At 71.7% G+C, this 54,493-nt stretch carries 44 protein-coding genes; 21 read left to right on the plus strand and 23 right to left on the minus strand.

Annotated elements, in window-relative coordinates; genetic code table 11:
* Positions 1–386 precede the first annotated feature (386 nt).
* Together ABD844_RS32155 and ABD844_RS32160 are read right to left on the minus strand one after the other, a co-directional pair.
* Positions 387–1,169: a transposase family protein gene (locus tag ABD844_RS32155; RefSeq protein WP_344886472.1), complete on the minus strand. Its 783-nt coding sequence runs from the start codon at positions 1,167–1,169 to the stop codon at positions 387–389.
* A gap of 562 nt (positions 1,170–1,731) precedes the next feature.
* Positions 1,732–3,201 carry a phosphodiester glycosidase family protein gene (locus ABD844_RS32160; RefSeq protein WP_344886473.1) on the minus strand — a complete coding sequence of 490 codons (1,470 nt, stop codon included), beginning with the start codon at positions 3,199–3,201 and terminating at the stop codon, positions 1,732–1,734.
* A gap of 253 nt (positions 3,202–3,454) precedes the next feature.
* Between ABD844_RS32160 and trpS the strand changes: the two genes are divergently transcribed.
* Entirely contained in the window at positions 3,455–4,417 is a 963-nt protein-coding gene (gene trpS / locus ABD844_RS32165; protein ID WP_344886474.1) for a tryptophan--tRNA ligase, read from the plus strand.
* A gap of 253 nt (positions 4,418–4,670) precedes the next feature.
* Here the strand turns inward: trpS and ABD844_RS32170 are convergent, their stop codons facing one another.
* The 5 genes from ABD844_RS32170 to ABD844_RS32190 form a co-directional block, all read right to left on the minus strand.
* A complete protein-coding gene (locus tag ABD844_RS32170) occupies positions 4,671–5,717 on the minus strand; it encodes a methyltransferase (RefSeq protein ID WP_344886475.1) in 1,047 nt (348 codons plus the stop codon).
* 226 nt (positions 5,718–5,943) lie between these two features.
* Complete coding sequence (locus ABD844_RS32175) at positions 5,944–6,327, minus strand: cupin domain-containing protein (protein WP_344886476.1); 384 nt, start codon at positions 6,325–6,327, stop codon at positions 5,944–5,946.
* 18 nt (positions 6,328–6,345) lie between these two features.
* Positions 6,346–7,962, minus strand: coding sequence for a PucR family transcriptional regulator (locus ABD844_RS32180; RefSeq protein ID WP_344886477.1), 1,617 nt, complete (start codon positions 7,960–7,962; stop codon positions 6,346–6,348).
* 66 nt (positions 7,963–8,028) lie between these two features.
* The gene (locus ABD844_RS32185; RefSeq protein ID WP_344886478.1) at positions 8,029–9,657 is read right to left on the minus strand and encodes an AMP-binding protein; all 1,629 of its coding nucleotides are present in this window, start codon (positions 9,655–9,657) and stop codon (positions 8,029–8,031) included.
* A 93-nt stretch (positions 9,658–9,750) separates the two neighbouring features.
* On the minus strand, positions 9,751–10,452 hold the full coding sequence (locus tag ABD844_RS32190) for a TetR/AcrR family transcriptional regulator (RefSeq protein ID WP_344886479.1): 702 nt from the start codon (positions 10,450–10,452) through the stop codon (positions 9,751–9,753).
* Positions 10,453–10,507: 55 nt separating this feature from the next.
* On the opposite strand from ABD844_RS32190, the gene ABD844_RS32195 reads away from it, so the two are divergent.
* Positions 10,508–12,001, plus strand: a complete 1,494-nt coding sequence (locus ABD844_RS32195; protein ID WP_344886480.1) for an MFS transporter — start codon at positions 10,508–10,510, stop codon at positions 11,999–12,001.
* Here ABD844_RS32195 and ABD844_RS32200 read toward each other — a convergent pair.
* The gene (locus tag ABD844_RS32200; RefSeq protein ID WP_344886481.1) at positions 11,998–12,696 is read right to left on the minus strand and encodes an alternative oxidase; all 699 of its coding nucleotides are present in this window, start codon (positions 12,694–12,696) and stop codon (positions 11,998–12,000) included. The genes ABD844_RS32195 and ABD844_RS32200 overlap by 4 nt on opposite strands.
* Positions 12,697–12,930: 234 nt before the next feature.
* Here ABD844_RS32200 and ABD844_RS32205 point away from each other — a divergent pair, with 234 nt between their 5' ends.
* From ABD844_RS32205 to ABD844_RS32215, 3 genes are all read left to right on the plus strand, one after another.
* The gene (locus ABD844_RS32205; protein ID WP_344886482.1) at positions 12,931–14,211 is read left to right on the plus strand and encodes an aspartate aminotransferase family protein; all 1,281 of its coding nucleotides are present in this window, start codon (positions 12,931–12,933) and stop codon (positions 14,209–14,211) included.
* The gene (locus tag ABD844_RS32210) at positions 14,208–15,716 is read left to right on the plus strand and encodes a CoA-acylating methylmalonate-semialdehyde dehydrogenase (protein WP_344886483.1); all 1,509 of its coding nucleotides are present in this window, start codon (positions 14,208–14,210) and stop codon (positions 15,714–15,716) included. Before ABD844_RS32205 ends, ABD844_RS32210 begins: the two co-directional genes overlap by 4 nt.
* A gap of 82 nt (positions 15,717–15,798) precedes the next feature.
* Positions 15,799–16,944: an extracellular solute-binding protein gene (locus tag ABD844_RS32215; RefSeq protein ID WP_344886484.1), complete on the plus strand. Its 1,146-nt coding sequence runs from the start codon at positions 15,799–15,801 to the stop codon at positions 16,942–16,944.
* A gap of 181 nt (positions 16,945–17,125) precedes the next feature.
* Here the strand turns inward: ABD844_RS32215 and ABD844_RS32220 are convergent, their stop codons facing one another.
* Positions 17,126–17,359, minus strand: a complete 234-nt coding sequence (locus ABD844_RS32220; protein ID WP_344886514.1) for a hypothetical protein — start codon at positions 17,357–17,359, stop codon at positions 17,126–17,128.
* 176 nt (positions 17,360–17,535) lie between these two features.
* Positions 17,536–18,864 (minus strand): 4-aminobutyrate--2-oxoglutarate transaminase, encoded by a 1,329-nt coding sequence (gabT, locus tag ABD844_RS32225; RefSeq protein ID WP_344886485.1) that lies wholly within the window; start codon positions 18,862–18,864, stop codon positions 17,536–17,538.
* Positions 18,865–18,956: 92 nt separating this feature from the next.
* Here gabT and ABD844_RS32230 point away from each other — a divergent pair, with 92 nt between their 5' ends.
* On the plus strand, positions 18,957–20,663 hold the full coding sequence (locus tag ABD844_RS32230) for a PucR family transcriptional regulator (protein ID WP_344886486.1): 1,707 nt from the start codon (positions 18,957–18,959) through the stop codon (positions 20,661–20,663).
* Here ABD844_RS32230 and ABD844_RS32235 read toward each other — a convergent pair.
* Positions 20,629–21,255: a TetR/AcrR family transcriptional regulator gene (locus ABD844_RS32235; protein WP_344886487.1), complete on the minus strand. Its 627-nt coding sequence runs from the start codon at positions 21,253–21,255 to the stop codon at positions 20,629–20,631. The two genes, ABD844_RS32230 and ABD844_RS32235, sit on opposite strands and share 35 nt — an antisense overlap.
* Positions 21,256–21,546: 291 nt before the next feature.
* Here ABD844_RS32235 and ABD844_RS32240 point away from each other — a divergent pair, with 291 nt between their 5' ends.
* Positions 21,547–22,974 (plus strand): aldehyde dehydrogenase family protein, encoded by a 1,428-nt coding sequence (locus ABD844_RS32240; protein ID WP_344886488.1) that lies wholly within the window; start codon positions 21,547–21,549, stop codon positions 22,972–22,974.
* Between the two features lie 62 nt (positions 22,975–23,036).
* On the opposite strand, the gene ABD844_RS32245 is transcribed toward ABD844_RS32240, so the two are convergent.
* Complete coding sequence (locus ABD844_RS32245) at positions 23,037–24,140, minus strand: trypsin-like serine peptidase (RefSeq protein WP_344886489.1); 1,104 nt, start codon at positions 24,138–24,140, stop codon at positions 23,037–23,039.
* Positions 24,141–24,195: 55 nt separating this feature from the next.
* Positions 24,196–25,263: a trypsin-like serine peptidase gene (locus tag ABD844_RS32250; RefSeq protein WP_344886490.1), complete on the minus strand. Its 1,068-nt coding sequence runs from the start codon at positions 25,261–25,263 to the stop codon at positions 24,196–24,198.
* 197 nt (positions 25,264–25,460) lie between these two features.
* Between ABD844_RS32250 and dxr the strand changes: the two genes are divergently transcribed.
* From dxr to ABD844_RS32270, 4 genes are all read left to right on the plus strand, one after another.
* A complete protein-coding gene (dxr, locus tag ABD844_RS32255) occupies positions 25,461–26,651 on the plus strand; it encodes a 1-deoxy-D-xylulose-5-phosphate reductoisomerase (protein ID WP_344886491.1) in 1,191 nt (396 codons plus the stop codon).
* A 39-nt stretch (positions 26,652–26,690) separates the two neighbouring features.
* Positions 26,691–27,854 carry a flavodoxin-dependent (E)-4-hydroxy-3-methylbut-2-enyl-diphosphate synthase gene (gene ispG / locus ABD844_RS32260; RefSeq protein ID WP_344886492.1) on the plus strand — a complete coding sequence of 388 codons (1,164 nt, stop codon included), beginning with the start codon at positions 26,691–26,693 and terminating at the stop codon, positions 27,852–27,854.
* Between the two features lie 131 nt (positions 27,855–27,985).
* Positions 27,986–29,569, plus strand: a complete 1,584-nt coding sequence (locus ABD844_RS32265; RefSeq protein ID WP_344886493.1) for an alpha/beta hydrolase — start codon at positions 27,986–27,988, stop codon at positions 29,567–29,569.
* Positions 29,570–29,743: 174 nt separating this feature from the next.
* Complete coding sequence (locus ABD844_RS32270) at positions 29,744–30,586, plus strand: GNAT family N-acetyltransferase (protein WP_344886515.1); 843 nt, start codon at positions 29,744–29,746, stop codon at positions 30,584–30,586.
* Between the two features lie 50 nt (positions 30,587–30,636).
* Here the strand turns inward: ABD844_RS32270 and ABD844_RS32275 are convergent, their stop codons facing one another.
* The 4 genes from ABD844_RS32275 to ABD844_RS32290 form a co-directional block, all read right to left on the minus strand.
* On the minus strand, positions 30,637–31,014 hold the full coding sequence (locus ABD844_RS32275) for a DUF3037 domain-containing protein (RefSeq protein WP_344886494.1): 378 nt from the start codon (positions 31,012–31,014) through the stop codon (positions 30,637–30,639).
* Positions 31,011–31,847, minus strand: coding sequence for a HipA family kinase (locus ABD844_RS32280; protein WP_344886495.1), 837 nt, complete (start codon positions 31,845–31,847; stop codon positions 31,011–31,013). Before ABD844_RS32280 ends, ABD844_RS32275 begins: the two co-directional genes overlap by 4 nt.
* A 66-nt stretch (positions 31,848–31,913) precedes the next feature.
* Positions 31,914–32,786 (minus strand): TIGR03619 family F420-dependent LLM class oxidoreductase, encoded by an 873-nt coding sequence (locus ABD844_RS32285; RefSeq protein ID WP_344886496.1) that lies wholly within the window; start codon positions 32,784–32,786, stop codon positions 31,914–31,916.
* Positions 32,783–34,030: an LLM class flavin-dependent oxidoreductase gene (locus ABD844_RS32290; RefSeq protein ID WP_344886497.1), complete on the minus strand. Its 1,248-nt coding sequence runs from the start codon at positions 34,028–34,030 to the stop codon at positions 32,783–32,785. The genes ABD844_RS32285 and ABD844_RS32290 overlap by 4 nt, the downstream gene beginning before the upstream one ends.
* Positions 34,031–34,118: 88 nt before the next feature.
* On the opposite strand from ABD844_RS32290, the gene ABD844_RS32295 reads away from it, so the two are divergent.
* From ABD844_RS32295 to ABD844_RS32305, 3 genes are all read left to right on the plus strand, one after another.
* Positions 34,119–34,934, plus strand: a complete 816-nt coding sequence (locus ABD844_RS32295) for a TIGR03619 family F420-dependent LLM class oxidoreductase (protein ID WP_344886498.1) — start codon at positions 34,119–34,121, stop codon at positions 34,932–34,934.
* A 69-nt stretch (positions 34,935–35,003) separates the two neighbouring features.
* Complete coding sequence (locus ABD844_RS32300) at positions 35,004–36,584, plus strand: serine/threonine-protein kinase (protein WP_344886499.1); 1,581 nt, start codon at positions 35,004–35,006, stop codon at positions 36,582–36,584.
* 106 nt (positions 36,585–36,690) lie between these two features.
* Entirely contained in the window at positions 36,691–38,784 is a 2,094-nt protein-coding gene (locus ABD844_RS32305; protein ID WP_344886500.1) for a protein kinase domain-containing protein, read from the plus strand.
* A gap of 49 nt (positions 38,785–38,833) precedes the next feature.
* Here the strand turns inward: ABD844_RS32305 and ABD844_RS32310 are convergent, their stop codons facing one another.
* Positions 38,834–40,903, minus strand: a complete 2,070-nt coding sequence (locus tag ABD844_RS32310) for a hypothetical protein (RefSeq protein WP_344886501.1) — start codon at positions 40,901–40,903, stop codon at positions 38,834–38,836.
* A gap of 220 nt (positions 40,904–41,123) precedes the next feature.
* Here ABD844_RS32310 and ABD844_RS32315 point away from each other — a divergent pair, with 220 nt between their 5' ends.
* The 3 genes from ABD844_RS32315 to ABD844_RS32325 are packed head-to-tail and all read left to right on the plus strand — an operon-like array spanning position 41,124 to position 44,161.
* A complete protein-coding gene (locus tag ABD844_RS32315) occupies positions 41,124–42,266 on the plus strand; it encodes a DUF418 domain-containing protein (RefSeq protein ID WP_344886502.1) in 1,143 nt (380 codons plus the stop codon).
* A gap of 33 nt (positions 42,267–42,299) precedes the next feature.
* Positions 42,300–43,532 (plus strand): sensor histidine kinase, encoded by a 1,233-nt coding sequence (locus ABD844_RS32320; protein ID WP_344886503.1) that lies wholly within the window; start codon positions 42,300–42,302, stop codon positions 43,530–43,532.
* The gene (locus tag ABD844_RS32325; RefSeq protein ID WP_344886504.1) at positions 43,529–44,161 is read left to right on the plus strand and encodes a response regulator; all 633 of its coding nucleotides are present in this window, start codon (positions 43,529–43,531) and stop codon (positions 44,159–44,161) included. The genes ABD844_RS32320 and ABD844_RS32325 overlap by 4 nt, the downstream gene beginning before the upstream one ends.
* A 21-nt stretch (positions 44,162–44,182) precedes the next feature.
* Here ABD844_RS32325 and ABD844_RS32330 read toward each other — a convergent pair whose 3' ends face one another.
* Positions 44,183–44,707 (minus strand): TetR/AcrR family transcriptional regulator, encoded by a 525-nt coding sequence (locus tag ABD844_RS32330; RefSeq protein ID WP_344886505.1) that lies wholly within the window; start codon positions 44,705–44,707, stop codon positions 44,183–44,185.
* A gap of 99 nt (positions 44,708–44,806) precedes the next feature.
* On the opposite strand from ABD844_RS32330, the gene ABD844_RS32335 reads away from it, so the two are divergent.
* Complete coding sequence (locus tag ABD844_RS32335; RefSeq protein ID WP_344886506.1) at positions 44,807–47,023, plus strand: MMPL family transporter; 2,217 nt, start codon at positions 44,807–44,809, stop codon at positions 47,021–47,023.
* Between the two features lie 46 nt (positions 47,024–47,069).
* Here the strand turns inward: ABD844_RS32335 and ABD844_RS32340 are convergent, their stop codons facing one another.
* The 4 genes from ABD844_RS32340 to ABD844_RS32355 form a co-directional block, all read right to left on the minus strand.
* On the minus strand, positions 47,070–47,387 hold the full coding sequence (locus tag ABD844_RS32340) for a hypothetical protein (protein ID WP_344886507.1): 318 nt from the start codon (positions 47,385–47,387) through the stop codon (positions 47,070–47,072).
* A gap of 67 nt (positions 47,388–47,454) precedes the next feature.
* Positions 47,455–47,952 carry a cupin domain-containing protein gene (locus ABD844_RS32345; RefSeq protein ID WP_344886508.1) on the minus strand — a complete coding sequence of 166 codons (498 nt, stop codon included), beginning with the start codon at positions 47,950–47,952 and terminating at the stop codon, positions 47,455–47,457.
* A 39-nt stretch (positions 47,953–47,991) separates the two neighbouring features.
* Positions 47,992–48,891, minus strand: coding sequence for an LLM class flavin-dependent oxidoreductase (locus ABD844_RS32350; RefSeq protein WP_344886509.1), 900 nt, complete (start codon positions 48,889–48,891; stop codon positions 47,992–47,994).
* Between the two features lie 75 nt (positions 48,892–48,966).
* Positions 48,967–50,055 (minus strand): alcohol dehydrogenase catalytic domain-containing protein, encoded by a 1,089-nt coding sequence (locus ABD844_RS32355; protein WP_344886510.1) that lies wholly within the window; start codon positions 50,053–50,055, stop codon positions 48,967–48,969.
* Positions 50,056–50,236: 181 nt separating this feature from the next.
* On the opposite strand from ABD844_RS32355, the gene ABD844_RS32360 reads away from it, so the two are divergent.
* From ABD844_RS32360 to ABD844_RS32370, 3 genes are all read left to right on the plus strand, one after another.
* Complete coding sequence (locus tag ABD844_RS32360) at positions 50,237–51,475, plus strand: ABC transporter substrate-binding protein (protein ID WP_344886511.1); 1,239 nt, start codon at positions 50,237–50,239, stop codon at positions 51,473–51,475.
* Entirely contained in the window at positions 51,472–54,090 is a 2,619-nt protein-coding gene (locus tag ABD844_RS32365) for an ABC transporter permease subunit (protein ID WP_344886512.1), read from the plus strand. Before ABD844_RS32360 ends, ABD844_RS32365 begins: the two co-directional genes overlap by 4 nt.
* Before the next feature lie 5 nt (positions 54,091–54,095).
* Positions 54,096–54,493 (plus strand): ATP-binding cassette domain-containing protein (locus tag ABD844_RS32370; RefSeq protein WP_344886513.1); only part of this gene is annotated, 398 nt, incomplete at its 3' end.

Raw genomic sequence — 54,493 nt, forward strand, 5'->3', positions numbered from 1 at the left:
TCTGCGCCGATGGTACTGCACTCGGGAGGGTGTGGGAGAGTAGGTCACCGCCGGACAATCATTCAGAAAGGGCCTGACACGAACTGTGTCGGGCCCTTCCTGCATTTCCGGGCATCTCTTCTTCTTTTCCTGGTGGGTTGTGGGGGAGGGGGGCGGTTGTTGTGGCTGTCGGGTGTTGGGGGTGTGTGTTTGGTGGGGCCTGGCCGGGGTGGCTGGGCCTTTTTCTGTTTTCTGGGGTTGCTGGTCGCTGTTGGCTTTGGGGTGGCGGTTCCGGCTGGCTGGTGGGTGACAGTGAGGTTCTGTGAAAGTGGATGTCGGGTTACTGGTGGCAGGTGGTTGAAGGCGCTCGCCCTGTCATCGCCGAATTGCCTCACAGTGAGCCCATTTCATCTTGGGTAACGGCCGTCCTCGACAAGCTGCAGCACGAGGATCGCCTGGACGAGCGCGGTCGCGCGATGCGGGCAACAGCGCAGCTTGGTCAGCACCTTCCAGGACTTCAGGGTCGCGACGGCACGTTCACCTATGGCGCGGATACGGGCGTGGGCGCGATTGACGTCCCGCTGTGCGCGCGACAACCAGGGCCGATGGCGATGCCGTTTGAACGGCGTGCGGATCGTGCCGCCCGCTCCTTGGTACCCCTTGTCGGCGAAGGTCTTTACGCCGGCGCTGGTCAAGGCGCCGACCAGGCCGACCGTCCGAGCGGCGGTCACGTCGTGGGTGGCGCCCGGCAGCGCAGGTGAGGCCCACACCAGTCGGCCCACTGGATCGGCCAGCAGTTGCACGTTCATGCCGTGCTGCTTGTGTTTGCCGCTGTAGTACGGCCGCTCATCGGCGAGGCGGTCGATGGGGATGAGGGTGCCGTCGAGGATGGTGTAGGCCAGCCGGGACGCTCGCTCGACGGCGGCGTGTACGTCGTCGGCCAGGACAGCCAGGAGATCGACGGCTTCACGGATGTAGCGCCAAGCGGTGGCGGTGCCGATGGCGAAGCCACCGGCCAGACGGGCGTAGGTGTCGCCATTGCGCAGGTGGGCCAGGACCAGCAGGGCTTGCCGGGCCGGGTCTAACTTCCGCCACCGGGAACGGCGTTCGGCACGCCGGGTACGGATGAGCTCAGCCAGACGGGCCAGAGTGTGGTTGGACAGCGGAATCGAGGCACGGTAAGACAGCAACGAGGCTCCCGGTCGGGGCATCGGATCTTGGTCGACTGCTGTCTTATCGGGAGCCTCCTGTCATCCGCCACCGCTCTTCACGAAGCCATGCTGACCAGGGCCGTCAGGTTGAAAAGAGCTCAGTGTCACTGCGTCATTGTGGCGCTGCTTCAGCGTGTTGGTGAACTGCGCGTGGTGGTGCGGAGACCTGGGGTCTCTCGGGGTTCCCTGGCTGGCGGGCGGAGTGCCATGGGTTCCTGGGGTGGTCCGGAGCGGTGGTGCGGGTCCCTCGGTTCGTCTGGACGGGTAGTGCGGGTCTCTGGGCTGGCCGGATGGGGTTTGTGGGTCCCTGGGGTGTTGTCTGAGGGTGGGTTTTCGCTGTGGGGCTCTCGGCAGTGGGGTGTTGGTCCGGGGGCCGGGCTTGGTGGGGCGGCCCCCGGGGGCGTTCGGTGACTGGGAGGGGGGTCCTCTCAGGGGTGCCTGGCGACTGGGTGGTGCCCCCTCACGCATGCGGGCGTGCCTGGGTGGCTGGGCCCTTGCGTGGTGGGGCGTTGCCCGGTCGTGGACTTTGGCGCGTGGGTGGTCAGGAGGGGAGGACGAGGAGGGCGTCGCCGATGCCGCGTTCGGTTCCGTCGGATGGCTTGTTGACCAGCTTGTCGCCGACCACCATGGCCGTCGAGCCGCCGCCGTCCAGGTTGATCGCCTGCGTGGCCCCGAGCCAGCGCATGAACTGGGCCGCCTCCAGGAAGTTCGCCCCGACCGTTACCCCGGGCTGCCGTCCGTCGATGGTGGCCAGGATGAGGCTGCCGTTCTTGGTGGTGCCGAGGAGTGTGCGCGGGTGGCGGCGCAGGATCATGTTGATCGAGTTGTGGCCGTCAAGCTTGGCGGTGATCTTCGTCTTGCCGTTGCGTACCAGGCCGACGCCGCCCGCGATCACGTTCAGGTCGGGGGTGAGCTGGAGTGCCCGCTTGGTACGCAGGTCCACGACCTTGGTGTCGACCGTGACGGTCCAGTCCTGCAGGGCGTGCTGGGTGAGCCAGTCGGCGGCTCCGCCGTTGCCGTGCAGCACCCGCGTGCCGGCGGCGACCGCGGCGCCCGACGTGCGCACGCCCACGACCTTGCCGTTGGCGTCGATGACGACGTCGGATCCGCCGGTGGGCGTCTTGGCTCCGTACTCCTCCGTGTACAGGACCAGCTCGTCCGGTGCGGCGGCCCGGTTGACGCCGTTGACCGTGGCCTTCTCGCCGTCCTGGGAGATGGCCGTGACGGTCGTCTTCAGCTCGGTGATCTTGGCGGTACGGCCCTTGAGCACGACGGCCGACCGGCCAGGGACGGCCTCGCTCAGCAGTTTGCCGCCGACCACGGACGCGCCGACGGGCTCGCCGCGCAGTTCCTTCGAGGTGTGGATGTTGAAGAAGCCGCCGTTGACGCCCACCACGGCCTTGCGGGCCTTGGCCATCGACGAGACGGTCTCCCGCTTGGCCACGCTGGTGCCGAGGGTGGCGGCGTACGAGCCGCGGAACGTCTTGACGTCGATCATGACGACCTTGGCGTCCCAGGGACCGGTGGTCTTGACGCCGTCGTCGCCGAGGTAGTCGACCTTGGCCTTCAGCTCGGCGTCCTTGAGCTTGGTGACCGTCTCCTCGGCCTTCTTCTTGTCCTTGAGGGGCCAGAGGCCGACGCGGACCATGTACTCGGTCTTGGAGGGGGCGTCGGCGACGCTCGGCTGTACCACCTGCTGCATGCTGGCGGTCTCCCCGAGCGCCTCCACCTCGGCGAGCTTGGCCTCGGCGTTCGGCAGGGTGCCGGAGTCGCGGCCGTTCGGCATTAAGACGGTGACCGTGTAGCCGTCTGTGGACGTGCCCGCTTTCACGTCGTACAGGTCGATGCCCTGCGTCACCGTGGTCATGGTCTTGGTCGGCACGGGGCGTGTGCCCAGCGGGAACTTGGCCGACGGGAACCTCACCGACTGCTGCTCCGCTGTCGCGGGCAGTGCGGTGAGGGGCAGCGCCGCGGCTATGGCCAGGCCGCCGGCGAGTGTGCGTCGAGACATGAACTCTCCAGAGGGCGGAAAAGGGACCGCACCATACTGGCGAGATCAAGGTCTCGGAGGCAGGAGAACGCGCCGACGAAGTAAAGAGGTTACGAGATTGACATCACTTACCAGTACCATTCGTGTATGACTCGCATCTGCATGTGGTGGCGGCCGACAGACGGCCGCTGATTCCCCATGCGTGGGCCGTCCCAGAGACGGCCCTCCGAAGCGGGCGCCTCTCCGGGACGGCATGATCCCAAGGAGAGACCTCATGAACGACGTCGTGCTGACGGGCGACCGCCCGACCGGCCCTCTGCATCTCGGCCACTACTTCGGCTCTCTGGCCAACCGGGTTGAGCTGCAGGGCCGATATCCGATGTACGTGCTGATCGCCGACTACCAGGTGATCACCGATCGCGACACGCCCGGCGAGATCCGGCGCAACACCACCGAGCTGCTCCTCGACTATCTGGCGGTCGGCATCGACCCGGCCAGGGCCACGATCTTCAAGCACAGTGCGATCCCCGAGCTGAACCAGCTCCTGTTGCCGTTCCTGAGCCTGGTGTCGGTGTCCGAGCTGCGGCGCAACCCCACGGTGAAGGACGAGATCGCGCACAGCTCGCAGCAGGCCGTGAGCGGGCTGATGTTCACCTACCCGGTGCACCAGGCGGCCGACATCCTGTTCTGCAAGGGCACGCTGGTGCCCGTGGGAAAGGACCAGCTCCCGCACGTGGAGGTGACGCGGCTGGTCGCACGGCGCTTCAACGAGCGCTACGGCGAGGTGTTCCCGCTGCCGGAGGCCATGATGGGCGAGCAGCCGCTGCTCAAAGGCCTGGACGGCGGCAAGATGAGCAAGAGCCGGGGCAACGCGATCGCCCTGTCGGCCACCGAGGACGAGACCGCCGCCCTCATCCGCAAGGCCCGCACCGACTTCGACCGGCACATCACGTTCGACGAGCAGGGCCGCCCCGAGGTGGCCAACCTGCTCACCCTGGCCGGCCTGTGCCTGGGCCGCCCGCCGCGCGAGCTGGCCGAGGAGATCGGCGACGGTGGCGCCGCCACGCTCAAGCGCGTGACGACCGAGGCGGTCAACGAGTTCCTGCGCCCGATCAGGAAACGCCGGGCCGAGTTGGGGGAGGACGAGGTGCGGCAGGTCCTGGCCGAGGGCAATGAGCGGGCCCGCGAGCGGGCGGTCCGCACGCTGGAGGAGGTGCAGGGCGCGATGGGGTTCTGATGGTCGGGGGGTTCTGATGGTTGGGGGATCTGATGGTCGGGTTTCGCGTGTTGGGGATGGTCCCGGGCTCGTCGGGGTTCTGCCCACGGATTCCAGGCCGGTTCCCCTGTCTCCACGCCGGTCCACACGTCGCTCCCTCTGTCTCCACGCCAGTTCGCCCGCCGGTCCACACGTCGCTCTCTCCGTCTTCACGACGGTCCACACGCCGGTCCACATGCGGGTCCCCGACTCCACGTCGGTCCCCGCGTGGCGCTTACGTTCGAGGTGGTGGAGGGTGCGTCGGGGTTCTGGCAACGGCCAGTTCGGTGGCTGGTGAGCCGAGTGGGCGGCGGTGCCGGATGCGGCGGAAACCGGCCGTCCGGAGCAGCGCCGCGACCTCGCGGAACGTGCGTACCCGGCCGCCCACGGCGGCCAGGTAGTTCAGGTCGAGCAGGTGGAGGAGGGCGCGGCTGGCCCGGCCCGGCATGAGGCTGTCGCCGAACTGGTCGCCGACCACGATCGTGCCGCCCGGGTTGAGCGCCGCCGCCAGGCGCGGGAACAGCCGTGCCGTCTCCTCGTCGCTCAGCCCGTGGACGATGTTGAACAGCAGGACGACGTCGTACCCGTGGCCGAGGTCGTCCTCCAGGAACGAGGCGGGGCGCAGCGTCAGCCGAGGGTGGTCGGCGGCGGATTCGAGCCCGTGCGGCAGGTCGACGACGGTGGCCCGCAGCCCGGGGTGGCGGCGCAGCAGTTCCACGCTGAACAGGCCGTGGCCGCCGCCCACGTCGAGTACGTGGCCGGCGTCGCGCGGCACGGGGACGGCCCGTGCCGTGGCCGCGGCCTGCCGCCCGGCCAGCGCCGCCGTCCAGGCGTGGAACGAGCGCGCCAGGGCCGGGTCGCTCTCCAGCAGCGCGTAGAACGGCGTGGGGGGCGAGCCGTCCCTGATCGCCTCCTCCAGCCTGGGCCAGATCACGCAGGCGGTACGCTCCCAGAACTCCAGCGCTGCCACCAGCGATGTCGGCGAGCCGGTGGTGAGCCACAGGCGCGCGGTGCGGGCCAGGCGGTAACGCCCGCCCCTGGCCCGCAGGTAGCCGAGCCCGGTCAGGGCGCGTAACAACGCCTCCGTACGCCGGGGGTCGAGGCCGAGGTCGGTGGCCAGCTCGCCACCGGTACGGGGGCGCTCGCTCAGGGCGTCGAAGATCCCTGTCCTGGCCGCCGCGATGATCGCGTGCAGGCCCAGAGCGCCGAAGTAGTCGAACATCGGAGGCACGATCGACAGCCGGTGGGCCGCGGCCTCCAGGGGATTGAAGAAGAGGGGCACACTAGCGACGTTAGGCGGGGAGACCCCCGCTTGCCGGTCATGTGGTCTGTCGCGGTCGGGCCGGGTGCCGCCCGTCCATGCGGTCTGGCGCGGTCGGGCGGGGCGTCGCCCGGTCATGCGGTTTGCCGCGATCTGGTCGGGTGCCGCCCGGTCGCACGGGCCGTTGTGGTCGGGTGGGGTGCCGCCCGGTCGCGTGGTCTGTCGCGATCGGGCGGGGCGGCGTCTCTCACTCGTTCTGTCGCGTCTGGTACACCTTGCGTAGCGTCTCGTGCACGATCCACGTGGTTCTGGCGCCCTCGGCCAGCAGGCACACGTCGCCAGGTCCCACCTCGATCGTGGTGCCGCCGTCGACGGCGATGGTGGCGCGGCCCGACAGCACGACGAAGATCTCGTCGCTCTCCACGTCGGTCACGACGCCGGGCGTGATCTCCCAGATGCCCCGGCCGCCGCCCAGTTCGAGGGAGGACGTGGCGGGGTCGCCCGCGACGATCTGCTCGGGGGCGAGTGCGTCGGGGGTGAGCCGGACGTCGTGGACGGGTACGGAGAAGGCTCCCGCGGTGGCGAGCATGCGGGCGAGATCGCCCGCGTCGGGCATCAGCACATCAGACATATCGCCCATTCCGGCACATCAGCGGCCCTCTCTGCGGAAGGACTCCAGAGCCAGTAGCGCCACGTGAAGGGACAGGCACGATTCGACGTCGTCGAGATCGGTGTCGAGGATGCGTTCCAGACGGCGCAGACGGTCGTAGAAGGCGGGCCTGGACAGGTGGGCCTTCTGGGCGGCGACGGCCTTGTTGCGGCCCGAGTCGAGGTAGACGCGCAGGATCCGGGTGAGGTCGCCGCCCCGCTGGGCGTCGTGGGCCAGCAGCGGCCCCAGCTCCCGTTCGGCGAACGTCTGCAGCCGCGCGTCGTCGCGCAGCAGGTGGAGCAGGCCGCGCAGGCGCAGGTCGGGCAGGCGGTAGAAGGGGCGGCCGTCGGGCTGGCGCACCGCCACGTCGGCCACCTGCTCGGCTTCGAGGAAGCTGCGGCGTACGTCCCTGATCGACTCCACCACCGAGCCGGTCGCCAGCACGAACGCCGAGCCGGGCCGCCACAGCACGCGCAGCCGTTCGGCGAGGGAGGTCAGGGCGGGCTCGGCGTGCGTACGCGGCGGCAGCGGCAGCAGCACCCCGACCCGCTCCTGGTCGAGCGCGCCCACCAGGGCGGGCAGGCGGGCGTCGCGGCAGGCGGCGGCGGTGGCCTCGGCCAGCTCGCCGAGCTGCGCCTGCCCGTCGAGCGCCTGGTCGATGGGGTCGGTCGGCCGGATGACCACGCTGACCAGCTTGCGCCCGGTGAGCGGTACGCCCAGCGCGCGGGCGCGGGCGGCGGCCTCGTCGGGGTCGGCGTAGGCGTGGGTCACGATGCCGGTGATGATCGTGCCGTGCGCCTGGCGTTCCAGCGACTCCTGGTGGCGTTCGAGCAGGCGGCCCAGCGCGAGCGTGGTGGCGGCGCGCTCGGCGAGCACCATGTCGCGCGGTGACGGCTGGGCGTCGCAGAGCAGGATCAGCCGTCCCCAGTCGTGCCCGCGCGCGCCGACCGTGGTGACCAGCCAGCCCGAGGCCGGGTCGTACGCCGTGCGCTCGGCCGGGGCCACCCCCCGCGACCTGGTCTCCCACCCCGCCAGCAGGGCGCCCGCGTCGCGCCCGGCGGACTCGCAGGCCAGCACCTGGTGAGCCAGGTTCTCCAGCAGCACAGGACGCCCCGACAGCCGCGCCACCTGGGCCAGCACCTCGGCAGGAGAGGCGCCCTCGACCGACAGCTCGGTGAAGACCTCGTGGAGCTGCTCGGAGGCCCGCAGCTCTTCTAGCTGGATGTCGATGATGCGCGCGTGCACCGACTCGGTGATCTGCACGAACGGGGTCTCGCGGGTGAGCACGATGACCGGCAGGCCGTGCTCCTCGGCCGTCTTGACCACGACCCGCGGCAGCTCACGAACGAACCGGCGGCCCAGCTCCACGATCAGGCCCGAGGCCCCGACCGAGGACAGCTCACCGATGTAGTCGGCGAGCTTCTCCGGATCCTCCGGCAGGGCGACTCCCGTGGTGAGCACCAGCTCGCCGCCGCGCAGCAGATGGGCGATGTCGACGATCTCGCCGACGTGCACCCACCGCACCTTGGTGTCGAGCCGGTCGGCGCCCGCGACCACGCGCGGGCTGCCCCGGCGTACGGTCTCCAAGGCGAGGACGTCGGCGATGGTGGGCAACACGGGGCAGAGCCTAGCCGATCAGACTGTAAGAACGGCCATAGGCTGATTTACACTTTGCGCCCCTTGTCATGAAGGGAGGTCCTCCTCCCGATACTCCCGGCGGGGCTCGCGTACGCGCAGCTCGACGCGGCGGATCTTGCCGGAGATCGTCTTGGGCAGCTCGCCGAACTCCAGCCGCCGCACCCGCTTGTACGGGGCCAGCTCCCTGCGGCAGTGCTCGAAGATCGACCGGGCGGTCTCCTCCCCGGGCTCGAACCCCGGGGCGAGCGTCACGTACGCCTTCGGCACCGCCAGGCGTACCGGGTCGGGGGCGGGCACCACGGCGGCCTCCGCCACCGCCGCGTGCTCCAGCAGCACGCTCTCCAGCTCGAGCGGGGAGATGCGGTAGTCGGACGCCTTGAAGACGTCGTCGGTACGGCCCACGTAGGTGATGTAGCCGTCGTGGTCGCGGGTGGCGACGTCGCCCGTGTGGTAGAAGCCGTCGCGCATGGCCTCCGTCGATCCGCCGACATATCCGGACATGAGGCCGAGTGGGCGGCGGCCGTCCAGCGGCAGGCAGATCTCCCCGTCGTCCCCCTGCTCACCGGAGACCGGGTCGATCAGCACGACGTCGTAACCCGGCAGCGGACGCCCCATGGACCCCGGCTTGACCCGCTCGCCGGGGGCGTTGCCGATCTGCGCGGTGGTCTCGGTCTGCCCGTACCCGTCTCTGATCGTGAGGCCCCACGCCTTGGCGACCCGGTCGATGATCTCGGGGTTGAGCGGCTCGCCGGCGGCCACGGCCGTACGCAGGGGGAGCTTCCAGGCGGCCAGGTCCTCCTGGATGAGCATCCGCCACACGGTCGGCGGCGCGCAGAATGTGGTGACCCGCTCGTCGTGCAGCACCTCCAGCAGCGCGGGCGCGGAGAAGCGCTGGTAGTCGTGCACCAGCACGGTGGCCCCGGCGTTCCAGGGGGCGAAGACGTTGCTCCAGGCGTGCTTGGCCCAGCCCGGCGAGGACACGTTGAGGTGCACGTCGCCCGGCCTGACCCCGATCCAGAACATCGTCGACAGGTGCCCGGCCGGATAGGAGGCGTGCGTGTGCTCGACCAGCTTCGGCTGCGAGGTGGTGCCGGAGGTGAAGTAGAGCAGCAGCGGGTCGTCCGCGCGGGTCGGGGCGCCGGGGGTGAAGCGCTCGTGGGCCTCGTACGCGTCGTGGTACGGCAGCCAGGTGTAGGCGTCGCCCACGGCGATCCGCGTGTATTCCCCGGCCCCGAACTTCCCGGCGTCGGAGGCGTTGGCGATGACGTGGGAGACGCCGCCGCGCTTGATGCGTTCCGCGACGTCCTTGGCGGTCAGGAGCGTGGTGGCGGGGATGATCACTGCGCCCAGCTTCATCGCGGCCAGCAGCGACTCCCACAGCTCGGCCTGGTTGCCCAGCATGAGCAGGATCCGGTCGCCCCGGCGCACCCCCTGCTCGTGCAGCCAGTTGGCGACCTGGCCGGAGCGGGCCGACAGCCCGGCGAAGGTGTAGGTGGCGCTGCTCGCGCCCACGATCTTGAGAGCGACGGCGTCGGGGGTCTCGGCGGCCAGGACCCCGTCGAACCAGTCGAGCGCCCAGTTGAACTCGGCCGGCTCCGGCCAGCGGAAGTCGCGGCGGGCGCCCTCGGGGTCGGCGCCGAGGAGGAGGTCGCGGGCGGCACGGAAATCGCTCATGACCCGGATCCTGCTACGTCACCGCCCCCGGCTCAAGGCCATCCCGGTGCCCCGGACCGCCCCTCGTCCGCGCCCCGTCCGGGCGCCGGGCCGTCACGCGGCCAGCCGTCGTCCGAGGCCGTCGAGCATCGAGGTCAGGCCGAAGTCGAAGCACAGCTCGCGGATGGCCTGCGGGTCGGTGTAGATGTCGAGGTCGAGGCTCTCCAGCACGTCGGGGAACTCGGCCGCGGCGTTGCGCACCATGTCACGCATCTGGTCGGCGTCGTAGGCGGAGTTGCGGGTCGCCGTGTTCCAGGCGATCTCCGGGATCGTCATGCCGAAGACGTAGGCGGTCAGCGTGGCGTTGGCGAAGTCGATGTCGGGCCCCTCGAACCCGGCCACCTTGAACATCCGGCGCATCCGGTCGGTCACCCGCAGCGCGTTGGGGCCCAGGGCGGGCAGGCGGCCGATGAGGTCGGCCGACCACGGATGGCGCAGGATCACCTGACGCATGCTGTGGGCCAGGGCGGAGGCGGAGTCGCGCCAGCCGACCTCCTCGGGGTCGGGCACGGTCATCTCGCCCCACACCTCGTCGTAGGCCAGCTCGAGCAGCTCGTCCTTGTTGGCGACGTACCAGTAGAGGCTGGTGGCGCCCGCGCTCAGCCGCGCGCCGAGCTTGCGCATGCTGAGCCCGGCCAGGCCCTCTTCCTGCAGCAGCTCGATGGCGGCTCTGACGATCTCCTCGCGGCTGCGGCCCGGGGAGGTGGCCTTGCGCGGCTCGCGGAGCCACACCGAGGAGAATGCCTTGCTGCTCATGTCCTCAGGATAAATCAACTCGCACACTGTACGAGTCCTGGCGTACGCTGTGCGAGTGAACTCGAACACTGTACGAGACCCGCGCCGTTGGTGGATACTCGGCGCGCTCTGCCTGGCCCTTCTTGTGCTGGTCGTCGACAACACGGTGCTCAACCTGGCCATCCCCTCGCTGAACCAGGAGATGGGCGCCACGCCGTCGGACATCCAGTGGATCATCGACGCGTACGTGCTGGCCTTCGCCGGCCTGCTGCTCACCGCGGGCAGCCTGTCCGACAAGTACGGCCGCCGCCGCTTCCTGGTGATCGGCCTGGTGTTCTTCGGCGGCGCGTCGCTGCTGGCCGTGCTGGTCACCGAGCCGTGGCAGCTCATCGCGGCCCGGTTCCTGATGGGCGTCGGCGGCTCGCTGGTGATGCCGTCCACGCTGTCGATCCTGATGACCGTCTTCGACGAGACCGAACGGCGCAAGGCGATGGCCGCCTGGAGCGCCGTGGCCCTGGTCGGCCTGGTGTCCGGGCCCACCCTGGGCGGCCTCCTGCTGGAGAACTACTGGTGGGGCTCGGTCTTCCTGCTGAACATCCCGGTCGCGGCGATCGCGATCGTGGCGGCCCTGGTGCTCATGCCCGAGTCGCGCAGCCCCGCGCGCCGGATCGACCCGGTGGGCGTGGTGCTGTCGATCGTCGGCCTGACCGCGGCCGTCTACGTGGTCATCGAGCGCGATTGGAACATCGGGGTGATCGCGCTGGCCGTCCTCGCCCTGGGCGCGTTCGTGGTCTGGGAGCGCAGGCAGGAGGAGCCGATGCTGCCCCTCCACCTGTTCGCCAACCGGAACTTCAGCGGCGCGTCGTTCTCGATCCTGCTCATGTCGTTCGGCGCCGGCGCGGTGATGCTGATGCTGACGCAGTACCTGCAGTTCGTGCTGGGCTACGGGGAGATGCAGGCCGGTCTGGCCATGTTGCCGTACGCGGTGGCCGCGGCGGTCTTCAACGGGGTGGGCGTCGGGCTGGGCAAGAGGCTCAGCAACCGCGTGCTGATCTGCTCCGGGCTGCTGTTCATGGCCGGGGGTTTCGCCGTCATGGCGCTGACCACCGGCTACCTGCCGCTGCTCACCGGTCTGGTGATCATGGGTGTCGGCGGTGGTCTGGCCGGGCCGTCCGCCTACGCCTCGCTGATGGGGGCCATCCCGGTGGACCACGCCGGTGTCGGCTCCGCGCTGAACGACACCGTCCAGCAGGTCGGCATGGCGCTCAGCATCGCGATCCTGGGCAGCGTCCTGGCCGGGAAGTACACCGCGGAGATGCCCGCCGACCTGCCCGCCGGCGCCAGGGAGTCGATCGGCGGCGCACACGCGGCGGGCCTGACCGAGGCGGGGAACCAGGCGTTCACCTCCGCCATGCACCTCGGCTCGTGGGTGGGCGCGGCCTTCTGCGTGGCGGCCGCGCTGCTGGCGCTCACCGTGCTGCGCCCGCCCGTGCCCACCGCCGCCGGGCCCGTTCTCGCGGACGGCCCAGACGGCAGCCCCGCGGGCAGCCCGGCGGACAGCAGGGTCTAGCGGACACGGGGCTCCTTCATGCTCTCCAGGCTGTCCAGCTTGTGGGTGCGCTCGTCGTGGCCGATCTGCCTGAGCAGGTCGGCCACCGAGTGGTAGCGGCCGTACTCGGCGGCGTACGTGCCGGGGTCGGGCATCAGGTCCAGCTCCGGATGCTGGGCCACGAACTCCATGTACTCGTGCTCGGCGTGGTCCTCGAACTCGGCGTTGAGCCGGTAGCTCCAGTCCGGCCTGATCAGGAACAGCACCCAGGACACGTGGTAGTAGAAGAACGCGATCATCCACGGCGCGGCCTTGTGCAGCAGCCACGTCTGCCGCTGGCCGGTGCGCTGCACCAGGTCCTGCAGGATCAGCAGGTGCCACTGCTCGTTGTCCTGGTCGGCGCGGGCCTCCACGATGCGCTCGAAGATCCTCCTGGCCAGCGCGGAACGCCCGGCGTGCCGGTGCACGGCCCAGTAGCCCATGCGTTCCCACGCCTGGTAGGGCACCCTGGCGATGATCTCCAGCATGGCGAACTTCGTGTACGAGCCCTTTTCGCCGTACATGAGGTCCACCGGCTTGAACATCATCCTGGCCAGCAGGCTGTAGTTCATGCGCGCGGTGGCCAGGGTCTCGCGCTGGGCCCGCAGGAGCTGCTCGCGGCCGAGCTTGGGCGGGCCGGACGGGGCCTCGGGGCGGTGGTCGGCGGTGATGGTCATCTCGGTCTCCTTCGTCTCTCGGATGCTCCGATCGTCGGTTACGGAGACCGTCCCGGTCGTCGCCCGCCAGTGGTCATCGCACCTGGTTCCGGTGGTGGATACAGGCCGGGAGCCGTACGCCTCCAGGCGGACGGGACATCCCCTAGGGGAATTTTCAGTGTGTAAGGCATGCCACCGCAGGTCCGACATGTTGTAGGTAGGACGGCACCCTCGGGAAAAGGGATACTCGTTAACATGTCGGAGCTACTCGCGCGCCACCGGGCAGTGATGCCGAACTGGTTGGCCCTCAACTACAACGACCCCATCGAGATCGTCAGCGGCAAGGGCAACCGCGTCATCGACGCGGACGGCAAGAGCTACCTCGATTTCTTCGCCGGAATCCTGACCAACATGATCGGGTACGACGTGCCGGAGGTACGCGAGGCCGTCGAGCGGCAGCTCGCCACCGGAGTGGTGCACACCAGCACCGTCTACCTGCTGCGCGGCCAGGTCGAGCTGGCCGAGAAGATCGCCCGGCTGTCCGGCATCCCCGACGCCAAGGTGTTCTTCACCAACTCCGGCACCGAGGCCAACGAGACGGCCCTGCTCCTGGCGACGTACGCGCGCAGGAGCGACCAGGTGCTGGCCATGCGCCAGAGCTACCACGGGCGCAGCTTCGGCGCGATCAGCGTCACCTCCAACCGGTCGTGGAAGAACAACTCGCTCTCCCCGCTCAACGTGCACTTCCTGCACGGCGCCGACCGGCACCTGTCCCAGTTCCGCGGCCTGTCCGACGCCGACTACATCCAGGTGTGCGTGGACGACCTGCGCCACGTGCTGGCCACCTCCGTCTCCAACGACGTGGCCGCGCTGATCGCCGAGCCGATCCAGGGCGTGGGCGGGTTCACGATGGCCCCCGACGGGCTGTTCGCGGCGTACAAGGAGGTGCTGGACGAGCAGGGCATCCTGTTCGTCTCGGACGAGGTGCAGACCGGCTGGGGGCGCACCGGCAGCGCGTTCTTCGGCATCCAGAACCACGGCGTGACCCCCGACATGATCACCTTCGCGAAGGGGCTCGGCAACGGGTTCGCGGTCGGCGGCATCGTGGCGCGCGGCGACCTCATGGACGCCCCGCACGCCGTGGGCCTGTCCACCTTCGGCGGCAACCCGATCTCCATGGCCGCGGCCAACGCCACCCTCGACTACGTGCTCGACCACGACCTGCAGGCCAACGCCGCCCGCACCGGGGAGATCATCATCGGCGGGCTCAAGGCGGCGGCCGAGCGCCTGCCCGTCGTCAAGGACGTACGCGGCAAGGGCCTGATGTTCGCCGTCGAGCTGCAGAGCCCGGCCCAGGCCGGCCGCTTCATGGAGCTGACCAGGCGCGCGGGCCTGCTGGCGGGCAAGGGCGGCCTGTACGGCAACGCCATCCGCATGGCCCCGCCCCTCACCCTCACGGTCGACGAGGCCACCGAGGGCCTGGGCATCATCGTGACCGCCCTGGAGACCATCGACGCGGAGGCCGCGGAGCAGTGAAGTTCGTCAAGCACTGGATCGACGGGGCTCTCGCGGACGGCGACCCCGCCCGTGCCGCGGAGCTGTTCAACCCGGCCACCGGCGAGGTGAGCGGCCACGTCGCGCTGGCCTCGGCCGCCGACGTGGACGCGGCCGTGGCGGCGGCCGCCGCGGCCTTCCCCGCCTGGCGGGACGCGTCCCTGACCAGGCGGGCGCAGGTGCTCTTCCGCTTCCGCGAGCTGATGTACGCCCACCGCGACGAGCTGGCCGCGCTGATCTCCGCCGAGCACGGCAAGGTGCACTCCGACGCGCTCGGCGAGGTGGCCCGCGGCCTGGAGGTGGTGGAGTTCGCCTGCGGGATCCCGCACCTGCTCAAGGGCGGCTACTCCGAGGGCGTCTCGACCCGGGTCGACTCCTACTCGATCCGGCAGCCGCTGGGCGTGGTGGCCGGGATCACCCCGTTCAACTTCCCGGCCATGGTGCCGATGTGGATGTTCCCCGTCGCGATCGCCTGCGGGAACGCGTTCGTGCTCAAGCCCTCGGAGCGCGACCCGTCGGCCTCGCTGCTCATGGCGCGGCTCTGGCAGGAGGCCGGGCTGCCCGACGGCGTGTTCAACGTGGTGCAGGGCGACAAGGTGAGCGTGAACCGGCTGCTGGAGCACCCCGACGTGCGCGCGGTGTCGTTCGTCGGCTCCACCCCGATCGCGCGCCATGTCTACGAGAGCGGCACCGCGCACGGCAAGCGGGTCCAGGCGCTCGGCGGGGCCAAGAACCACATGCTCGTGCTGCCCGACGCCGATCTCGACCTGGTGGCCGACTCGGCCGTGTCGGCGGGGTTCGGCTCGGCGGGGGAGCGGTGCATGGCGATCTCCGTCGTGCTGGCCGTCGACCCCGTCGGCGACGAGCTGGTGCAGAAGATCGTCGAGCGGGTGGGCAAGCTGGTGGTCGGCCCCGGCGACGACCCCAGGTCGGAGATGGGGCCGCTGGTCACCGGGCCGCACCGCGACAAGGTGGCCTCCTACCTCGACCTCGGTGTCGAGGAGGGCGCCAAACTCGTCGTGGACGGCCGCGAGACGGTCCTGCTGGGCGGCGGCAAGGCGGCGGAGAGCCCCGGGTTCTGGCTGGGCCCGACGGTGCTCGACCACGTGCCCCCGGGTTCGCGTACGCACACGGAGGAGATCTTCGGGCCGGTGCTGTCGATCGTGCGCGTCCCCACCTACGAGGAGGGCCTCGCGGTGATCAACGACGGCGAGTACGGCAACGGCACCGCGATCTTCACCAACGACGGCGGCGCGGCCCGGCGCTTCCAGAACGAGGTAGAGGTCGGCATGATCGGCATCAACGTGCCCATCCCGGTCCCGATGGCCTTCTACAGCTTCGGCGGCTGGAAGTCGTCCCTGTTCGGCGACACCCACGTGCACGGCACCGAGGGGGTGCACTTCTACACCCGCGGCAAGGTCGTCACCTCCCGGTGGCTGGATCCCTCGCACGGCGGCGTGAACCTCGGCTTCCCCACGAACGGGTAAGCGGCGAGCGCGGGCGGGAGGGACTGACGTTCTTCCCGCCCTGGTCCCCGGTAGGATCCAGCAGACGGACAAGGGGGACATCGTGAAACGTCGCCGTACTTATGCCCTGGCGATCGCGGCGACGGCTCTGGTCGCCGGCATGGGAGCGGCCCGCCCCACTCCGTCCCCCAGCCCCACTCCCACGCGTTCACCCTCCCCTTCGCCCACCGCCTCTCCTTCGCCCACGGCCACGCAGAGCGACGGCACGCTGCAGATCCTCACCTACCGCGGTTACGCCGAGTACGGCGGCATCAGCCCCAAGGTCAACTGGGTCGGCGCGTTCGAGAAGGAGACCGGCTGCCGGGTCGCCCGGCTCGACACCGTCCAGACCGCCGGCGAAATGGCCGACAGGGTCTCCCAGCGCCCCTACGACGTGATCACCGCGGGCCCCGCGCTGGCGGGCGACCTCATCGAGGCCAAGCAGGTGCAGCCCATCGACCCGGCCAAGGTCAGCGGCTACGAGGACCTCGACGAGCGCTTCCGCGACCTGGGCACGGTGTCGGGCGAGGTCTACGGGGTGCCCTACCTGTGGGCGTACGACGAGTTCGTCTACGACTCGGGCAAGGTCGTCGGCGGCGGGCTGGAGCAGGTGTTCGCCTCGAGCCGGGCGGCGCTCAGGGACAGCCCGCTGACGATCGCGGACGCGGCCCTGGCCGAGGGGTCGGCGAAGGAGCCGTACGAGCTGAGCGAGGCCGAGCTGGGCAAGGCCGTCGAGCTGCTGGCGCGCTACCGGGACCGCACCTACTGGCAGAACCCGATCGACCTGGTCAAGGGCTTCGCCACCGGGGCGCTCGACTACGCGCAGGCCACCCCCTACTACCGTCTGCTCCTGCAGAAGGCCGGCAAGCCGATCAAGACGCTCAAGACCGTCAGGACCACCGGCTGGGTCGACTCCTGGATGCTCGGCGCGAACGTCTCCGACACCACCTGCGCCTACCGGTGGCTCAACTGGATGACCGACCCGGAAACGCAGCGCGACGCCGCCGCCTGGTCGGGCATGGCGCCCGCCAACGACAAGGCGTGCAAGGGTCGGGCCAAGGAGATGTGCGAGACGTACGGGGTGGGTGACGACAAGAGGCTCGACCGGGTGGTGTTCGCGGTGCGCCCGCCCGGGGGTTGCCGGGTGGAAGACGGGGAATGCACTGACTACACGACCTGGACCGAGCGGTGGAATGACCTCAAGGAGTGAGTGAGGGCCGCCGATCCCCACCTGCACCCTGCGGGCCCGCCCCTCGTCCACCGTCGGGCGCGGTCCGCTACCAGAGGCGCCCCGGGCCTTCCCCCCCGTCCCGGGGCGTCTCGCTCGGTCGGCTCCCCGGTGGAGGGCTCGGCGCCTTCCGGCGCGCGGGCTCCGTGCGGCGGGTCGGCTGTCAGCGCGACGGGAACGCCACTATGGTGGCCATGGGCGTGGGCAGGAGCGCGTCGGCGCAGTCGGCGCAGGCCAGGACGGCCGAGTCGTCGGGCAGGCGCCCCACCCGCACGCGCGGGCGCGGCCACCGCTTGTGGCAGACGACGCAGGCGTCGCCGTCGCGCTGGGCTCCGCTGAGCCCTTCAGGGTCGAACGTCAACACACTCCGCGCCGTTCTGGTCGGACCCCAGTTCATCACGCTCCCAGCAGCCATCGCGCCTCCGTACGTCGGAACCGTTATAACCCTGACTGAGGCCGTGAGCGTCTAGCTGAGCGTCAAGTCAGAGTGAATTCTCTACCCGAGCGGTGCCGTTTACGCCACAAAAACGGGCATCCAGTGCCAAGCTGGATGCCCGTTTCGTAGGTTTTCGTCTACAGCTCGGCGATCGCCTTCTCCAGGATCCCCATGCCCTCCTCAAGCAGGTGCTCGGGGATCACGAGCGGGGGCAGGAAGCGCAGCACGTTGCCGTACGTGCCCGCCGTCAGCACCAGCAGCCCCTCCGCGTGGCAGCGCCTGACGACCTCCTGGACGGCGGCCGGGTTCGGCTCCTTGGTGCCCGGCTCGACCAGCTCGATCGCGATCATCGCCCCGCGCCCGCGCACGTCGCCGATCACGTCGAAGCGCTCCTTGAGCGCCGCCAGCCGGGGCAGCATGATCTCGCCGATCCGCCGGGCCCGGCCGACCAGGTCCTCCGCCTCGATGGTCTCCAGCACGCCGAGCGCGGCCTCGCAGGCGAGGGGGTTGCCGCCGTACGTGCCGCCGAGGCCGCCGGCGTGCACCCGGTCCATCAGCTCCGCACGCCCGGTCACCGCGGCCAGCGGCAGCCCGCCCGCGATGCCCTTGGCCGTGGTGATGAGGTCGGGTACGACGCCCTCGTCCTCGCAGGCGAACAGAGTCCCGGTGCGCGCGAAGCCCGTCTGCACCTCGTCGGCCACGAACACGATCCCGTTGGCCCGGCAGAACTCCGCGATGCGCGGCAGGAAACCCCTGGCGGGCACGATGAACCCGCCCTCGCCGGCGATCGGCTCGATCACCACGGCGGCCACGTTCTGCGCGCCGAGTTGCTTGGTGATCAGGTCGATGGCCTGCTCGGCGGCCTCCTCCGCGCAGTTCTCCGGACCGGTCGGCCAGCGGTACGGGTAGGCCAGCGGCACCCGGTACACCTCCGGCGCGAAGGGCCCGAACCCCTGCTTGTACGGCATGTTCTTGGCCGTCAGCGTCATGGTGAGCAGCGTCCGGCCGTGGTAGCCGTGGTCGAACACCACGACGCCCGAGCGGCCGGTGGCGTACCGGGCGATCTTGACGGCGTTCTCGACGGCCTCGGCGCCCGAGTTCACCAGGAACGTGCGCTTGTCGTGGTCGCCCGGCGTCAGCTCGTTGAGCCTCTCGCACACCCGCACGTACGACTCGTACGGGGTGATCATGAAACAGGTGTGCGTGAAGTCGGCGACCTGCCTGCGTACGCGCTCGACGACCTTGGGTGCGGAGTTGCCCACGTTCGTCACGGCGATGCCGGAGCCGAAGTCGATCAGGGAGTTCCCGTCGGCGTCCTGCACCACGCCGCCGCCCGCGCGGGTGACGAAGACCGGCAGGGTGGTGCCGATGCCGGTCGGCACGGCGGCCTGCTTGCGGGCCAGCAACTCCAGCGACTTGGGGCCTGGGATCGCGGTCACGACGCGCCGCTCCTGGGGAATGCTCATGCCTTCGACGCTACGGCGGCCTCCCACCTGCGCCGATACGTCGATATGTCACACTGGGAGTGCACGTCTTTGCCAGAATGGATAAATCTCGCATGCCGCCTACGCTCCAGATCGTCGTGCGCCGGATGCGGCTGCGGCCGCTGGCCGGGACCTCAGGCCACGGCGTGCTCGACGTGCCCGTGCGCTGGGTGGCGGTCAGCGAGCTGGCGGACCCGACACCCTATCTGGAGGGCGGCGAGCTGCTGCTCACCACCGGCCTGCGGATGGCAGGCGACCTGTCGCACTACGTCGCCCGCCTCGTGGAGCGTGGCGTGGCCGGGCTCGGCTTCGGTGTCGGGGTCTCCCACGAGGAGACGCCGCCCGCGCTGGTCGAGGCGGCGGAGGCGGCCGGGCTGCCGCTGCTGGAGGTCCCGCGCGAGACGCCGTTCATCGCGATCGGCAAGGTGGTCAGCGAGCTGCTGGCCGCCGAGCAGTACGAGGAGATCAGCCGCGCCTTCGCCGCCCAGGGCCGGCTGACGCGGGCGGCGCTGCGCCCCGAGGGCGTGCGCGCGGTCATCGACCGGCTGGCCAAGGAGGTCGAGGGCTGGGCGGCGCTGCTGGAGGAGTCCGGCGAGGTACGTCACGCCACGCGCGGCGCCAAGACGGACGCGGTGGCGGGCGAGCTGGCCCGGCGGCGCGGACGGCCGGGCCGCCCGATGGACAGCCTCGCGCTGTCGGCGCCCGGCGAGCACATCGTCGTGCAGCCGCTGGGCGGTGGCGGGGCCCGGCCGCGCGGCTTCTTCGCCGTCGGGGCCAGGAGCCCCTTCTCGCCCGTCATGCACACGGTGATCAACGCCGCGGGCTCGCTGCTCACGCTGGCCATGGAGCAGGGCAGGACGCAACTGGCCGCCCAGCGCCGGGTCCGGGCCGCCGTGCTGGAGCTGCTGCTCGCGGGGGAGCAGGCGCGGGCCCGCGCCGTGCTGGCGCCGCTCGGCGGGCGGCTGCCCGAGGAGCCGCTGGTGGTGCTCGCCGCCGCCCCCGAAGCCCTCGACGCGCTGGAGGCGACCGCCTTCGCCGCACTGCCCGACGGCCGCGAGCCGGACGACCGGCCATGGGGGCCTGGCGGGGCGTCCGGGGGCATGGTCGTGGCCCTGGTGGCAGAAGACGTGGCTGATCATGGGGCCGAGCATGGGGCAGAACACGTGCCGGAGCACGGGGCCGAGCGTCTGGCCGAGGAGGTGGCGTTGAGCACGGGGGCGTCGGTGGGGGTCAGCCTGCCCACCGGGTACGCGGCCTCCGCCCTGCACCACGCGCTCGACCAGGCCGTACGCGCACTGGAGGCGGCCAGGAGTGGGGAGACGGCCGCCGCGGGCCGGGGCGGCGCGGGACGCGTCGTCAGGTTCGGCGAGCTGGCCGGTCAGGGGCTGCTCGGCCTGCTCGAACCGGCCGCCGCCCAGGCGTTCTCGGCCGCGGTCCTGGCCCCGCTCACCACGTACGGCTCCCGGGCCGACCTCGTGGAGTCGCTGCGCGCGTACCTGGACAGCAACGGCCACTGGGACGCGGCGGCGCAGCGGCTCGGCGTGCACCGGCACACCCTGCGCTACCGCATGAGACGGGTCGCCGAACTGCTCGGCCGCGACCTCGACGAGCCGGGCGTGCGCGCGGAGCTGTGGCTGGCGCTGGAGGTGGCCCGCCAGGCCGCCGCCACGGCTCCGGCCGCCCCCCGAGCCGCTCCAGCCGCTCCAGCCGCTCCAGCCGCTCCGGCCGGTCCGGGGGCTCCTCGGGCTACTCCGGCTTCTCCGCCAGATAAGAACGGATGATCGCGCTGGTCACCGTCTCGTAGGTGCCGCCGTCGCGCAGGTGCCCGGCGCGTTCCAGGCTGATCGCCCCCTGCGCCGCCGCCCAGAACGCGTCGGCGATCTTGCGGGGCTGCGTCGGCACCAGGTAGCCGGCCGAGATGCAGTCGGCGATGACGCGGTCGAGGATGTTCAGCGCCGCGCGGGCCAGCGTCCTGGCGCGCTCGCTGGGCTCGAAGCCCGGGATGGCCCGCTCGAACATCAGGCTGTAGTAGCCCGGCTCGGCCAGGCACGCCTGCCGGTAGGCGGGCCCGAGGGCGGTCAGGTGCTCGAACGGGCTGCGCCGCTGCGGAACCGCCTCCAGAAGCCGGCGAAACCTCTCGAACCCCTCCAGATAGAGCGCCTCCGCCAGCCCTTCCCGGTTCCCGAACGTCGTGTAGATGACGGTCGTCGTGCAGCCCGCCTCGGCCGCGATCCTGCGCATGGTCAGGCTGTCGGCCCCGTCCGACTGGAGGAGCTTCACCGCCACGTCGAGGAGACGGGCGCGGAGCTCGTCGTGGCTGGCGCGCTCACCCAGGTGGTAGGCGCCCTGCAGCCCCAGAGGCGTCGAGGTCATGAGACCTCCTTCGTGGCCAAGGAACTCCGCGTCCTTGTGACCTCACGTCGTTCGGTCACGGGGCCCACGCCTTTCTGATCGGGGGCCCACCGCACTGGAGACCCGCATCCGATGACTTAGCCAGGGCGGAGATCGCTCAAACCACTCCGCATGGTAAACATCCCGAATTGGGTCTACTTCCGTTACATCATGGGTATACAACGGAGCTTGTACTTAACGGTGAGCCCTCGCGAGAGTCTTGTGCAACGTGGTGTAAATCCCCGATGTACTCCTTGGCATAACGTCGTGGGTATGGACGTGCGTACCTTCTGGCTGGCCGGCCGCGCCGCGACCGGGGACACCGAGCTGACTGTCACCAACCCGCATGACGGCCGCGCGGTCGCCCGGCACTCCGTGCCCACCGACGCGCAGGTCGAGGAGGCCGTCGCGGCCGCCCACGCGGTGGCCAAGGAGGCCGCCGCGCTGCCCGTGCACGTACGGGCCGAGGCGCTGGCCCACGTCTCCCGCCGCCTGGCGGAGCGGGCCGACGAGATCGCCCATTTGATCACGGCCGAGAACGGCAAGCCCATCCTCTGGGCGCGCGGCGAGGTCGGCCGGGCGGTGGCCACGTTCCGGTTCGCGGCGGAGGAAGCCCGCCGTTGGTCGGGCGGGGTGCAGCGGCTCGACACCGAGCCCGCGGCGGCCGGGCGCCTGGCCTACGTCACGCGCGTGCCCCACGGCCCCGTGCTGGCGATCACCCCGTTCAACTTCCCGCTGAACCTGGTGGCCCACAAGGTGGCCCCGGCCATCGCCGTCGGCGCCCCGGTCGTCGTCAAGCCGGCCCCGGCCACCCCGCTGTCGTCGCTGCTCCTCGGTGAGATCCTGGCCGAGACGGACCTGCCCGCCGGCATGTTCTCGGTGCTGCCGATCGAGAACGCGCGCGCCTCCGCCCTCGTACGCGACCCGCGGCTGCCGGTCGTGTCGTTCACCGGCTCGGCCCCGGTCGGGTACGCCATCGCCGACCAGGTGCCGCGCAAGCACGTCACGCTGGAGCTGGGCGGCAACGCGGCGGCCGTCGTGCTGGCCGACGCCGACCTCGACTGGGCGGCCCAGCGCATCGCGCTCTACTCCAACTACCAGGCGGGCCAGAGCTGCATCGCCGTGCAGCGGGTGATCGTCGAGCGGCCGGTCTACGACGCGTTCGTCGAGCGCCTGCTCCCCGCCGTGGCGGGGCTGGTCACCGGCGATCCCGCCGACGAGAAGACGCAGGTGGGCCCGCTGGTCTCCGAGTCCGCCGCCGAGCGGGTCGAGCAGTGGGTGCGGGAGGCCGTCGAGGCGGGGGCCAAGGTGCTCGCGGGCGGCACCAGGGAGGGCGCGACGATCGCCCCCACGGTGCTGGCGGACGTGCCGCACGACGCCAAGGTCGCCTGCGAGGAGGTCTTCGGGCCCGTCATGATCCTCCAGCCGGCCGCCTCGGTCGACGAGGCGTACGCGATGGTCAACGACTCCAAATATGGGCTGCAGGCCGGCGTGTTCACCCGCTCGCTGGACGCCGCCTTCCTGGCCAACCGGGAGTTGGAGGTGGGCGGTGTGGTCATCGGCGACGTGCCGTCGTACCGGGCCGACCAGATGCCGTACGGCGGGGTCAAGGACTCCGGGATCGGGCGCGAGGGGCTGCACTCGGCCATGGAGGACCTGACGTACGAGAAGGTCATGGTCCTGACGGGGCTGTCGCTGTGAACCCGCACAGGGGTTTCGGGTGACCCGAAGGTGGCGGGCGGAGGGGACCCGCCACCTTCAGGTCACGCGTGTTCCGCCGTGGCGAAGAGTGTCTTGACGGCGTCGCCGAAGTACGGGCCGTACATGGTGCGCTCGTCGTCGCTGTACTTGAAGCTGCTCAGCGACGTGATCGTGCCCCTGCCGGTGCCCGGGTCGAACTTCGTCATCCAGGGGCCGCCGCTGGCCCCCGCCGTCATGTCGCAGCCGAGGCCCTGGTCGCGGGTCTGGGCGTGCGGGTCGTCCTTAAGCCGCCCCGCGCAGTAGACCAGATGGCCCCCGTCGTAGGGCGGGTCGGCCGGATAGCCGAAGCCGAACGCCTGCCCCCCGCGCCCCGCGTTGAACGCGATGTCCTGGGTGCCCACGGCGTCGGCCACGTGCCTGCCGCGGGAGGTGGCCAGCGCGACCATGCCCACGTCGTAGTTGTCGTCGCCGCTGCGCGACCAGGGGCCGGCGACGAACAGGCGGCGGGCGGTGTACTGGCCGTACGGGTGCTGCCCGCGCGTGCCGTAGCCGGGCACGAACGTCCAGTTCGCCGCCCACTCGCCGGCGGCGTCCTTCACGCAGTGGCCGGCTGTGACCACGACGTCCCTGTTGGCGCTCTTGACCGTGCTGGCCGAGCAGACGAAGTCGGCCCCGGACACGGTCAGGAACACCCGGCCCGTGGTCTTGGCCACGTGCCCGCCGGTGATCCAGCGCGAGCCGATCGTGCTGGTGTCGGGCCTGGCCGCGGACAGGTGCCGGGGCGCGCCCATCAGCTCGCGGGGGAGCGACAGGTCGGCCTTCCCGCCCGACAGGTCGGGGGTGGCGCGGACGCCCGCGTCGCCGGTCAGGCCGCTCAGCAGGTCTCCGGCGTCGGTGCCCTCGGTCACGAGGTCGAGCAGGCCGATCGGGAGGGCTTTGGCCATGCGCTCAGGCGTCCAGTAGTCGAGCACGCGCCGCTGGTCGGCGGCGGTGCGGGCGGCTACGTGCTCGACGACATCGGCGCGCGCGGCCTGCCGGGCCGGATGCGCGGCCACGACGGCCGGTGGGTCGGCCTGCTGGCGACCGGGTGCCGCGCCCAGGAGCGCGGGGCCCATCAGCCCTGCCAGGAGCGGGGCGGCCGCAAGCAGGGGGGTGCTCAAGGTCATGTCCCCCGAGTGTGCACCACGAGATGTGTTCTAGTGACTACTTTCGGTGAATTCCCTAGAGTGCGTTGGTGCTTTGTGCTGCTTGGTAGACGGCCTGGGCCTCGTTTCCGAAATAGGGGCCGAACATCCAGTTGGGGGCGAAGTTGTATTTGAAACTGTTGACGGAATTCTGGGTGCCGAGGCCGGTCGACTCGTTGAAATTCAGCATCCAGGGGCCGCCGCTCGACCCGCCGGTCATGTTGCAGGTCAGGCCGAGGTCCTCGCTGGACAGGAAGTCGTCGAAGACGCGGCCGCTGCAGTGGACGAGCTTCGAGCCGTCGTACGGGGCCGCCGCCGGGTAGCCGAAGGCGTACATCTGCTGGCGTCGTTGCTGGTTGAAGGCCACGCCCTGGCCGCCCACGGTGTCGACCAGCGTCTTGCCCTCCAGCGGGGCGACCACGGCGGCGGCCACGTCGAAGTTGATGTCCTCGCCGGAGTCCCACTGGGGCGTGGTCAGCAGGCGGGTGGCCGCCCAGGTGCCGAGGGGCCGGTTGCCGTTGGCGTAGCCGGGGACGAAGACCCAGTTCGTGTGGAAGGCCCCGTTCATCTTCACGCAGTGTCCCGCGGTCAGCACCACGCTCTTGTTCGCGCTGGTCACGGCCGTGCCCGAGCAGGAGGCGTTGCGGCCCTGCGTGGTGAAGAAGATCCGTCCCGTGGTGCGCGCGACCGCGCCGCCCCGGGTCCACGCCTCACCGGCGCTCCTCGCCGCCTGGACGTTCACACCGCCACCCTGGCCGCGCGTGGGTGGAGCGATCCAAGCCGGGCCCTGCTCGGGCTCCTCCGCCGTCATCCGGGCCTTCGGGTCGGGGACGTCCAGCGGCTGGGCCGCCTCCATCCGCAACTCCGTCCAGTACGTCGTGACCTGCCGCCGCTCGGAGGCCGTGTCGGCGGCGGCGTGCTGGGCGGCCTTGGGCCGCGGGGCCTGGACCTGCTTCTGCGCTTGCTTCTGGGCCTGCTGCTGGGTCTGGCCTTGGACCCGGCTCTGGCTCTGGCCCTCGGGTTGGGGCTGGGCCTGAGCCGCGGGCGCGGGCAGCAAGGCGGCGGCGAGCGCGGCGGTGGAAAGCAGGGCGAATCTGGGGTGCATTACGTACCTCCCTAAAGCGGACCTGGGCTTGGAAGGTAGCGGCCGCAATATCCAGATTTCTCAAGATTTGCGCATACCGATATAGCGATATTCCGGCATAAATTCACTGCGTTATCTCGTGTCACATAAGCAGGGGAGTTTTGGGACGTACCGGTGCCGCGTGCCTGAGTGCGCCACACAGCGGGGACAATGGACAGGTGCATGCAGAGACCCTTCGCTCCGTCGTCGTGCTCGGCTCCACCGGCTCGATCGGCACGCAGGCCCTCGACGTCATCGCCGGCAACCCGGGCGGCTTCAGGGTCGCCGGGCTGGCGGCCGGGGGCGGCAGGGTCGAGCTCCTGGCCAAGCAGGCGGCCGCGTTCGGGGTCGAGGTGGTGGCGGTGGCCGACACCGCCGCGGTGCCGGCCCTGAAGGAGGCGCTGGCGGCGCACGGCGCCCGGCCGGTCGTGCTGGGCGGCCCCGACGGGGTTGCGGAGGTGGCCGGATGGCCGTGCGACGTGGTGCTCAACGGCATCACCGGCGCGCTCGGGCTGACCTCCACGCTGGTCGCGCTCAAGGCGGGCCGCACGCTCGCGCTGGCCAACAAGGAGTCCCTGATCATCGGCGGCCCGCTGGTGAAGCGGCTGGCCGCGCCCGGCCAGATCCTCCCCGTCGACTCCGAGCACTCGGCGGTGCAGCAGTGCCTGTGGGCCGCCGGGCCCGACGGCCACGACCCCGCGTGCGTCAAGCAGCTCGTGATCACCGCCAGCGGCGGGCCGTTCCGTGGTCTGCGGCGCGAGGAGATGGCCGATGTCACGCCCGAGATGGCGCTGGCCCACCCCACGTGGTCGATGGGCCCCTACATCACGATCAACTCCGCGACCCTGGTCAACAAGGGGCTCGAGGTGATCGAGGCGCACCTGCTGTTCGACCTCGACTTCGACCGCATCGAGGTCGTGGTCCACCCGCAGTCGATCATCCACTCCATGGTCGAATACGTCGACGGCTCCACCATCGCCCAGGCCAGCCCGCCCGACATGCGGCTGCCGATCGCGCTCGCGCTCGGCCACCCCGCCCGCATCCCCGGCGCCGCGCGGGCCATCGACTGGACCAAGGCCCACACGTGGACGTTCGAGCCGCTCGACGACGTGGCGTTCCCGTCGGTCGCGCTGGCCCGGCACGTCGGCGCCGCGGGCGGCACCGCGCCGGCCGTCTACAACGCCGCCAACGAGGTCTGCCTCGACGCGTTCATCCGCGGCGGGCTGCCCTTCCTGGCGATCGTCGACACCGTGGCCAAGGTGGTCGAGGAGCACCAGGTGACCCCCGCGGGCTCCGTCGAGGAGGTGCTGGCGGCCGACGCCTGGGCACGCGCCCGTGCGGCCGAGCTGACGGCGGGGCAGTCCCATTAGCTACCTAAACTGGAAAGCGTCGTCACAGTAAGGGTTGAAATGTCTTCTGTAGCTCTCGGCATCCCGGCGGTACGCCCCAAGCCACTCGCCGAACGCCGCCACTCACGCCAGATCATGGTCGGCAGCGTGCCCGTGGGCGGCGACGCCCCGGTGTCGGTGCAGTCGATGACCACGACGGTCACCGCCGACGTCAACGCCACCCTGCAGCAGATCGCCGAGCTGACGGCGTCGGGCTGCCAGATCGTCCGCGTGGCGGTGCCGTCCCAAGACGACGCCGACGCGCTGCCCATCATCGCCAGGAAGTCGCAGATCCCCGTGATCGCCGACATCCACTTCCAGCCGAAATACGTCTTCGCCGCCATCGAGGCGGGCTGCGCGGCCGTCCGGGTCAACCCGGGCAACATCAAGAAGTTCGACGACAAGGTGGGCGAGATCGCCCGCGCGGCCTCCGACGCGGGCGTGCCCATCCGTATCGGCGTCAACGCCGGCTCCCTCGACCCGCGCCTGCTCCAGAAATACGGCAAGGCCACGCCAGAGGCGCTGGTCGAGTCGGCCCTGTGGGAGTGCTCGCTGTTCGAGGAGCACGGCTTCCGCGACATCAAGATCTCGGTCAAGCACAACGACCCGGTCGTGATGATCAACGCCTACCGCCTGCTGGCCGCCAGGTGCGACTACCCGCTCCACCTGGGCGTCACCGAGGCCGGCCCGGCCTTCCAGGGCACGATCAAGTCCGCCGTGGCCTTCGGCGCCCTGCTCGCCGAGGGCATCGGCGACACGATCCGCGTCTCCCTGTCGGCCCCGCCGGTCGAGGAGGTCAAGGTCGGCGCCCAGATCCTCGAGTCGCTGGGGCTGCGCGAGCGCGGCCTGGAGATCGTCTCCTGCCCGTCGTGCGGGCGGGCCCAGGTCGACGTCTACACGCTGGCCGACCAGGTCCAGGCGGGGCTGGAGGGCCTGAAGGTGCCGCTGCGGGTGGCCGTCATGGGCTGCGTCGTCAACGGCCCCGGTGAGGCCAGGGAGGCCGACCTCGGGGTGGCCTCCGGCAACGGCAAGGGGCAGATCTTCGTCAAGGGCGAGGTCATCAAGACCGTGCCCGAGTCGCAGATCGTCGAGACCCTGATCGAGGAGGCGCTGCGGCTGGCCGAGGAGATGGGCGTCGAGGTCGACCTCGACGACGACTCCGGCCCCACGGTCACGGTGGGCTGAATCGGCAGGGCGCCGCCCGATCACTCAGTGCCACGTTACGATTACAGAACGGCAAGCATTTCCCCATACCCCACGCTTCACCCGGTTGCTCGCGGGAGCATCGCAAGGCCTATTGACAGGGAGGGGGCCGGGTGAAGCGGCTAGTTGGGGTTGTCGCCGGACTGGCGGTGCTCGTCGCCGGGGTCGTGAGCGCGGATGGAGCGGCGGTCGCCAGCCGAGGGGTGCTCGCGGTGGCGTGGGGCGCGTGTCCCAAGGTGGCGGGGAAGGCCGCGTCGGCGGCTCTCGAATGCGCCAGCGTACGAGTGCCGCTCGACTACCGCGAGCCCACGGGCCAGTCGATCACGATCGCGCTCAACCGGATGCGGGCCAAGGTGTCCAAGGACGCCAATCATCTCGGCACGCTGCTGGTAAACCCCGGCGGGCCGGGGTCGCCGGGACGCAATCTGACCGAATACGTGGCCGCGGCGCTGCCCGCCGACGTGGCCGAGCGCTACGACGTCGTCGGGTTCGACCCGCGCGGCGTGGGCGGCAGCGAGCCGGCCATGCACTGCGTCGACCCGGACACCTACTACAAGGCTCCGCGGCCGGACCAGGTTCCGCGGGGCACGGCCGACGAGAAGGTGCTGCTCGGCCGGGCCGCCGAGTACGCCTCCCGCTGCGGCCACTTCTGGTCCTGGCTGCTGCCGCACCTGACCACCGAGAACTCCGCCAGGGACATGGACCGCATCCGCGCCGCGCTCGGCGAGGAGAAGATCAGCTACCTCGGCTACTCGTACGGCACCTACCTGGGCGCCGTCTACGCCACGCTCTTCCCGAACCGGATCAAGCGCCTGGTCATGGACAGCACCGTCGACCCGACCGCCGTCTGGTACGAGTCGAACCTCAAGCAGGACCGCGCCTTCGAACGCCGCCACCGCCAGTTCCTGGCCTGGACCGCCAAGCACCACGACGTCTACCGGCTGGGCGCCACGGAGAAGCAGACGTCGTTCGCCTACTACGCGCTGCGCGACCGGCTGCGCGCCCGCCCGGCCGGGGGCGTCGTCGGCCCGAGCGAACTCGACGACACCTTCACCATGGCCGGCTACAGCGACAAGGTCTGGCCCCAGTTCGCCCAGGCGTGGTCCTCGTACGTGCGCAAGGGCGACGCCGCCAGTCTCACGGACGTCTACGAGAAGCACGGCAAGAACGACGCCAACGACGAGAACGGCTACGCCATCTACCTGGGCGTCCAGTGCCGTGACGCGCAATGGCCGCGGCAGTGGGACCGCTGGCGGGCCGACATGACCAGCATGCACCGCCAGGCGCCGTTCCTGACCTGGCCGAACGCCTGGTTCAACGCCCCCTGCGCCTTCTGGCCGGTCAAGGGCGGGCAGCCGGTGCGGGTGCACTCGTCGCCGAAGCTGCCGCCGATCCTCATCCTCCAGTCCCGCTACGACGCCGCGACGCCGTACAAGGGGGCGCAGCGGATGGCCAAGCTCTTCCCGCGCTCGCGCATGGTGCTCGAGCAGGGCGGCAACCACGGCGTGTCGCTGGCGGGCAGCCAGTGCGTCGACGGGCACCTGGCCGCGTACCTGAGGGACGGCACCCTGCCGCGGCAGAACGCCACCTGCGCCGCGCTGCCCGAGCCACGGCCGGCCGCGCACATGACGTCGGGCAACCGGCAGTCGTCCGACCTGCTCGGCATCCTCGGGGTGCTCGGAGGGCTCGTCGGCTGACGAGGACCGGTCCTGGGCCCCCGGCGGGGGTTGACGGACCGGGACGACTGGAGCCCCCGGCGGGGGCCGACGGACCGGGATCGGGGTCCTCGGCGGGGGCGAACGTCAAGAAACGGTTACCGTGGGCATTGCGGGATAAGTCAATCGGTACCCTTCGCGTAGTCTGACCGTGTGATGCTGCGTACATCGGCGTCGCGCGTGCTCGACGACAGCGACCGGGACGAAGCGCTCGCCCTGCTTGACTCCGACCCGATCGCCAACGTCTTCGTCTCCTCCCGGGTGCGGGCCGTCGGACTCAATCCGGCGAGGCTGGGCGGGCAGATGTGGGGGTTCGGGCCGCGCGGTGGCCTCGTGTCGCTCTGTTACGCCGGGGCCAACATGGTGCCGGTCAACGCCGGCCCCGAGGCCGTGCACGCGTTCGCCGACCGCGCCCGCAAGCAGGGTCGGCGCTGCTCGTCCATCGTGGGGCCGGTCGACGCGGTCTCCCTGCTCTGGGAGCGGCTGGAGCCGCACTGGGGGCGGGCGCGGGCGATCCGCTGGGCGCAGCCGGTCATGGCCACCTCCAGCAAGCCCGCCGTGCCCGCCGACCCGCTCGTGCGGCGGGTGCGGCCCGACGAGTTCGACACGCTGCTGCCGGCGTGCGTGGCGATGTTCACCGAGGAGGTCGGCGTCTCGCCGAACCTCGGTGACGGGGGCGCGCTCTACCGGACGCGGGTGGCCGAGCTGATCCGGATCGGGCGCTCGTACGCGCGGATCGACGACGGCCGGGTGGTCTTCAAGGCCGAGGTGGGAGCCGTGACGCCGCACGCCTGCCAGATCCAGGGCGTGTGGGTGGCGCCGGAGCTGCGCGGGCGAGGGCACGCGGTGGCCGGGATGGCGGCCGTGGTCGAGGCCGCGATGAGCTGCTTCGCCCCGGTGGTCTCCCTCTACGTCAACGACTACAACCACTCGGCGCGGGCGGTCTACCGCAAGGTGGGCTTCCACGAGGTCGACACGTTCATGTCCGTGCTGTTCTGAACCTGTCAGACGCCGTCTTGTCGGACACCCTCTTGTCGGACGCGGTCCTGTCAGACGCGGACGAGCTTGTCGAAGAGCCGGGCCAGCTCGGTGCCGGGATCGGCGGTCAGGCCCGCGTGCACCGGCCCCGTCTGCACGATCGTGCTGCGCGGCGCCGTCAGCCAGCGGAACCTGCCGCCGAGCGACTCGCCCGCCAGCGGGCCGGGACGGTCGCCGCAGGCCAGCTCGTACGCCCCGAGCGCCCGGCGGACCCCCTCGACGTCGGCGTTCGGGTCGAGGGCCCGCAGCCGGCCGGGGTCTAGCTCGACCCGGGCGCACAGGTAGCCGCGCGGCTGGCAGTAGAGCAGCACGCCCGCGTTGATCAGCTCGCCCCGCTCGACCCTGGGCACCACGCGGATCACCGCGTACTCGTAGACGTCCCTGGTCATCGGCCGCCGCCTCCCCGCCAGAACTCGCCGACCGATCCCGGGCCCGCCCTGCGGCCGTCGGGCTCCGTGCCGCGCCCCTCGTGTTCCCCGCTGTGGACGAGCCATCCGCCCGGCCCGTGCGCCCGCTGGAGCAGATGGTCGGCGTAAGCCTGGCGTACCTCGTCGGGGGAGGCGAAACCCGGCTCGCCGACCAGCCATTCGTCCGGCACCAGGGCCGTCACGGCCGTCAGCAGCTCCGGCGTGATCCTGCGGCTCAGCTCCGTGCCGGCCGCCCCGAGGTCGCCCGCGTACGGCGCCAGCACGTGGTCACCCGCGTCGAACGGCCGTTGTGGGTCGGCGGTGCGCCAGTTGTGGTGGAACCAGAGCGCGGCGCCGTGGTCGATCAGCCAGGTGTCGCGGTGCCAGACCAGCAGGTTGGGGTTGCGCCAGCTCCGGTCGATGTTGTGGATGAGACCGTCGAACCACACCACCCTGGCCGCGAACAGCGGGTCGGCCTCCCAGGCCAGCGGCTCGAACCCGAGCGCGCCCGGCAGGAAGTCGACCGCCAGGTTGAGCCCGGTGCTGGCCTTGAGCAGGTCTTGCACCTCCTCGTCGGGCTCCCTGACGCCGAGCTGGGGGTCGAGGTCGATGAGCTTGAGCTGGGGAGTGCGCAGGCCGAGCCGCCTGCCCAGCTCGGCGGCGATGATCTCGGCGACGAGCACCTTCCGGCCCTGACCGGCCTCGCGGAACTTCACGACGTACGTGCCCAGGTCGTCGGCCTCGACCACGCCGGGCAGCGACCCGCCCTCCCGCAGCGGGGTGACGTAACGGGTGGCTGCGATCTTTTCCAGCACGAGACGAGGCTATCGTCCCTGGATGCCTGCCCTGACCTGCCCCAGCGGGCCCGTTCTGGCCGGGAATCACATCTTGGCGATGACCTCCTCGGCGAAGCGCTCCATGGTGGCGATCTTGAGTTCGAGGGTGCCCTCGCCGTGACGGGCCTTCTCCTCGGGGGTGGCCAGCCACCACGGCGCGGCCATCGTCCCCGTCACGCCCTTGGCGGCGAACCTGCGGTACGTGTTCGCGTCCGGCAGCACGGCCAGCGGCGCGATGATCTCGAAGCCGTCGTCGTTCCTGCCGTGGGCCGTGAGCCGGTCACGCAGGGTGTTCAGGACCACGTCGAACTGCTCCTCCGTGTAGATGCGGTTGCCGATCCAGCCGTCGCCGGTCCTGGCCGCGCGCCGCAGGGCCGCCTCGCTGTCGCCGCCCACGTACACCGGGACGGGGCCCGCCGGAGTGGGTGAGATCGACAGCGGCGGGAGGCCGTCCAGCTCGACCGTCTCGCCCGCCCAGAGCGCGCGCAGGAGCGGCAGCATGGCGTCCAGCCGCCGCCCGCGCGTGTGGAAGTCCTGGCCGGTGCCGGTGAACTCCTCCTTGCACCACCCCACCCCCACCCCGAACGTCACCCGCTCCCGCGACAGCACCGCCGCCGTGGACACCTGTTTGGCCACGGTGAACAGGTCGCGGGCCGGGGCGATGTAGACGTTCGGCGAGAACCGCAGCGTGCTGGTCACCGCCGCCATGGCCCCGATCGTCACCCAGACGTCGGGCCAGTGCGTACGGGCGTTCCAGCGCGGCCGACCCGACCGCGAGTACGGGTAGGGAGTGGCGAAGTCGGCGTAGAAGAGGTGGTCGGACAGCGTCAGCGTGTCGAACCCGCACCGCTCGGCCGCCCGCGCCAGCTCCACGAACTGGTCGGTGTCGGCGAACGAGGCCCCGAGCCAGAATTTCATCGAAACTCCGGGGCGACCTTGGTGGCGAACAGCTCCAGGTTCCGCTTGACCGTGTCGAGCGGCAGCACGCCCTGCTGGCCCTGCATGTACAGCCCGAACCACTCCAGGTCCGGCATCCGGTCGAGCATGCGCTGGATGCCGCGCTTGACGTCGTCGGGGGTGCCGAACAGGGCCATCTCCACGTCTCTCATGCGCTTGGCGTCGCCCTTCTCGGGGGAGATGGGCTCGTGCTTCTCGTCCTCCTTCTTGCGCAGCACCTCCAGGTAGCCGAAAGGGCCGAAGAACGCGGCGAAGTCCTTGGGGATGCTGCGGCCGAAGGTGTTGATGGCCTGCTCGGTGGTGTCGGCGATGCCGACGATCTTGAGGATGCCGGTGTGCTCGCCCAGCTTGTAGTGGCGGCCCTGCCTGGCGGACTCCTCCTGGTAGAGCTTGGCCTTCTGGGCGTGGTCGTCGGGGTTGGGGGTGAACATCCACGGCAGGATGTTCTCCTGGGCGGCCCTGATGACCGACCGGTCGGAGATCGTGAACGGCTGCCACAGCTCGGGGTGCGGGTTCTGGTACGGCCGGGGGCAGACGGACACGGCCCGTACCCTCCCGTCCTCGTCGAGCTCGTCCGGCGCGCCGAACGTACGGGTCCACTCCTGGGCCGGCCAGCCCTCGATGCCGTCGTACGGGTAGGGCACCTGGTAGTCGAGCACGTCCGACTTGTAGCGGAGGGTTTCCTGCGTCCAGGCCAGCTTCATGATCTTCAGCACCTCGCCGAAGACGTCGAAGTTGCGCGTGTCGGTGGCCGAGCCGTCGGAGCGCGCGGCGGCCGCCTGCCAGCGCTGGCCCAGGACGTTCATCCAGCGGTTCTGGTAGCCCCGCGCCACGCCGAGCCGCAGCCGTCCCTTGCAGAACTGGTCGAGCAGCGCCACGTCCTCGGCCGCCCTGATCGGGTCCCACGCGGGCAGCACGAGGCCGAGCGGGGCGAGCAGGATGCGTTCGGTCCTGGCGGCCAGGTCGGTGAGGAACATCAGCGGGTTGACCGAGAACTCCATGCCCTCGGAGTGGAAGTGGTGCTCGGTCATCATCAGCGCGTCGAACCCGACCTGGTCGGCGTGGACGGCTATCTCCCGTACCTCGTGCAGCAGCCTCTGGTACGACTCGGTGTCGCGTCCGATCGGGCGCTTGGCCTTGGCGTTCTCCTCGGCCGCGTATCCGGAGCCTGGAATTTGCGGATTCAGGAAGATAGAGAACTTCACCGGGACCTCTTTCCGCGGGATGGTCTTCTGCAAGGTACTCTGGAAATCTTAACCGAGCAATCGCTTGGTTCGCATGCTGGGAGGCCGGATGCGGCTCGGGGTCACGATGTTCACGACGGATGTGGCCATGCCGGTGCCCGACCTGGCCAGGGCGGCGGAGGAGCGCGGGCTCTCCTCCCTGTACGTGCCCGAGCACACCCACATCCCGGTCTCGCGGCGCACGCCGCATCCGGGCGGGCTCGGCGAACTCCCCGCCGAGTACCGGCGCACGCTCGACCCCCTCGTCGCCCTGTCGTTCGCCGCCGCGGCGACCACCCGGCTGCGGGTCGGGACCGGGATCCTGCTCGCCGCCCAGCGCGACCCCATCGTCACCGCCAAGGCCATCGCCACCCTCGACCACCTGTCGGGCGGGCGGGTGGTGGTCGGCGTCGGGTTCGGGTGGAACGCGGAGGAGATCGAGAACCACGGCGTCCGGTACGCGCGGCGGCGCGAGGTGGCGCGGCACCACGTCCTGGCCATGCGGACGTTGTGGCGGGACGAGGTGGCCGCCTTCGACGGGTTCGAGCCCTCCTGGTCCTGGCCCAAACCGGTGAACGGGGCGCCGCCCGTGTACGTCGGCGGCGCGGCGGGCCCCAAGCTGTTCGCCCACGTGGCCGAATACGCCGACGGGTGGATGCCGATCGGCGGGCACGGGATCAAGGCGGCGCTGCCCGCGCTGCGGCTGGCGTGCGAGAAGGCGGGGCGGCCGATGGCGCGGGTGATCCCGTTCGGGACGCGGCCCACCAGGGAGAAGCTCGAATACTTCGCCGGGCTCGGGGTCGAGGAGGCGGTGGCCACGTTGCCCAGCGGACCCGCCGACGTGGTGCTGCCGGTGCTGGACGAATACGCGACGCTCATTTCGTGAGCCGTGGTCGTCGGTCGCGGTTGTTGAAGGGAACGGATTTGCCGTCGTTGGCGGGCATAATTGCGGAATATGTCCGAGCTAAGTGCCGAAGATCCCCGGCAGTTGGGGTCGTACCGGCTGACACGCAGGCTCGGCCAAGGGGGTCAGGGCATCGTCTACCTCGGCCACTCGCCGCAGGGGGCGCAGGTCGCGGTCAAGCTCCTGCACGCCAGCCTCTCGGGCGACCCCGACGTACGCCGCCGCTTCCTGGGGGAGGTCGAGGCGGTGCGGCGGGTGGCGGCGTTCTGCACGGCCCAGCTCCTGGACGCCGACCTGGAGGGTGATCGGCCGTACCTGGTGAGCGAGTACGTGGAGGGGCCCTCGCTGCACGACCACGTGGTCGCCAAGGGGCCCCGGCAGGGCGGGTCGCTCGACCGCCTGGCCATCGGCACCGCCACCGCCCTGGGCGCGATCCACCGCGCCGGGGTGGTGCACCGCGACTTCAAGCCGGGGAACGTGCTGCTGAGCCTGGACGGGCCCCGGGTGATCGACTTCGGCGTCTCGCGGCTCATGGACACCGCCGCCACCACCACCCATCTCCCGATCGGCACGCCCGCCTACATGGCTCCGGAACGCATGAAGGGCGAGTCCGCCGGGCCGCCGTCGGACCTGTGGGCGTGGGCGCTGACGGTCGCGTACACGGCCACGGGACGGCACGCCTACACCGCGGAGACGCAGCAGGAGGTGCTGGCCCGCGTCCTGTACGGCAAAGCCGACCTGGGCTCCTTAGACGGGCGGCTGCGGGAGATCGTGCGGGCGTGCCTGGCCGCCGAGCCCGCGGCGCGGCCGGACGCGGAGGAGGTGCTGCGGTGGCTGCTGGGGCAGAGCGCGGCGGGCGCGGACGTGCTGCCCACCGGTGCCCGCGCCGCCGTCGAAGCGCCGACCGCTCCCGCGCCCGCCCCTGAGGCCGCCTCCGCAGAAGCCTCGTGGGCACCTGCTGCCGGAATCGCCGCCGCCGAAGGCTCGTCGGCCCCCACTTTCGCGGCCGCCGCCACTGAGCCGGTGGCCGAGAGAGCGGCCACCGGTCGTGCCGGGGGCGCTCTCGCGGGCATGACCCGTCCTGGCATGGTGGTCGGGCTCGGGGCGTCGGAGGCCGGTCCCGGTGTGATCACCGACCCCGACCCCACGACGAGCTTCCCCGCCGTCACGGCCCCTCAGGCGGTCGTGGAGACGGTGACGGGGACCGAGACCGCGCGGCGGTCGCCGTGGCGCATGCGTCGCTGGCAGGCCGCCGTCGCGCTGGCCGGTGTGCTGATGGCCGTGGCCGGGCTCGTGTACTGGCTGCGCGGCGCCCAGGGACCGGGCTTCGAGGGGACCTGGACCGGCTCGGCCGAGCACTTCACCGCGCGGCGCGTCTTCCCCGTCGAACTGCGCATGGACGGCGACGGCACGGGGGTCATGAGATGGGGCGCGGACCTGCACTGCGCGGGACGGCTCGGCCGCAGTGGCAGCGGGATGGTCTTCGTCCTCGATCAGGTCACGGGCGAGGAGTGCTACCCGGGGACGCTGCGCATGTTCCCCACCTCCGACGTGAACCAGATGGCCATCAAGGTGACGCGTGAAAGTAAGGACGAAGTGACGTATTCCGGCAAGGTAGCGCGTACGTCCTGACCTGATGTGTCACGGTCAGGCAGCGATTGTCATGAGCACCGTTGACTGATCGCGGGCCGTTGCTTTCAGTAGAGAGCAGAAGGGGTGGCGGCGAGGGGAGGCGCCCGTGCCAACGGCGCAGCCGCTCAGAACGGGGGACCCGCAGCGACTCGGGGAGTACCGGCTTTCCGGGCGCCTGGGTGAGGGTGGTCAGGGCGCGGTGTTCCTCGGTTCGAGGGGCGGGGAGACGTACGCGGTCAAGCTGCTGCACGGGCCCGTGGGTGACGAGCGGGTGGCGTTCCTGCGGGAGGTGGAGCTGGCCAAGCACGTGGCCAGGTTCTGTACGGCCCAGGTGGTCGACGCCGGGTTCGACGAGGGACGGCCGTACATCGTGAGCGAGTACGTCGACGGGCCCTCGCTCCAGCGGGAGGTCACGCTCACCGGCCCCCGGCGCGGTGGCGCGCTGGAACGGCTCGCGGTGAGCACGATCACGGCGCTGACGGCCATCCACCGCGCCGGGATCGTGCACCGGGACTTCAAGCCGCAGAACGTCCTGCTGGGCTCGGACGGGCCACGGGTGATCGACTTCGGCCTGGCCAAGGCCCTGGACGCGGCGGCCACCGTGAGCGGACGGGGGGTGGGCACGCCCGCGTACATGGCTCCGGAACAGATCACCGCGTCGGCGGTCACGGGAGCGGCCGACGTGTTCTCCTGGGGCGCCACGATGTGCTTCGCCGCCAACGCCACCGCCCCCTTCGGGCAGGACTCGGTGGCCCCGGTCCTGCACCGCATCCTCACCGCGCCCCCGGAGCTGGGCAGGCTGGACGGACGGCTGCGCACGCTCGTCGACGCGTGCCTGGACAAGGACGCCCGCAACCGGCCCAGCAGCCGGGAGTTGCTGTTCGAGCTGCTGGGGGAGTCGACCGCCGGGGTGCCTTCCGAGGTGCTCCGGTCGCCTCCGCCGCACATCCTGCGCGTCGCCGCGCCGCCCCCGCTGATCCCCGAGCCGCGCTCGCCGAACCCCGGCTCACACCCGTCGGGCAGCGGAGCCCCGGAGGCGGGCCCGTTCACCGGCGAGATGCAGGAGACCCGGCCGTCCGGTGGCGAAGTCTCTGGAGCCCTCCCGCCCGGACGCGACTCCCCTGCGCGCCCCTCCAACGCGGCCGCCTCCTCGTTACCCTCCGAGCGCGACGCCCGGTCCCCGATGGCCGAGCCCGAGGTGACCGGGACCCCCGGCGGCTACCACCTGCCCGACTCCCACAAGGGCGGCGGCAGCACCGGCCCGCCCGCCCAGGAGCGCCAGAGCCGGGGCTGGCCCGGCGCGGCCATCGCCGTCTGCGCGGCCCTCCTGGTGACCGCCGTCGTGCTCCTCGCCGTGGTCATGCCCTCGCTGACCCCTACCGAGCAGATCGCGGGACGTCAGGCGAGCGGCCCTTTGGCACCCTCGACCACCTCGCACCCGCCGACCGCGTCACCCTCGGTGGACAAGCCGTCCCCGACCAAGAGCGCCGAACGATCAACGAGCCCCCGCGAACGGCCCGCCGCCGACCCGCCGGTGGCCCGTCCGGTGACGGTGGCGATCCCCCCGCTCACCGGCCTGGACAAGGGCGCGGCCGGCAAGGCCGTCAAGCGCGCCGGGCTCGTCCTGGGCCCCGTCACAGAAGTGGACGCACCCCAGAAGGTCGGCCAGGTGCTGAGCGCCGAGCCCGCCCCCGGCACCGTCGTGAACCTGGGCAGCACCGTGTCCCTCCAGGTGTCGGCGGGCCTGGCGGTGCCCGCGCTGACCGGCATGCGACGCGAACCGGCCGAGGCCGCCCTCGTCGGCGCCGGTCTCAAGGTCGGCGCGATCACCCGCTCCTGCGCCCAGGCCCCGACCGGTCAGGTGCTCTCCACCCAGCCGAAGGCGGGCAGCCGGGTCACGGGAGGCGCCGCGGTCGCGCTCACGCTGTCGCGCAACGGCACCACCGTGCCGTCCGTCGTCGGCCGCCCCCGCGAGGACGCCCGCGTCTCCCTGATGGCGGCGGGCTTCGTCGTGGCCGCGAAGGAACAGTTGGTGGACGACGAGGCCCAGGTGGGCAGCGTCCTGGCCCAGAGCCTCGAACCGGGGACGTGCGCGAAACCCGGCGCCCAGATCGTCATCACGATCGGCCTGGCCGCCCAGTCAGGCCCCGACCCCCACGAGCCCATCGACCTCCCGACCGGCCCCATCGTCACCCAGTAGCCCCAGGGGAGCCGTCCCGTGCCACCGGAGGCCGGTCGAGCGGGGCCGCTCAGCGTTTGCGGCGTTTGCCGGTGCCCTTGGGGCGGCCGCGTGCGCCCGGGGGTTTGCTGGAGACGAGGCGGAGGTGGCTGCGGGGCCCGCGCAGGGGCTCGGCGACCAGCGTGCGCATCTCCGCCAGGCCGACCGTGTCGTGGTGGCCCGCCGCGAGTATGGCCTGGACCAGCTCGTAGGCGTCGCCACCGGCCATCGTCCGCAGTTGGTCGATGAGCGACTCGGGGCCGCCGAGCTCCAGGAGGGTGAGGAAGTTTTCGGCGCCGAGGAGGAGCTGTTCGCGTTCGCCCAGGGCGCCCGGGTCGATCTCGCCGTCGTCCATGAGGAGGCTGACGGCGGCGGGGCCGAGGACGGGGTCGTGGCGCAGGTCGCGGACGAGGGCGCGGCCCTGGGGGAGCGCCTCGGCCAGCACGGTGAGCATGGCGGCGGTCCTGGTGCGGAACGGGCAGTCGCGTACGGCCTGGAGCAGGTCCTCGACGTCCTGGCCCGGACGGCAGAGCCAGGCGTTCAGCTCGGTGGCCGTCTCCTCGGGCGGATAGTGCTGGGCCAGGACGCCCAGCAGCTCGCCTGCCGAGGCGGTGGACAGCTCGCCGATCAAGGGGGCGTCGCGGCCCTCCGCCAGGAGCCGCTCGCGTACGGCGCGCAGGGCAGGCGGGGTCAGCCGGGCCAGGAGGACGTCGGGCTCGGCGAGGCGGGTGCGCAGGCGCTCGATCGAGTCTGGCGGAAGCTCCTGATCCTCGTCGTCGAGGTCGCTGAGGTAGAGGGCGTCGGCCCGGCCCCGGGTCAGCTCCACGGCCCCCAGGTCGGACAGGAGCTCGAACGTGCGCTCAAGGTCGATGGTCACCTGGCGGTGCCAGAGGATCCGCAGGGGCGACTCCTCCTCGCCGAGCGCGAAGTGTTCCGTGAACTCCTGGCAGGCCAGCCACACCGTCTCCGCCAGGCGGACGACCGGCATGTCGTCCATGCCGTACATGCTGTTGAGGAGGTCGGGGAGGAGGTCGCTGAAGGCGGACGCCACGAGCGAGGCGGGGCGCTGACCCGGGGCGGATCTCGCGAGCTCCGGGCCGAGCTCCGGCAGGACCTCGAACGCGCGGTACCACAGCGCCTCCGGGTCGCGCAGGAGCGGGGCGGCCTTGGCGACCTGGTAGAGGCGGCCCTTGCTGGTGCGGACCAGGCGGATCCTCTTCGCCCAGGCGACGAGCAGGTCGAGCCGGAAGGCGTCGGCGGAGTCGCGGTCGTCGCGGGCGCCGTACCAGGCCGCCGGGTCGTCGTCGAGGATGGAGACGGGTGGGGCGTCCTCCCCGTCGTTCAGCACGGTACGCAGGTCGCGGGCCTGGTCAGGGGGGAGGGTGCCGCTCGTGGTGAGGGGGCGGCCCTCCTTGCCCGCCCAGTTCGCCAGGGCGACGAGGCGCCGGACGGTCCTGCTGCGGCCGGTCGCCTCGGTCAGGGCGGGCGGCGGGGGCAGGGCGATGGGCGGCTGGAGGAAGGCGCGTTCGCCGTCGAGGTCGGCGCCCTGGTGATGGGCTTGCAGGATGCCGGCGAGCACGTCGTGGTCGTAGTGGACGCGGCCGGCGTCGAGGTCCTGCTGGAGGGCGGCCAGGGCGGCGGGCCCCTCGAAGAGGTCGATGCCGTGGTCGAGCGCCGTGGCGGCCCAGAACTTCGTCAGACCCTGGAGATGGGGGTCGTCGAGCGCCTTCTGGAACTCCGGAACGGTACGGGTGATCGCGTCGTCGGCCTCGGCCGGGGTGAGGCCCCGGGGGTCGCGCAGCCCGGTGGCGGCCAGGTAGCCGAGGTAGGTGCGCAGGATCTCCGGGGCGAGGTCGAGCAGCTCTCGGGGAGCCACCACGTGCCCGGGGACCCAGGCCAGCAGGAAGCGCCTGATCTGGGTCTCGTCCCAGTAGGCGAGGCGGCCGTCGCGGCTCTGGTGGCGGGCATCGACGGCGGCGGTGAAGAGGAGGTCGTCTGCCGGGCGGCCGTGCTCCTCCGCCCACGCGAGGCACCGGCGGAGCAGCACGGCCTTGGCCGCCTCGAACTCCTCCGTCTCCTCGGGTTGGAACCAGGTACGCACGCCGCGACCCCCTGCTCGTCCATCGATGGGGTTGAGTCCGGTGTACCAGTATTCCGGGTCTTGGACCGTTGCCGGGCGTACTTGCCAGGAGTGGTACATCCTCCGAACGGGTGACCGCCGCATCGTCCGTCCGGTCGCCCGATCGCGCCCCGCCGCACGATTCGGCGGGCCGCCTCCTCCCCGGACACTCGGTGGGAGTCCATCGAGCGTAGGAGGGAACGTGGCTTCCACCCTGGAGTTGAGGCCGGTCGGGGAGCGTGAGCGGGTGCTCGCCCCCGACCTCGCCAGAGGCGTCATGCTGGCGCTGATCGCCGTGGCCAACTCGGCCGTCTACCTGTACGGCCGCCCGTACGGCATCAGGCAGCACGTCATCGAGCACGACCTGCCGGACCGCGTGGCGGGGGCGCTGACCATGAGTCTCGTGGACGCGCGGGCGTACCCGATGTTCGCCGCGCTGTTCGGCTACGGCATGGTGCAGATCTGGAACCGGCGGCGCGAGGACGCCGAGGGGCGGCGGGTGCTGCGGCGGCGCAGCCTGTGGCTGCTGGCGTTCGGGGCGGTGCACGGGGTGCTGCTGTTCTCCGGGGACGTGCTCGGGTTGTACGGGCTGCTCGGCCTCCTGCTGGTCCGGTTGCTGCGGGTGCGTGACCGGACCCTGCTGATCCTCGCCGCGGCCTGGCTCGTCCCCGTGGCGCTGAGCGCCGCGCTGGCCTACAGCACGCCGCACGGGGCGACCGAGCGCACGTTCTTCTGGTCGTACGCGGTGGCGGACCCGGCGACGGCGATGGCCCTGCGGGCTGTCGAGTGGGTGATGACCCCGTTCGGGATGATGGGCGTGGTCACGGCCGCCGTCGTCGGGCTCTGGGCGGGGCGGCGGGACCTGATGGCGGTGCCGGACGGGGTCATGCGGCGGGCCGCCGTGTGGGGGCCGTTGATCGGGGTGGCCGGCGGTCTGCCGGTGGGGCTCGTCGCGGGGGAGTTCGTCGAGGTGGGCGGGCAGGCGACGGTGATGGTGCTGAACGCCGTGCACGTCGTGTCGGGCATCGCCGGCGGGCTCGGCTACGCCGCGTTGATGGCCCTGCTCGCGCGGCGCATCGGCGCCCGGCGCGGCCCGGTCGTCACCGCGCTGTCGGCCTGCGGGCAGCGGTCGATGACCTGTTACCTGCTGCAGTCGGTGGTGTTCGTGGCGGTGCTGACCCCGTACGTGGGCGGGCTCGGCGGCACGCTGGGGTCGGCCGCGACGGTCGCGCTGGCGCTGGGCGCGTGGGCGGGGACGGTGCTGCTGGCCGAGCTGATGCGCCGGGCCGGGGTGCGGGGGCCCGCGGAGACGTTGCTGCGGCGGCTGGCGTATCGGCGAGGATGAAGGCGACCGGCCGGAGTGGATGGGGAGGGTGGCGTGTTGCGCGAGCGCGACTGGGATCGGGCCTGGCGCGTCCTGCTCCTGGGCCTGCTGGCCGTGGTGACCCTGGCGGCGGCGTTCGACCCGGGGACGCCCGCGCGGTACCGGGCCGTCACGGTCGCGCTGTCCGCCGCCCTGGCGCTGTGGCACTGGTGGATGGTGCTGGCGCACCCCCAATGGCCGGAGCGGGTGCTGGCGCCGATGGCGGTGTACTTCGCCGGGCTGGCGGTGATGGCGGGGGTGCTGTCGGCCCGCCACCCGGCGTACGCGCTCGTCGTCCTCGTGTGCTTCCCCATGGCCTTCGTGGCGCTGCCCGGCTGGTACGCCTACCTCGGGGTGGCACTCACGGCGCTCGTCGCCGCCGGCACGCCTTTCGTCCGCCTGGAACCCGGCGACCTCTGGCCCAGGCTGCTGCTCGCGCTGGCCAGTGCGTTGTTCGCTGCGTTCCTCGGGTGGGTCATCAGGGCCATGGAGGCCGAGGTCGAACGCCGGCGCGCCGCCAACCGGGCACTGGAGAGCGCCAACGAGCGCCTGGCCAGGCTGGGCGAGGAGAACGCCGCGTTGCAGGGCAGGCTGCTCGCCGCGGCCAGGGAGACCGGGGTCGCGGGGGAGCGCGGCCGGATGGCCAGGGAGATCCACGACACCGTCGCCCAGGGCCTGTCCGGCATCGTCACCCAGCTCGAGGCCGCCGAGGCGGTCGCGCACGACTCCGCCGCCGTACGCCGCCGCCTGGCCGTGGCCCGCGACCTGGCCAGGGAGAGCCTGACCGAGGTCCGGCGCTCGCTCGACGGCCTGCGCCCAGGACCGCTGGCGGAGTCGAGGCTGCCCGAGGCGCTGTCGGCGCTGGTGTCCGGCTGGAGCGGCACGCACGAGGTGCCCGCCACGCTCACCGTCACGGGGACGGCCAGGCTGCTGCACCCCGAGGTGGAGATGACGCTGTTCAGGGCGGTGCAGGAGGCGCTGGCCAACGTGGCCAGGCATGCCCGCGCCGGGCGTACGGCGGTCACGCTGTCGTACATGGAGGATGTGGTGGTGGCCGATGTCAGGGACGACGGGGCGGGGTTCGCCCCCGGGGAGACGGGCGGCGCGGGCTTCGGGCTCACGGCGATGCGGCAGCGCGTCGTCAGGCTGGCCGGGAGCGTCGAGGTGGAGTCGGCGCCCGGCCAGGGGACCGCGGTCAGCGTGACCGTCCCCGCCATTCCGAGCGCGGCCGGGCAGGAGGCGACGTGAGCGTACGGCTGGTGATCGTGGACGACCATCCCGTGGTGCGTGACGGGCTGCGCGGCATGTTCGTCGAGCAGCCCGACCTGGAGGTGGTCGGCGAGGCGGGCGACGGGGAGCGCGGGCTGGCCGTGGCCGTGCGCGAGCGGCCCGACGTGGTGCTCACCGACCTGCGCATGCCGGGTCTCAGCGGGGCGGAGTTCATCAGGTCGCTGGCCGAGCGGGTGCCGTCGGCCCGGGTGCTGGTGCTGACCACGTACGACGGGGACGAGGACGTGCTGCCCGCGCTGACCGCGGGCGCGATCGGCTACCTGCTGAAGGACTCGCCGCGGGAGGAGGTCTTCCGCGCCGTGCGGGCGGCGGCGGTGGGGGAGTCGGTGTTGTCGCCGGTGGTGGCCGCGCGGGTGCTGGGCCGGGTCCGCACGTCCGCCGCCGCCGCGCCCGCCGAGCTGAGCGAGCGCGAACGCACCGTGCTCGCGCTGGTCGCGCGGGGCTGCACCAACAAGGACGCGGCGGCGGCGCTGTTCATCAGCGAGACGACGGTGAAGACGCACCTCGCGCACATCTACACGAAGCTCGGCGTCTCCGACCGGGCCGCGGCCGTGGCCGCCGCCTACGGCCGGGGTCTGCTGTCCTGAGGCTACGCGCCGTCCTGAGCCTCAGTACGCGCGGGCGACCTCCAGCAGGGCGGCGCGCACCTGCTCCTCCGGCAGGTCCATGGTCGTGACCGCGCCCCACTGCAGCGCCCCGAGCAGCGCCCAGCTCTTGAGCCGCGTCTCAGGGGTGGGGTCGTCGCCGGCCAGCTTGGCGTAGATCTCGTCCCTGAACGTCCGGATCGTGTCGCGCTCCGAGCCGGGCGCCGTCGTCGCGTCGTCGGCCGCCAGGTCCTCCATGAACAGGCGGATCACCGAGCGATAGCGCACGGCGAAGCCGACGAGGGCCTCGACGAACTCCTCCCGGCTCGCGTACGGGGTGTCGAGCAGCGCCAGCATGTCTCCTGCCGCCGGGGAGAGCAGTTCGGTCGCCAGGCGGTCCTTCGGGTGGAAGTGATAGGCGACCGCGGTCTTGGTCAGGCCGACGGCGGCGGCGATGTCGGCCAGGGAGGTGGCCGCGTAGCCGCGCTCGGCGAACAGCTCTCTGGCGGCGGCCAGGATCCGGGTGCGGGTGTCGTCGGCTGTGGTCATCGTCTCATTTCCCTGCGGGAGACGGCCTTCCGGATATTTCCCGCCTTATCGTATGTCCTGTACGACCGTACAGGACGGCCGTCGAGTGGGGGCAGGGCGATGACGCGGTTACTGGGACGGTTGGGCGGCTGGTGCGCGCGCCACGGGTGGATCGTGCTGGTGACCTGGGTCGTCGCGGCCGCCGCGCTGATGGGCGGGAGCCTGGCCTTCCCCAGCCCCACCAGCAACGACGCCAGCATCCCCGGCACCGACGCGCAACGCGCCCACGACCTCATGAAGACGGGCTTCGGCTCCGGCTACGACACAGGCGGAACGGTTCAGCTCCTGCTCTACTCCCCCGACGGCCCCCTCATCGAGGACGACCGCAAGCGGGCCGTCGAGCGTTCCATCGACCGCCTCCGTACGATGCCGCACGTCCAGGAGGTGGACACCCCGTTCCGCAAGGGCGGTATCTCCTCCAACCTGCAGATCGGCCTCATCACCGTCCGCCTGGAGGGCAACGACGGCGACCAGATCGCCGCGACCACGCAGGCCCTGTCGAAGGCCGCCGACCCGGCGCGGGAGGCCGGGCTGGAGGTCGTGCCGGCCGACAGCTCGACCCCGGCCGACAAGGAGATCAAGACCGGGCCGAGCGAGATCATCGGTGTGGTGTGCGCGCTGCTGGTCCTCGTGTTCGCGTTCGGGACGCTGGTGGCCGCGGCCATCCCGATCTTCGCCGCGCTGGTCAGCGTGGCGTCGGGGCTCGGCGTGATCGGGCTGCTCGGGTGGGTGGTGGACATGCCCAAGCAGGCCGGGATCATGGCCACCATGATCGGGCTCGGCGTGGGCATCGACTACGCGTTGTTCCTGCTGTCCCGCCACCGGCGGCTGCTGGCCCAGGGCGTGCCGGTGGTGGAGTCCGTACGCCGTACCGTGGCCGGGTCCGGTGGGGCCGTCGTGTTCGCGGGCGGCACGGTGATCATCGCGTTGAGCGCGCTCATGCTGGCCGGGTTCCCGCTGCTGGCCACGCTCGGCTGGGTCACCGGCATCTCGGTCGTGGCCGCCGTACTGACCTCGGTCACGCTGGTGCCCGCCCTGCTCGGGCTGCTCGGGCACCGGGTCAACGCGCTCAAGGTGCCGTTCCTGCGCGGCTCGGGCTCGTCGGGCTCCGGCTGGTCGGGGCTGGGCTCGTGGGTGGCGCGGCGGCCGTGGCGGGTGCTGCTGGCCAGTGTCGTCGTGCTGGGCGCGCTGGCCGCGCCCGCGCTGGCGCTGAAGTTGGGCCCGGTCGACGAGGGGTACGGCGTCCAGGGGTCTGACTCGCGCCGCGCGTACGAGTTGATGGCCACCGGCTTCGGCCCCGGCTTCAACGGGCCGCTGATCGTGGTCGCCGAACTGCCCCTGAAGGTGGCCGACGCCGACGCGCCCCTCGTGGCCGACGTCGTCCGCGAGGTGGAGGACGTCGACGGCGTGAAGTACGTGGGCGAGCCCGAGGTCAACACCTCCGGCCGCTCGGTGCTGCTGCAGGCCGTCCCCGAGTACGCCCCCAGCGACGAGCGGGCCGCCCAGGTGGTCAGGGACGTCAGGGCCATTTCCCTGCCCGGCGTCCAGATGCACGTGGGCGGCGAGGTCGCGGGCCTGACCGACGCCGGGGACCGCATGGCCGAGCGCACCCCGCTGGTCATCGGCGTGGTGGTGCTGCTCAGCGCCCTGCTCCTGCTGCTGGCCTTCCGCGCGCCCGTCGTGGCGATCAAGGCGGCGGTGATGAACCTGGTGTCGCTGGGGGCGGCGTTCGGGGCGCTGGCGATGGTCTTCTCGATCGGGCTGGGCAGCGGGCTCGTCGGCCTGGACCCGCCGGTCAGCTCCTCGTACGTGCAGCCGATCTTCTTCTCGGTGCCCATCGAGAGCTACGTGCCGCTGATGTTGTTCGCGGTGCTGTTCGGGCTGTCCATGGACTACGAGGTGTTCCTGCTGACCGCGGTGCGGCAGTCGTACCTGAGGCACGGGCGCAACGCGCGCGCGGTGGCCGAGGGGCTCGGCTCGACCGGGCGGGTCATCACGTCGGCGGCGTTGATCATGGTGGCGGTCTTCGTGGCGTTCATCGCCTACCCCGACTCGATGGTGAAGACGTTCGGGGTGGGGCTGGCGGTGGCGATCGCGGTGGACGCCACGATCATCCGCGGCTTCCTCGTGCCGGCCACGATGGTGCTGCTGGGACGGCTCAACTGGTGGTGCCCGCGCTGGCTGGACCGGATCCTGCCCAACCTGTCGGTGGAGGGGCACGAGGAGGACGACGAGCCCGCCGTGGAGCGGCGGGAGCCGGTCAAGCTGGGCGTTTGACCCGCTGGGGGGCGGGTCAGTCGGAGTCGACCCGCTGGGGGCCGGGTCAGTCGGAGTCGACGAGGTCGCAGGCGGCAACCCAGCCGACGACGCCGGTGGTCGCGTTGCGGCCGTGGTGCCACAGGGTGGTCTCGAACCTGCCGCACCGGTAGAGCCCGTGCTCCTCTGACCGGTTCGAGTCGAAGCCCTGGCCCGGGTAGCCGAGCCCGACGCGGTCGGACCCGATCCAGGGCTCGCTCCAGATGATCACATCTTGGGCGCCGAAGTCGTGCTGGAGCCTGGCCTGCGCCGCCTCGGCGGACACCGGACCGCTCAGGGCCACCGCCGCGAGCACGCCGGCCATGGTGGTTCGTGGGATGTGCACCGTGCCTCCCTCTGTGAGTCTTTCGTCACTCACAGTAACTGATCTTCCTCCCGTGCGGGTGCGGACCTCAGACCATGTACTGGTCGTGCCGCAGATAGACGTCGGTCCACTCCTCGGGGGTGAGCTGCCGGCCGCTCTCGGCGATCTCCGCCAGCTCCTCGAAGTACGCCTCCCGCGGCGCCCCCGGCGTGAACAGGATCAGCATCGTGGCCGGATCGCCCGGTTCGTTGCGGAAGGCGTGCACCCCGCCCTCGGGCACGAAGAGGAAGTCGCCGGGCCGCCCCTCGGCCCACGTGTCGCCGTTGAAGAGCCGGACCGTGCCGGACAGCACGTAGAACGACTCGGTCATCGTCCGGTGGAAGTGCGGGCCAGGGCCGGACGGCTTCGGGCCCATCTCCCACCGGTACAGGCCGTACGCGCCGTTCGTGGACCCGCCCGTGGCGAGGTAGTGCACCTTGGTGCCGTCGGCGGCGCCGATCGTCAGGTCGGGGACCCGGCCGGCCGGGTCGATGACGCCGCCGCGCTCGCCGGTCTCGCCGAAGTAGCGCGGCTCGGGGTAGGACATGCTCTCTCCTCTGCGGAGTCCTGAACTCCTTCCGAATTCTCACAGCTCCGGCAGCACCTGGGTGACGAGACGGTCGAGCTGCTCGGGCTCGTCGAACATCGGGTCCAGCAGCACCAGGCCCGCGCCTGCCTCGATCACCTCGCGCAGGCCGTGCGCGCACTGCTCGGGAGTGCCGGTCAGTGCCATGTCGGCGCCGCCGTACCGCCGGCGGAGCTGCTCGCCGATCCTGTCGTCCGCGCCGACCGAGACGTAGACGCGCTTGGCGATCGGGAAGCTTTCCTGGTCGCGGCCGGTCCGCTCCAGCTCGGCCCTGACCGTACGCACCTGCTCGGCGAACGCCGCCGTCGTGGCCCCGCCCGCGCCGATGAAGCCGTCGCCGTACCGGACCGCCCGCCGGACCGCGGTCGGCTGGTGCCCGCCGATCCAGACGGGCGGATGCGGCTTCTGGTAGGTCTTCGGCTCCATGGCCGCCTCCACCTGCCAGAACCTCCCGTGGAAGGAGATCTCGGGCTCGGTCCAGCACGCCTTCATCAGCTCGATCCCCTCGGTGAACCGCGTCACGACCCCCTCGGGCGGCACCCCGAACGGCGCCAGCCTGCTCGTGCGGCCCAGCCCGAACCCCACCTCCAGCCGTCCGCGGCTGAGCTGGTCGAGGGTGCTGATGCTCTTGGCCAGGTGCAGCGGGTTGCGCAGGACGCTGACGAACACCGCGCAGCCGATGCGCAGCCGCTCGGTGCAGGCGGCGGCGTACGTCATGACCTCGATGGGGTCGAGCATGGGGATGGGTGAGAGGGTGCCCTCCTGCGTCCAGACGCTGTGGAAGCCGGCCTCCTCGACGCGCCGGAGGTAGGCGCGGAACGCGGCCGGGTCGAAGGCGCCGTCGGAGACCTGCTGGGGGAGGGAGACGGCGAAGGCGGTGGTGTTCGTGGGCTCGATCATGTACCAGGGAATAGCCCGATGGTGGCCGCCGCGTCCAGTTTCGCGCGCCGTCGGGCGGAGAGTGCCCCGCCGGCGTCAGAACGTGATGACCGTGCGGGCCACCGTGCCCTCGCGGACGTGGGTGACCGCCTCGTTGACGGCGTCCAGCGGCAGGCGTTCGGAGATCAGGGCGTCGAGGTCCAGGTGGCCCCTGGCGTACTGGGTGGCCAGCATGGGGAGGTCGCGGTGCGGAGCGGCGTCCCCGCCCTGGGTGCCCATCAGGCTGCGGGAGGCGAACAACAGGCCCGTGTCCAGCTCCAGCGGGTGGCCCTGCGGCGGGCTGCCCACCATGACCGTGGTGCCGCCGGGCCGCGTCGAGGCGAAGGCCCGCGCCAGCACACCCGGCACGCCGGTCGCGTCGAAGGCGTAGTCGACCCCGCCCTTGACCACGTCGCTCACCTGGCGGGGCAGGTCCGCGGGCAGGAGGGTGTGGGTGGCGCCGAAGCGTTCCGCCGTCTTGAGCTTCTGCTCGGCCACGTCGGCCGCCACGATCGTGGTGGCGCCCGCCAGCACCGCGCCCTGGACCACGTTGAGCCCCACCCCGCCGCAGCCCACCACCAGGACCGTGCTGCCCGGCCGGACCCGGGCGACGTTGAGCACCGCGCCCACGCCGGTGACGACGCCGCAGGCCAGCAGGCACATGGCGGCGAAGGGTGCGGATCTGTCGATCCGCACGCACATGGCCTCGGGGACGACCGCGTACTCGGCGAACGAGCCGATGCCGATGAAACGGCGCACCTCCTGGCCGTCCAGGGTGATCCGCGGCGGGCCGCCCATGATGGTGGGCAGCCGCGACGGGCCCGAGCAGAGGTGGAAGCGGCCGGAGCCGCAGGGGTGGCAGCGCCCGCAGGGACCGTTCATGGCGATGATGACGTGGTCGCCGGGCGCGACGGAGGTGACGCCCGCGCCGACGCTCTCCACCACCCCGGCGCTCTCGTGCCCGAGGACGAACGGCAGGCGGCCGACCACGGGGCTCTTGCCGTCGATGGCCTTGAGGTCGGAGCCGCACACACCCGACGCCTTGATCCGCACGCGGGCCTCCCCGGGCCCTGGGCCGGCGATCTCGACCTCGCGGATCTCCATGGGGGCGTGGAACGCGGTGAGCACGGCCGCGCGCATCAGCATGCGCCAAACGGTAGCCGGATCACCTGATGCGAGCAAGCGATTGTTAGGCCCGGACCCGGCCGTGATCGTCGGCTTGTTGTGATGCCGTCCGCCGATCGCGGGCGTTGACGTCCCCGCACCGCCAACTTACGCTCGGGAAAACCAAGCGAGCGCTAGGCCAAAAGTGAGCGGGGAGGCCGTCATGGTGCCTGGGAAGTCGGCGTTCGTGCTGGTCCTGCTGCTCGCCGCCGGATGCGCGGCCCAGCAGCGGGGTACGTCCGGCCAGGGCGGCGCGGCCGGCGTGACCGACACGACGATCAAGGTCGGCGGCGTGCTGACCAAGACCAGCGCCAGCGGCTACTCCACCAAGGACGCCGAGATCGGCGCCAAGGCCAGGTTCGAGCGGGCCAACGCCGAGGGCGGCGTGCACGGCCGGAAGATCGAGTTCCTCGGCGCCGAGGACGACGGGCAGGACGCGGCCAAGGGCGACGCGGCGGCCAAGAAGCTCGTCCAGAAGGACCAGGTGTTCGCCCTCGTCCCCGTGCACGCCCCCAACTTCGGCGGCGCCGCCTTCCTGGAGCAGCAGGGCGTGCCCTGGTTCGGCTGGGCGACCGGCCCCCAGTGGTGCGGCACGAAGACCGGCTTCGGCTACAACGGCTGCCTGGCGCCCAAGCAGGGGGCCGGTTCGCAGACCTGGTGGGGCAGGCAGATGGCCGACCTGCTGGGCGGCGCGGACGGCAAGAGCGTCTACGTCCAGACCTCGGACTCCAGCGGCAGCAAGTACGGCGGCACGACCATCTCCCAGTCGTTCACCGCCGCCGGATTCGAGCTGGTCGGCGTGAACTCCGGCCTGCCCGCCGCCGCCCCGCCCCCCGACTGGCTCCCGTACGTCAACAAGATCATGACCTCCGACGGCGGTAAGCCGCCCGACGTCGTGGTCTCCGTGATCGCCGGCACGAAGTTCAACGTCGGCCTGTACGCGGCGCTCAAACGGGCCGGCTACCAGGGCGTGCTCACCGACGCCACCAGCTACGACGTCGCCATACTCCAGGACCCGGCCGGCGCGCGGGCCCTGGAGGGCGTGATCGCGGCGCCCATGTTCGAGCCGTTCGAGTCCAGCGCCCCCGAGATCGCCCGGCTCAGGCAGGACGTCGAGAGGACGGCTCCCGGCACCGCGCTCACCCAGCACCTGGCCATCGGCTACTGGGCCGCCGACATCTTCCTCGACCTGCTGGACAAGACCGGCGAGGACCTGACCAGGGAGAGGTTCCTGGCCACGGCCAACGGCTCGTACCTCTACGAGAACGCCGGCTTCGGCCGGATCCAGTATCCCAGGGACCACAGCGAGCCCAACGGCTGCGGCGCCCTGGTCAAGCTGGAGAACGGCGCCTTCCAGGTGGCCAAGAACATGAAGTGCTTCGACAACGTGCCGCTCAAATGATCCTCGGCTACGTGCTCAGCGGCCTGGTCACCGGCGCCATCTTCGCGATCATGGGATCGGGCCTGACGCTCTCGTACGCGGCCACCGGCGTGTTCAACTTCGCCCACGGCGCCATCGGCTTCCTGACCGCCCTGCTGTTCTACCAGCTCAACCAGGCCGGGGTGCCCGCCTGGCTGTCCGCCCTGGTGGCGGTGGCGCTGTTCGCGCCGGCGCTCGGCTACGCGCTGCACAAGGCGATGTTCCGTGGGCTGGCCCAGGCGGGGGAGACCGCGCAGATCGTGGCGACGATCGGGCTCACGATCGCGCTGCCCGCCCTCGGCCTGCTGGTCGTGGACCTGACGGGGCTGCCGCCCGCGGACGCGACCGCGCTGCCGCGCGGCGTCGGGCCGCATCCTGCGCAGGCGTTCGACGTGCTCGGCGTGCACCTCGACAGCGACCAGCTCATCACGTTCGGCTTCTCGGCGGTGACGGCGGCCGGGCTGTGGGCGTTCATGCGGCACACCCCGTACGGGCTGCGCATGCGCGCCTCCGTGGACCGCCGCCGCCTGGCCACGCTCCGGGGCATCGACGCGGACGCCACCTCCGCGCTGGCCTGGACGCTGGGCTCCGGGCTGGCCGGGCTGGCCGGGGTGCTCGCGGTGTCGGTGCTGGGGCTGGACGCGACCGCGTACACGGTGCTGCTGTTCGCCTCGGCCACGGCGGCGGTGTTCGGGCGGCTGCGCTCGATCCCGTGGACGTTCGCCGCCGGGCTGGCACTCGGCGTGGTGCAGAACCTGGTCGCCGGTTACACCGACTTCCTCGAAGAGGTGACCGGGCTGCGTACGGCGGTGCCGGTGATCCTGCTGTTCGCCGGGCTCGTCCTGCTGAACCGGTCGCGCGAGCGGGTGGCGGGCAGCGCGGCGGAGGACGCCCCGCCGCCCGACCACCTGGCCGGGCTGCCACCGTGGCGGCGGCGCCTGCCGTGGGCGGTGGGGGTCGCCGCGCTGGCGGTGTTCGCCTTCGCGGGGCCCGACTACTACGTGGGCGTCGCGGCGCAGGGGCTCGTGCTGGCGCTGATCTTCTGCTCGTTCGTGGTCGTCACCGGGATCGGCGGCATGGTGAACCTGGCCCAGGCCGCCTTCGCCGCCATGGCGGCGCTGACGTGCGGGTGGGCGTTCTCGTCGGGGCTGCCGTTCTTCGCGGCGATCCTGCTGGGCGTGCTGGCCGCCGCGGCCGTGGGCCTGCTCGTGGCGCTGCCCGCGCTGCGGCTGGGCGGGCGGGTGCTGACCCTGGCCACGCTCGCCATGGCGCTGCTGGCCGACCAGGTGCTGTTCCAGGTGGACGCGTTCAGCAACGGGACCATCGGATGGCCGCTGCCCGCACTCGGGTTCGGGTTCGCCGACACCTCCGACGCGCGGGTGCGGGTGGTGGTGCTGCTCGTCCTGATCGGGGTCGTGGCGCTGCTCGTACGCAACCTCGAACGGTCGGCCTCCGGGCGGGCGATCCTGGCCGTGCGGTCGGCTCCGGCGGCGGCCACGACGTCGGGGCTGTCGGCGGCGCGTACGAAGATCATGCTCTTCGTGCTGGCGTCCGGCATCGCGGGGCTGGGCGGCGTGCTGTTCGCCGTCTCCAAGGGCTCGATCACCGCCACCGACCTGCCCGCCTTCTCCGGGTTCGTCTGGCTGGCCGTGGTGGTGCTCCAAGGCGTGCGGCGCATCGGCGGGGCCGTGCTGGGCGGGCTCGTCGCCGTCGCCGTGCCCGAGCTGCTGTCCACCTGGGACGTCTCCGCGCACGTCGGCGCCATCCTGTTCGGGCTCGGCGGCGTGATCCTGGCCAAGCACCCGGACGGGGTGCTCACCCAGCTCGCCGAGCTGCGCCACCGCCGCGGTGTTGAAAGGCCCGTTCAAAAGCCCGCTGCCGCGCCTGAGCCCGGCCCGCGCGCGGAGGTGCGCGAGCGGGCGCTGTTCACGATGGAGGGCGTCGTCGCCGGGTACGACGACAGCCCCGTGCTGCGCGGCGTCGACCTGACCGTCAACCCCGGCGAGGTCGTCGCCCTGCTCGGCGCGAACGGCGCGGGCAAGTCCACCACCTGCGCGGCGGCGGCCGGAGACCTGCCGGTGACCGGCGGCCGGATCCTGCTGGACGGCCACGACGTCACCGCCTGGCCCGCCCACCGCAGGGCCCGCGCCGGGATCCTGCTCGCGCCCGAGGGCAGGGGCGTCTTCCCCGGCCTCACCGTGGAGGAGAACCTGCGGACCTGGCTGGCCGACCCCGGCCCCGTCTACGAGCGGCTGCCCCAGCTCGCCGGGCGGCGTACCGTGCTCGCCGGGGCCCTGTCCGGCGGCGAGCAGCAGCTCCTCACGCTCGCGCCCGCGCTCGTGCGCCCGCCCCGGGTGCTGATCGCCGACGAGCCGTCGCTCGGGCTCGCGCCGATGGTGGTGCGGCAGGTGTTCGAGGTCTTCGCCGAGCTGCGGGCCCGCGGGGTCGCGCTGCTGCTGGTCGAGGAGAAGGCCACGGAGGCGCTGGGTATCGCCGACCGGGTGGCGTTCATGCGGCTGGGCCGGGTCACCTGGGCCGGGCCTCGGGCCGAGGTGGACAGTGAGCGGCTGACGGCCGCGTACCTGGGGGTGAGGTGAGCGAGGTGGCCGAGACCGAGCTGGCCGTGGTGGGCGTGTCGGTGGCCTTCGGCGGGGTCAGGGCGCTGGACCAGGTGTCGTTCGAGGTGGACGAGGGGCTGGTCTGCGGCGTGATCGGGCCGAACGGGGCCGGCAAGACCACGCTGTTCGACGTGGTGTCGGGGCTGCGCAGGCCCGGCGCGGGACGGGTGCGCGTGGGCGGGCGTGACGTGACCGGCCTGCCGGCGATCAGGCGGGCGCGGGCCGGGGTGCGGCGCACGTTCCAGCGGACGCAGGTGTTCGGCAGGCTCACCGTGGCCGGGAACGTGCTGGCCGCGCTCGACTGGCACGGCGGGGGTGGCGGGCTCGCCGCCGACCTCATGGGCCGGCCGGCGCGGCGGCGGCTGGAACGGGCGCGGCTGGA

Source organism: Nonomuraea antimicrobica (assembly GCF_039536965.1).
In the GTDB taxonomy this organism is placed as follows: domain Bacteria; phylum Actinomycetota; class Actinomycetes; order Streptosporangiales; family Streptosporangiaceae; genus Nonomuraea; species Nonomuraea antimicrobica.

Excerpts from the sequence above, each read along its gene's own strand:
- ABD844_RS32160 (WP_344886473.1), bottom strand. The coding sequence starts at position 3,201 with ATGTCTCGACGCACACTCGCCGGCGGCCTGGCCATAGCCGCGGCGCTG.
- trpS (WP_344886474.1), top strand. The coding sequence starts at position 3,455 with ATGAACGACGTCGTGCTGACGGGCGACCGCCCGACCGGCCCTCTGCAT.
- ABD844_RS32175 (WP_344886476.1), bottom strand. The coding sequence starts at position 6,327 with ATGTCTGATGTGCTGATGCCCGACGCGGGCGATCTCGCCCGCATGCTC.
- ABD844_RS32185 (WP_344886478.1), bottom strand. The coding sequence starts at position 9,657 with ATGAGCGATTTCCGTGCCGCCCGCGACCTCCTCCTCGGCGCCGACCCC.
- ABD844_RS32190 (WP_344886479.1), bottom strand. The coding sequence starts at position 10,452 with ATGAGCAGCAAGGCATTCTCCTCGGTGTGGCTCCGCGAGCCGCGCAAG.
- ABD844_RS32200 (WP_344886481.1), bottom strand. The coding sequence starts at position 12,696 with ATGACCATCACCGCCGACCACCGCCCCGAGGCCCCGTCCGGCCCGCCC.
- ABD844_RS32205 (WP_344886482.1), top strand. The coding sequence starts at position 12,931 with ATGTCGGAGCTACTCGCGCGCCACCGGGCAGTGATGCCGAACTGGTTG.
- ABD844_RS32220 (WP_344886514.1), bottom strand. The coding sequence starts at position 17,359 with ATGAACTGGGGTCCGACCAGAACGGCGCGGAGTGTGTTGACGTTCGAC.
- gabT (WP_344886485.1), bottom strand. The coding sequence starts at position 18,864 with ATGAGCATTCCCCAGGAGCGGCGCGTCGTGACCGCGATCCCAGGCCCC.
- ABD844_RS32230 (WP_344886486.1), top strand. The coding sequence starts at position 18,957 with ATGCCGCCTACGCTCCAGATCGTCGTGCGCCGGATGCGGCTGCGGCCG.
- ABD844_RS32235 (WP_344886487.1), bottom strand. The coding sequence starts at position 21,255 with ATGACCTCGACGCCTCTGGGGCTGCAGGGCGCCTACCACCTGGGTGAG.
- ABD844_RS32240 (WP_344886488.1), top strand. The coding sequence starts at position 21,547 with ATGGACGTGCGTACCTTCTGGCTGGCCGGCCGCGCCGCGACCGGGGAC.
- ABD844_RS32245 (WP_344886489.1), bottom strand. The coding sequence starts at position 24,140 with ATGACCTTGAGCACCCCCCTGCTTGCGGCCGCCCCGCTCCTGGCAGGG.
- ABD844_RS32250 (WP_344886490.1), bottom strand. The coding sequence starts at position 25,263 with ATGCACCCCAGATTCGCCCTGCTTTCCACCGCCGCGCTCGCCGCCGCC.
- ispG (WP_344886492.1), top strand. The coding sequence starts at position 26,691 with ATGTCTTCTGTAGCTCTCGGCATCCCGGCGGTACGCCCCAAGCCACTC.
- ABD844_RS32270 (WP_344886515.1), top strand. The coding sequence starts at position 29,744 with ATGCTGCGTACATCGGCGTCGCGCGTGCTCGACGACAGCGACCGGGAC.
- ABD844_RS32275 (WP_344886494.1), bottom strand. The coding sequence starts at position 31,014 with ATGACCAGGGACGTCTACGAGTACGCGGTGATCCGCGTGGTGCCCAGG.
- ABD844_RS32285 (WP_344886496.1), bottom strand. The coding sequence starts at position 32,786 with ATGAAATTCTGGCTCGGGGCCTCGTTCGCCGACACCGACCAGTTCGTG.
- ABD844_RS32295 (WP_344886498.1), top strand. The coding sequence starts at position 34,119 with ATGCGGCTCGGGGTCACGATGTTCACGACGGATGTGGCCATGCCGGTG.
- ABD844_RS32300 (WP_344886499.1), top strand. The coding sequence starts at position 35,004 with ATGTCCGAGCTAAGTGCCGAAGATCCCCGGCAGTTGGGGTCGTACCGG.
- ABD844_RS32330 (WP_344886505.1), bottom strand. The coding sequence starts at position 44,707 with ATGACCACAGCCGACGACACCCGCACCCGGATCCTGGCCGCCGCCAGA.
- ABD844_RS32335 (WP_344886506.1), top strand. The coding sequence starts at position 44,807 with ATGACGCGGTTACTGGGACGGTTGGGCGGCTGGTGCGCGCGCCACGGG.
- ABD844_RS32345 (WP_344886508.1), bottom strand. The coding sequence starts at position 47,952 with ATGTCCTACCCCGAGCCGCGCTACTTCGGCGAGACCGGCGAGCGCGGC.
- ABD844_RS32350 (WP_344886509.1), bottom strand. The coding sequence starts at position 48,891 with ATGATCGAGCCCACGAACACCACCGCCTTCGCCGTCTCCCTCCCCCAG.
- ABD844_RS32355 (WP_344886510.1), bottom strand. The coding sequence starts at position 50,055 with ATGCTGATGCGCGCGGCCGTGCTCACCGCGTTCCACGCCCCCATGGAG.
- ABD844_RS32360 (WP_344886511.1), top strand. The coding sequence starts at position 50,237 with ATGGTGCCTGGGAAGTCGGCGTTCGTGCTGGTCCTGCTGCTCGCCGCC.
- ABD844_RS32365 (WP_344886512.1), top strand. The coding sequence starts at position 51,472 with ATGATCCTCGGCTACGTGCTCAGCGGCCTGGTCACCGGCGCCATCTTC.